Annotated in this window: 62 protein-coding genes and 1 pseudogene (1 of these 63 cut by a window edge); 24 read left to right on the forward strand and 39 right to left on the reverse strand. The window is 72.8% G+C overall.

Annotated elements, in window-relative coordinates:
* Positions 1-91: 91 nt before the first annotated feature.
* Positions 92-994 (reverse strand): asparaginase, encoded by a 903-nt coding sequence (locus tag AB0J53_RS00005; protein ID WP_364167282.1) that lies wholly within the window; start codon positions 992-994, stop codon positions 92-94.
* 49 nt (positions 995-1,043) lie between these two features.
* Between AB0J53_RS00005 and dtd the strand changes: the two genes are divergently transcribed.
* Positions 1,044-1,469, forward strand: a complete 426-nt coding sequence (gene dtd / locus AB0J53_RS00010) for a D-aminoacyl-tRNA deacylase (RefSeq protein ID WP_219517835.1) — start codon at positions 1,044-1,046, stop codon at positions 1,467-1,469.
* Here the strand turns inward: dtd and AB0J53_RS00015 are convergent, their stop codons facing one another.
* From AB0J53_RS00015 to AB0J53_RS00030, 4 genes are all read right to left on the reverse strand, one after another.
* Positions 1,470-2,408 carry a folate-binding protein gene (locus AB0J53_RS00015; protein ID WP_364167285.1) on the reverse strand — a complete coding sequence of 313 codons (939 nt, stop codon included), beginning with the start codon at positions 2,406-2,408 and terminating at the stop codon, positions 1,470-1,472. It lies immediately after the preceding gene.
* Positions 2,409-2,418: 10 nt separating this feature from the next.
* The gene (locus tag AB0J53_RS00020) at positions 2,419-2,832 is read right to left on the reverse strand and encodes a Fur family transcriptional regulator (protein ID WP_219517831.1); all 414 of its coding nucleotides are present in this window, start codon (positions 2,830-2,832) and stop codon (positions 2,419-2,421) included.
* A gap of 287 nt (positions 2,833-3,119) precedes the next feature.
* The gene (locus AB0J53_RS00025; RefSeq protein WP_357584351.1) at positions 3,120-3,416 is read right to left on the reverse strand and encodes a DUF2470 domain-containing protein; all 297 of its coding nucleotides are present in this window, start codon (positions 3,414-3,416) and stop codon (positions 3,120-3,122) included.
* Positions 3,416-3,904, reverse strand: a complete 489-nt coding sequence (locus AB0J53_RS00030; protein ID WP_219517829.1) for an FABP family protein — start codon at positions 3,902-3,904, stop codon at positions 3,416-3,418. The genes AB0J53_RS00025 and AB0J53_RS00030 overlap by 1 nt, the downstream gene beginning before the upstream one ends.
* 44 nt (positions 3,905-3,948) lie before the next feature.
* On the opposite strand from AB0J53_RS00030, the gene AB0J53_RS00035 reads away from it, so the two are divergent.
* The gene (locus AB0J53_RS00035) at positions 3,949-4,311 is read left to right on the forward strand and encodes a DsrE family protein (protein ID WP_219517828.1); all 363 of its coding nucleotides are present in this window, start codon (positions 3,949-3,951) and stop codon (positions 4,309-4,311) included.
* A 28-nt stretch (positions 4,312-4,339) separates the two neighbouring features.
* Here the strand turns inward: AB0J53_RS00035 and AB0J53_RS00040 are convergent, their stop codons facing one another.
* From AB0J53_RS00040 to AB0J53_RS00055, 4 genes are all read right to left on the reverse strand, one after another.
* Positions 4,340-5,053 (reverse strand): glutamine amidotransferase, encoded by a 714-nt coding sequence (locus tag AB0J53_RS00040; RefSeq protein ID WP_364167290.1) that lies wholly within the window; start codon positions 5,051-5,053, stop codon positions 4,340-4,342.
* Complete coding sequence (locus AB0J53_RS00045; protein ID WP_219519248.1) at positions 5,043-6,272, reverse strand: MurT ligase domain-containing protein; 1,230 nt, start codon at positions 6,270-6,272, stop codon at positions 5,043-5,045. The genes AB0J53_RS00040 and AB0J53_RS00045 overlap by 11 nt, the downstream gene beginning before the upstream one ends.
* 40 nt (positions 6,273-6,312) lie before the next feature.
* The gene (locus AB0J53_RS00050) at positions 6,313-9,288 is read right to left on the reverse strand and encodes an ATP-binding protein (RefSeq protein WP_219519251.1); all 2,976 of its coding nucleotides are present in this window, start codon (positions 9,286-9,288) and stop codon (positions 6,313-6,315) included.
* Positions 9,289-9,360: 72 nt separating this feature from the next.
* Positions 9,361-11,298: a hypothetical protein gene (locus tag AB0J53_RS00055; protein ID WP_364167295.1), complete on the reverse strand. Its 1,938-nt coding sequence runs from the start codon at positions 11,296-11,298 to the stop codon at positions 9,361-9,363.
* Between the two features lie 139 nt (positions 11,299-11,437).
* Here AB0J53_RS00055 and AB0J53_RS00060 point away from each other — a divergent pair, with 139 nt between their 5' ends.
* From AB0J53_RS00060 to AB0J53_RS00070, 3 genes are read left to right on the forward strand one after another with little or no spacing between them, the layout of a single operon-like run.
* On the forward strand, positions 11,438-12,094 hold the full coding sequence (locus tag AB0J53_RS00060; RefSeq protein WP_364167298.1) for a hypothetical protein: 657 nt from the start codon (positions 11,438-11,440) through the stop codon (positions 12,092-12,094).
* A complete protein-coding gene (locus tag AB0J53_RS00065; RefSeq protein WP_364167301.1) occupies positions 12,094-12,732 on the forward strand; it encodes a hypothetical protein in 639 nt (212 codons plus the stop codon). The genes AB0J53_RS00060 and AB0J53_RS00065 overlap by 1 nt, the downstream gene beginning before the upstream one ends.
* Before the next feature lie 3 nt (positions 12,733-12,735).
* Positions 12,736-13,959, forward strand: a complete 1,224-nt coding sequence (locus tag AB0J53_RS00070) for a hypothetical protein (protein ID WP_364167304.1) — start codon at positions 12,736-12,738, stop codon at positions 13,957-13,959.
* Here AB0J53_RS00070 and AB0J53_RS00075 read toward each other — a convergent pair.
* From AB0J53_RS00075 to AB0J53_RS00130, 12 genes are all read right to left on the reverse strand, one after another.
* Positions 13,949-15,208 (reverse strand): hypothetical protein, encoded by a 1,260-nt coding sequence (locus tag AB0J53_RS00075; protein ID WP_364167307.1) that lies wholly within the window; start codon positions 15,206-15,208, stop codon positions 13,949-13,951. The two genes, AB0J53_RS00070 and AB0J53_RS00075, sit on opposite strands and share 11 nt — an antisense overlap.
* Before the next feature lie 117 nt (positions 15,209-15,325).
* Positions 15,326-16,261, reverse strand: coding sequence for an ADP-ribosylglycohydrolase family protein (locus AB0J53_RS00080; RefSeq protein WP_364167310.1), 936 nt, complete (start codon positions 16,259-16,261; stop codon positions 15,326-15,328).
* 94 nt (positions 16,262-16,355) lie between these two features.
* Complete coding sequence (locus AB0J53_RS00085; protein ID WP_364167313.1) at positions 16,356-17,102, reverse strand: methylated-DNA--[protein]-cysteine S-methyltransferase; 747 nt, start codon at positions 17,100-17,102, stop codon at positions 16,356-16,358.
* Entirely contained in the window at positions 17,099-17,659 is a 561-nt protein-coding gene (locus tag AB0J53_RS00090) for an RNA polymerase sigma factor (RefSeq protein ID WP_308126233.1), read from the reverse strand. Before AB0J53_RS00090 ends, AB0J53_RS00085 begins: the two co-directional genes overlap by 4 nt.
* Positions 17,660-17,747: 88 nt before the next feature.
* Positions 17,748-18,050: a DUF1416 domain-containing protein gene (locus AB0J53_RS00095; RefSeq protein WP_219518549.1), complete on the reverse strand. Its 303-nt coding sequence runs from the start codon at positions 18,048-18,050 to the stop codon at positions 17,748-17,750.
* Positions 18,050-18,889: a sulfurtransferase gene (locus tag AB0J53_RS00100; protein ID WP_219518553.1), complete on the reverse strand. Its 840-nt coding sequence runs from the start codon at positions 18,887-18,889 to the stop codon at positions 18,050-18,052. The genes AB0J53_RS00095 and AB0J53_RS00100 overlap by 1 nt, the downstream gene beginning before the upstream one ends.
* 225 nt (positions 18,890-19,114) lie before the next feature.
* Positions 19,115-19,228 carry a putative leader peptide gene (locus AB0J53_RS00105; RefSeq protein ID WP_357584367.1) on the reverse strand — a complete coding sequence of 38 codons (114 nt, stop codon included), beginning with the start codon at positions 19,226-19,228 and terminating at the stop codon, positions 19,115-19,117.
* Between the two features lie 3 nt (positions 19,229-19,231).
* A complete protein-coding gene (locus tag AB0J53_RS00110; protein ID WP_246646931.1) occupies positions 19,232-19,564 on the reverse strand; it encodes a thioredoxin family protein in 333 nt (110 codons plus the stop codon).
* A gap of 47 nt (positions 19,565-19,611) precedes the next feature.
* Complete coding sequence (locus AB0J53_RS00115; RefSeq protein WP_364168515.1) at positions 19,612-20,472, reverse strand: zf-HC2 domain-containing protein; 861 nt, start codon at positions 20,470-20,472, stop codon at positions 19,612-19,614.
* Positions 20,472-20,984, reverse strand: a complete 513-nt coding sequence (locus AB0J53_RS00120; protein WP_219518558.1) for a sigma-70 family RNA polymerase sigma factor — start codon at positions 20,982-20,984, stop codon at positions 20,472-20,474. Before AB0J53_RS00120 ends, AB0J53_RS00115 begins: the two co-directional genes overlap by 1 nt.
* A gap of 49 nt (positions 20,985-21,033) precedes the next feature.
* Positions 21,034-21,699, reverse strand: coding sequence for a DUF2993 domain-containing protein (locus AB0J53_RS00125; RefSeq protein WP_219518561.1), 666 nt, complete (start codon positions 21,697-21,699; stop codon positions 21,034-21,036).
* Positions 21,700-21,763: 64 nt separating this feature from the next.
* On the reverse strand, positions 21,764-22,015 hold the full coding sequence (locus tag AB0J53_RS00130) for a MoaD/ThiS family protein (RefSeq protein ID WP_219518564.1): 252 nt from the start codon (positions 22,013-22,015) through the stop codon (positions 21,764-21,766).
* A gap of 174 nt (positions 22,016-22,189) precedes the next feature.
* Here AB0J53_RS00130 and AB0J53_RS00135 point away from each other — a divergent pair, with 174 nt between their 5' ends.
* The 3 genes from AB0J53_RS00135 (at position 22,190) to AB0J53_RS00145 (ending at position 26,863) form a co-directional block, all read left to right on the forward strand.
* Positions 22,190-22,882, forward strand: a complete 693-nt coding sequence (locus AB0J53_RS00135; protein ID WP_219518567.1) for a response regulator transcription factor — start codon at positions 22,190-22,192, stop codon at positions 22,880-22,882.
* 87 nt (positions 22,883-22,969) lie between these two features.
* Entirely contained in the window at positions 22,970-26,407 is a 3,438-nt protein-coding gene (locus AB0J53_RS00140; protein WP_364167322.1) for a tetratricopeptide repeat protein, read from the forward strand.
* A gap of 84 nt (positions 26,408-26,491) precedes the next feature.
* The gene (locus AB0J53_RS00145) at positions 26,492-26,863 is read left to right on the forward strand and encodes a hypothetical protein (protein ID WP_364167325.1); all 372 of its coding nucleotides are present in this window, start codon (positions 26,492-26,494) and stop codon (positions 26,861-26,863) included.
* Between the two features lies 1 nt (position 26,864).
* Here AB0J53_RS00145 and AB0J53_RS00150 read toward each other — a convergent pair whose 3' ends face one another.
* Positions 26,865-28,058: an aromatic acid exporter family protein gene (locus tag AB0J53_RS00150; RefSeq protein WP_364167328.1), complete on the reverse strand. Its 1,194-nt coding sequence runs from the start codon at positions 28,056-28,058 to the stop codon at positions 26,865-26,867.
* A 58-nt stretch (positions 28,059-28,116) separates the two neighbouring features.
* Here AB0J53_RS00150 and AB0J53_RS00155 point away from each other — a divergent pair, with 58 nt between their 5' ends.
* On the forward strand, positions 28,117-28,725 hold the full coding sequence (locus tag AB0J53_RS00155) for a dienelactone hydrolase family protein (RefSeq protein ID WP_364167331.1): 609 nt from the start codon (positions 28,117-28,119) through the stop codon (positions 28,723-28,725).
* Here AB0J53_RS00155 and AB0J53_RS00160 read toward each other — a convergent pair.
* Together AB0J53_RS00160 and AB0J53_RS00165 are read right to left on the reverse strand one after the other, a co-directional pair.
* A complete protein-coding gene (locus AB0J53_RS00160) occupies positions 28,712-29,236 on the reverse strand; it encodes a GNAT family N-acetyltransferase (RefSeq protein ID WP_357584373.1) in 525 nt (174 codons plus the stop codon). The genes AB0J53_RS00155 and AB0J53_RS00160 overlap by 14 nt on opposite strands.
* Positions 29,237-29,247: 11 nt before the next feature.
* Positions 29,248-29,865: a DedA family protein gene (locus AB0J53_RS00165; protein WP_364167334.1), complete on the reverse strand. Its 618-nt coding sequence runs from the start codon at positions 29,863-29,865 to the stop codon at positions 29,248-29,250.
* Between the two features lie 137 nt (positions 29,866-30,002).
* Here AB0J53_RS00165 and AB0J53_RS00170 point away from each other — a divergent pair, with 137 nt between their 5' ends.
* From AB0J53_RS00170 to AB0J53_RS00190, 5 genes are read left to right on the forward strand one after another with little or no spacing between them, the layout of a single operon-like run.
* Positions 30,003-30,596, forward strand: a complete 594-nt coding sequence (locus AB0J53_RS00170; protein WP_364167337.1) for a biotin transporter BioY — start codon at positions 30,003-30,005, stop codon at positions 30,594-30,596.
* 7 nt (positions 30,597-30,603) lie between these two features.
* Positions 30,604-31,956 (forward strand): AMP-binding protein, encoded by a 1,353-nt coding sequence (locus AB0J53_RS00175; RefSeq protein ID WP_364167340.1) that lies wholly within the window; start codon positions 30,604-30,606, stop codon positions 31,954-31,956.
* On the forward strand, positions 31,956-33,089 hold the full coding sequence (locus tag AB0J53_RS00180) for a thiolase family protein (RefSeq protein WP_364167343.1): 1,134 nt from the start codon (positions 31,956-31,958) through the stop codon (positions 33,087-33,089). The genes AB0J53_RS00175 and AB0J53_RS00180 overlap by 1 nt, the downstream gene beginning before the upstream one ends.
* A complete protein-coding gene (locus AB0J53_RS00185) occupies positions 33,090-33,764 on the forward strand; it encodes an ABC transporter ATP-binding protein (RefSeq protein ID WP_364167346.1) in 675 nt (224 codons plus the stop codon). It abuts the gene before it with no gap.
* Positions 33,761-34,375 carry an energy-coupling factor transporter transmembrane protein EcfT gene (locus tag AB0J53_RS00190; protein WP_364167349.1) on the forward strand — a complete coding sequence of 205 codons (615 nt, stop codon included), beginning with the start codon at positions 33,761-33,763 and terminating at the stop codon, positions 34,373-34,375. The genes AB0J53_RS00185 and AB0J53_RS00190 overlap by 4 nt, the downstream gene beginning before the upstream one ends.
* On the opposite strand, the gene AB0J53_RS00195 is transcribed toward AB0J53_RS00190, so the two are convergent.
* Positions 34,376-34,876 (reverse strand): MarR family transcriptional regulator, encoded by a 501-nt coding sequence (locus AB0J53_RS00195; RefSeq protein WP_364167352.1) that lies wholly within the window; start codon positions 34,874-34,876, stop codon positions 34,376-34,378. It lies immediately after the preceding gene.
* 91 nt (positions 34,877-34,967) lie between these two features.
* Between AB0J53_RS00195 and AB0J53_RS00200 the strand changes: the two genes are divergently transcribed.
* The gene (locus tag AB0J53_RS00200; protein WP_357584385.1) at positions 34,968-35,852 is read left to right on the forward strand and encodes an EamA family transporter; all 885 of its coding nucleotides are present in this window, start codon (positions 34,968-34,970) and stop codon (positions 35,850-35,852) included.
* A 6-nt stretch (positions 35,853-35,858) separates the two neighbouring features.
* Here AB0J53_RS00200 and cpt read toward each other — a convergent pair whose 3' ends face one another.
* From cpt to AB0J53_RS00230, 6 genes are all read right to left on the reverse strand, one after another.
* On the reverse strand, positions 35,859-36,431 hold the full coding sequence (gene cpt / locus AB0J53_RS00205) for a chloramphenicol phosphotransferase CPT (protein ID WP_364167356.1): 573 nt from the start codon (positions 36,429-36,431) through the stop codon (positions 35,859-35,861).
* Positions 36,432-36,468: 37 nt separating this feature from the next.
* Positions 36,469-38,649, reverse strand: a complete 2,181-nt coding sequence (locus AB0J53_RS00210) for a cellulose binding domain-containing protein (RefSeq protein ID WP_364167358.1) — start codon at positions 38,647-38,649, stop codon at positions 36,469-36,471.
* Between the two features lie 101 nt (positions 38,650-38,750).
* Positions 38,751-40,226: a carboxylesterase family protein gene (locus AB0J53_RS00215; RefSeq protein ID WP_364167360.1), complete on the reverse strand. Its 1,476-nt coding sequence runs from the start codon at positions 40,224-40,226 to the stop codon at positions 38,751-38,753.
* 46 nt (positions 40,227-40,272) lie between these two features.
* Positions 40,273-41,229 carry an ATP-dependent DNA ligase gene (locus tag AB0J53_RS00220; RefSeq protein ID WP_364167363.1) on the reverse strand — a complete coding sequence of 319 codons (957 nt, stop codon included), beginning with the start codon at positions 41,227-41,229 and terminating at the stop codon, positions 40,273-40,275.
* 54 nt (positions 41,230-41,283) lie between these two features.
* On the reverse strand, positions 41,284-41,853 hold the full coding sequence (locus AB0J53_RS00225; protein WP_219512528.1) for a hypothetical protein: 570 nt from the start codon (positions 41,851-41,853) through the stop codon (positions 41,284-41,286).
* A gap of 114 nt (positions 41,854-41,967) precedes the next feature.
* Positions 41,968-42,303 (reverse strand): hypothetical protein, encoded by a 336-nt coding sequence (locus AB0J53_RS00230; RefSeq protein ID WP_364167366.1) that lies wholly within the window; start codon positions 42,301-42,303, stop codon positions 41,968-41,970.
* Between the two features lie 17 nt (positions 42,304-42,320).
* On the opposite strand from AB0J53_RS00230, the gene AB0J53_RS00235 reads away from it, so the two are divergent.
* Positions 42,321-42,842, forward strand: coding sequence for a GNAT family N-acetyltransferase (locus AB0J53_RS00235; RefSeq protein ID WP_364167369.1), 522 nt, complete (start codon positions 42,321-42,323; stop codon positions 42,840-42,842).
* A gap of 69 nt (positions 42,843-42,911) precedes the next feature.
* The gene (locus tag AB0J53_RS00240; protein ID WP_364167371.1) at positions 42,912-43,982 is read left to right on the forward strand and encodes a serine hydrolase domain-containing protein; all 1,071 of its coding nucleotides are present in this window, start codon (positions 42,912-42,914) and stop codon (positions 43,980-43,982) included.
* A gap of 8 nt (positions 43,983-43,990) precedes the next feature.
* On the opposite strand, the gene AB0J53_RS00245 is transcribed toward AB0J53_RS00240, so the two are convergent.
* A complete protein-coding gene (locus tag AB0J53_RS00245) occupies positions 43,991-44,815 on the reverse strand; it encodes a class I SAM-dependent methyltransferase (RefSeq protein ID WP_364167374.1) in 825 nt (274 codons plus the stop codon).
* Here AB0J53_RS00245 and AB0J53_RS00250 point away from each other — a divergent pair.
* The gene (locus AB0J53_RS00250) at positions 44,814-45,287 is read left to right on the forward strand and encodes a hypothetical protein (protein ID WP_364167377.1); all 474 of its coding nucleotides are present in this window, start codon (positions 44,814-44,816) and stop codon (positions 45,285-45,287) included. The two genes, AB0J53_RS00245 and AB0J53_RS00250, sit on opposite strands and share 2 nt — an antisense overlap.
* Before the next feature lie 2 nt (positions 45,288-45,289).
* Here the strand turns inward: AB0J53_RS00250 and AB0J53_RS00255 are convergent, their stop codons facing one another.
* Positions 45,290-46,000, reverse strand: coding sequence for a hypothetical protein (locus AB0J53_RS00255; protein ID WP_219512544.1), 711 nt, complete (start codon positions 45,998-46,000; stop codon positions 45,290-45,292).
* A 97-nt stretch (positions 46,001-46,097) separates the two neighbouring features.
* On the opposite strand from AB0J53_RS00255, the gene AB0J53_RS00260 reads away from it, so the two are divergent.
* The 3 genes from AB0J53_RS00260 (at position 46,098) to AB0J53_RS00270 (ending at position 47,503) form a co-directional block, all read left to right on the forward strand.
* Entirely contained in the window at positions 46,098-46,496 is a 399-nt protein-coding gene (locus AB0J53_RS00260; RefSeq protein WP_364167380.1) for an HIT domain-containing protein, read from the forward strand.
* A 17-nt stretch (positions 46,497-46,513) separates the two neighbouring features.
* A complete protein-coding gene (locus AB0J53_RS00265) occupies positions 46,514-47,026 on the forward strand; it encodes a GNAT family protein (RefSeq protein WP_219512546.1) in 513 nt (170 codons plus the stop codon).
* Positions 47,027-47,194: 168 nt separating this feature from the next.
* Positions 47,195-47,503, forward strand: a complete 309-nt coding sequence (locus AB0J53_RS00270; protein WP_364167383.1) for a Cpe/LpqF family protein — start codon at positions 47,195-47,197, stop codon at positions 47,501-47,503.
* Between the two features lie 10 nt (positions 47,504-47,513).
* Here AB0J53_RS00270 and AB0J53_RS00275 read toward each other — a convergent pair whose 3' ends face one another.
* The 5 genes from AB0J53_RS00275 to AB0J53_RS00295 form a co-directional block, all read right to left on the reverse strand.
* A complete protein-coding gene (locus AB0J53_RS00275; protein ID WP_364167386.1) occupies positions 47,514-48,854 on the reverse strand; it encodes a family 43 glycosylhydrolase in 1,341 nt (446 codons plus the stop codon).
* A 231-nt stretch (positions 48,855-49,085) separates the two neighbouring features.
* On the reverse strand, positions 49,086-50,099 hold the full coding sequence (locus AB0J53_RS00280) for an NAD(P)-dependent alcohol dehydrogenase (RefSeq protein ID WP_364167389.1): 1,014 nt from the start codon (positions 50,097-50,099) through the stop codon (positions 49,086-49,088).
* Positions 50,096-50,536 (reverse strand): hypothetical protein, encoded by a 441-nt coding sequence (locus tag AB0J53_RS00285; RefSeq protein ID WP_364167391.1) that lies wholly within the window; start codon positions 50,534-50,536, stop codon positions 50,096-50,098. Before AB0J53_RS00285 ends, AB0J53_RS00280 begins: the two co-directional genes overlap by 4 nt.
* 74 nt (positions 50,537-50,610) lie before the next feature.
* On the reverse strand, positions 50,611-51,117 hold the full coding sequence (locus AB0J53_RS00290) for a 2'-5' RNA ligase family protein (protein WP_364167394.1): 507 nt from the start codon (positions 51,115-51,117) through the stop codon (positions 50,611-50,613).
* A gap of 180 nt (positions 51,118-51,297) precedes the next feature.
* A complete protein-coding gene (locus AB0J53_RS00295; RefSeq protein ID WP_364167397.1) occupies positions 51,298-51,762 on the reverse strand; it encodes a GNAT family N-acetyltransferase in 465 nt (154 codons plus the stop codon).
* 34 nt (positions 51,763-51,796) lie between these two features.
* Here AB0J53_RS00295 and AB0J53_RS00300 point away from each other — a divergent pair, with 34 nt between their 5' ends.
* Positions 51,797-52,453 carry a methyltransferase domain-containing protein gene (locus AB0J53_RS00300; protein WP_364167400.1) on the forward strand — a complete coding sequence of 219 codons (657 nt, stop codon included), beginning with the start codon at positions 51,797-51,799 and terminating at the stop codon, positions 52,451-52,453.
* Positions 52,450-52,638 (forward strand): annotated as a pseudogene (locus AB0J53_RS00305) (HIT family protein); the annotation flags it as partial. The gene AB0J53_RS00300 and the pseudogene AB0J53_RS00305, both read left to right, overlap by 4 nt.
* Before the next feature lie 10 nt (positions 52,639-52,648).
* Here the strand turns inward: AB0J53_RS00305 and AB0J53_RS00310 are convergent.
* On the reverse strand, positions 52,649-53,386 hold the full coding sequence (locus AB0J53_RS00310) for a phosphotransferase (protein ID WP_364167403.1): 738 nt from the start codon (positions 53,384-53,386) through the stop codon (positions 52,649-52,651).
* Between the two features lie 69 nt (positions 53,387-53,455).
* On the opposite strand from AB0J53_RS00310, the gene AB0J53_RS00315 reads away from it, so the two are divergent.
* Positions 53,456-53,464, forward strand: the 5' portion of a protein-coding gene (locus AB0J53_RS00315) for a hypothetical protein (protein ID WP_364167406.1). It continues 513 nt past the right edge of the window; 9 of the gene's 522 nt are visible here — the first part of the coding sequence; it begins with the start codon at positions 53,456-53,458; its stop codon lies beyond the right edge, outside the window.

A 53,464-nucleotide genomic window follows, 5' to 3' on the forward strand; every position in this document is an offset into this window, starting at 1 on the left:
TGTTCAGTTCTGTCGTCACAAACGGATCTTGAACGCCCTCGCTTCATGTCCGCAGCCGAACAGCTGATCTCCACCCCTTGGAATCAATCATCTAGTCGGGGTGGATCCGCAGCTCGCCGACCGGCCGGCCGCCGCCGTACACCCGCTGCACGGCCAGCTCGTCCAGCTCCGGTGAGGTGAGCCCGAGCGAGCGCAGCGCGGCCACGGTGAGCGTGGTCCGGGCGCGCGCCGCGCCGTCCTCGACCTTGATCGCGCCCGCGCGCCCGTCCTCGTACGCGAACGCCTGGAAGCCCTCGGCGCCCACCTTGACCATCAGGCCGGGCAGCGCCCGCATGAGCGCGGTCTCCGGCCGGTGGGTGCCGGACGTCCACTGCGGATGGGCGCGGACGGCGTCGAACACGCCGCCCTCACCGCTCACCGCGAGCGTGCGGAACGCCCTGGCCACGCCCAGCATCGAGACGAAGAACAGCGGCGCCCCGCACCCGTCGACGCCGGAGGCGGGCATCCGCTCGCCGGTCAGCTCCTCCACCGTGGCGCGGATCGCCCGCTGGAGCGGATGCGGCGGCTCCAGGTAGGACTCCAGCGGCCAGTCGTTGACCACGCAGGTGGCGAGCATGGCGGCGTGCTTGCCCGAGCAGTTCATGTAGACGCGGCCCCGGTCGGTCACCGCCCGGTCCTCCGGGTAGTCCTCAGGGCAGCGCAGCGCCGACTCGTCCAGCCCGGCCCCGGCCAGGATCTTGCGCACGCCGTCGACGTGGAACGGCTCGCCCGCGTGTGACGCGCACGCCAGCGCCAGCAGCTCGCCGCTCAGCCGCAGCCCGCTGCGCACCATGCCGAGCGCCTGGAGGGGCTTCATCGCCGAACGCGGCGACGCCGGCTCCGCGACCGCGCCGTGCGTCTCGGCCGGGCGGCCCGCCGCGTCCAGGGTCAGCATCCGCGCCAGGTGCCTGGACTCCACGAACCCCGACCGCACGACCTCCACGACCAGCGCCATCGGCTCCTCCTTTTCTCACGAGTGTATTTCTGGGCCACAATGTGGTCCCATGCGAGCTGTAGTGCAGCGGGTGAGCTCCGCGTCCGTGGCCGTCGACGGGCAGCCTGTCGGCGCGATCGACGAGCCGGGGCTGCTCGTGCTGGTCGGCGTCACCCACACCGACACGCGCGACCAGGCGGCCAAGCTGGCCGCCAAGCTGTGGGGGCTGCGCGTCCTGCACGGCGAGAAGTCGTGCTCGGACGTGGCCGCGCCGCTGCTGGTGATCAGCCAGTTCACGCTCTACGGCGACACCCGCAAGGGCCGCCGCCCCACCTGGCAGGCGGCCGCCCCGGGGCCCGTCGCCGAGCCGCTGGTCGAGGCCGTCGTCGAGGAGCTGCGCGCGCTCGGCGCGCACGTGGAGACCGGCCGGTTCGGCGCCGACATGAAGGTCTCGCTGGTCAACGACGGCCCGATCACCCTGGTGATCGACGTCTAGTCAGCGGATGCGACGGCGCAGGCTCGGGTCGATGCTGACGTTGCGCCCGGCGTCGGGCGGCACGATGACCTCCTGCGAGGCCGCGACGCCGCCGGCGAGCAGCGGCGCGTCGACCGGGACCGTGCGCTTGACCACGGCCAGCGCGATCGGTCCCAGCTCGTGGTGGCGGGCCGCCGAGCCGACGGTGCCCACCTCCTGGCTCTCGAAGATCACCGGAGCGCCGTGCCCGGGCAGCGTGTCGACGCTGCCGTCGAGGTGCAGGAACACCAGCCGCCGCGGCGGATGCCCCAGGTTGTGCACCCGCGCCACCGTCTCCTGCCCCCGGTAGCAGCCCTTCGACAGGTGCACGGCCGCGCCGATCCAGCCCACCTCGTGCGGGATCGTCTTGTGGTCGGTCTCGAAGCCCATGCGGGGCCGGTGCCCCTCGATCCGCAGCGCCTCGTACGCCCACAGCCCCGCCACCGGCCGGCCCAGATGCTCGGCCAGCTCGGCGCGCGGCACCAGCAGATCCTCCGTCGCCGTCGACAGCACGGCCAGCTCGTCGGCGGCCGAGACCTCCACGCGCAGCATGAACCGCATCCGGTCCAGATAGTCGATCAGGCTCGCCGAGGCGCCGGGCTCGACATGCGCCAGCACCGCCTCACCGTCGTCGACCAGCGTCAGATGGTGCTCCACCCGGCCCTGGAGGTCGAGCAGGAGCGTCTGGGTCCACTCCCCCGGGGCGAGCGTGTCGAGCTTCTGCGACGTCAGGTCGTTGAGCCATTTCAGCCGGTCGGCCCCCGCGATCCGGACGATCTCACGGTTGCTCCGGTCGACGACCGCCTCGCCCTTGGCCAGGGCGCGCTGCTCGGCGAACAGGTCGCCGTAGTGCGCCGCCACGTCGGCGTCGGGGCCGTCGGCGGGGACGGCGCCGGGCAGGTCAAGCAGAGGGCTACGCATGCCCTCCAGGTTAACGGCACTCCCGGCAGAGCCCGAAGACGGTCAGGTGATGGACGTCGGCCACGAACCCCAGCTCGTCGTCCAGCCCCCTGACCAGGCCCTCCGCCATCTCCGGCCGCACCTCGCCCACGTCGCCGCAGCCCCGGCACACCAGGTGGACGTGGTCGGCGTCGGACGCCAGATGGTAGGTCGGGGCGCCGTGGCCCAGGTGGGTGTGGGTGACCATGCCGAGCTCCTCGAGAAGCTCCAGCGTGCGGTAGACGGTCGAGATGTTGACCCCGCGGGCCGTCTGCCTGACCTTGACGCAGATCTCGTCAGGAGTGGCGTGCTCCAGCTCCTTGACCGCCTCCAGCACGAGCTGGCGCTGCGGAGTGACCCGGTAACCCTTGGCGCGAAGCTCCTCATGCCACTGCGTCTCCGTCATGCCCCGAGTCTACGACCGGACGTTAATTCACTTGCCCCCTCCGACGGCGACCGCATAACTTCATGAGTACGCGGAAAGGAGGTGGTCCAAACAATGGTGATTCATAGTTGGACTAGCGAGGTGGTTGTCCGCTGACGTCGCGGACTTAGTTGTCTCGTGCTCGTCGGCGAATTCGAGGCAACCACCGGGGCCCCTGGCAGCCGGAGGGCGGGATCCGATCCCGTCTTTGGTCCATCCGGCCCGCCTGCTCGGCAGGCGGAACGCCGCCCGGGGCCCTCTTTTGCTTTTCAGTGCTCTCCGCGCGCGGGGACGCCGAGCGCCTGGCAGGCGTCGCGGTAGAGGCGCACGACCGCCATCCGCACCTGCGCCCGCTCCGTCAGCGTCTCGCCCCACGGCACCCTGACCCGCTCGCCGCCGTCGATGGTGAACTCGATCGCCTCGCCGTCGACGTCGCTCGTCACCGCCGTGGTCGCCGCCGGCCGGCCGCCCAGCCCGCGCACGATGATCAGCGAGTCGGCCGCGTGGTCGTCGTTCATGTGACGCTTGATCGCCTCGACGGCGTCGTCGGTGAACGGGGCGCCCATCACGCCACCTTCTTCAGCTCGGCCGACATGTGCGAGGTCAGCGGGTGACCGACGGCCGCCATGTCGTAGGCCCACATCAGATTGCCCTTGACCAGCCCGTACAGCCGCCTGCCCGCGGTGTACTCCTTCGCGGACGCGGTGCGCGCCACCACGTCGGTGTGCAGGTCGATCTTGTGGAAGACGACCTCGCCGACGTAGATCTCCACGATGCCGGTCGGATGCGACAGCACCACTTCGAGCTGCCGCTCGGGCTGCACGCGCCAGTAGCCGGACTCGGTGGCCAGCGGCCTGACCCGGCCGCCGTCCTGGTCGAGCAGCCACGTGCGGCTCACGTACGTGAGAAACGGCTTGCCGTTGTGGCCGAACTCGATCTCCTGCCCGAAGTTGAAGCTCTCGATCGTGGGGTAGCCGCCGACCCCCGCACCCTCCCACCGGCCGAGCAGGAAGGCGATCGGCTCCAGGTCGGGGTGCACCTCAGGTTCCTCCATGACCCCCAACCCTAGTCCCGCCCGAGGCGGGCTAGGGTGACTGCATGGCACGATCACTGGTGATCAAGGTGACCGCCGGGGCCGACGCGCCCGAGCGGTGCAACCAGGCGTTCACGGTCGCGGCCGCCGCCGTCGCGAGCGGGGTCCCCGTCTCCCTCTGGCTCACGGGCGAGTCGTCCTGGTTCGCGCTCCCGGGGCGGGCCAAGGAGTTCGAGCTGCCGCACGCCGTCCCGCTGCCCGACCTGCTGGAGGCGATCCTCGCGGGCGGGCGTGTCACGCTGTGCACGCAGTGCGCGGCCCGGCGCGAGATCACCGTCGACGACGTGATCGACGGCGTCCGCATCGCCGGCGCGCCCACGTTCGTCGAGGAGGCCACCGCGGAGGGCGTGCAGGCGCTCGTCTACTGACTGGGCTCCCCCGCGGTCACAGGGGGAGCTAGGAGGCCAGGACCGTGCTCAGGCGCTCCTGGCGGAGCTGCTCGTAGCGGGTGTCGTCGAGCGGGGCGAGCTCGCCGACGCGCCATGACAGCAGCAGGTCGGCCAGCGCCGGGTTGCGGGCGAGCGCGGGGCCGTGCAGGTAGGTGCCGATCACGTGACCGGCGTAGCAGCCCTCGAAGCCGTCGCCGTTGCCGACGCCCTTGACGGTCTTGGACAGCGGCCGGACGCCGGGGCCGAGCCGGGTGACGCCCATGTGGTTCTCGAAGCCGGTCAGCGTGGGCAGGCCGAGCGCGGCGTCGACCTCGGCCACGAGCTCGCCGACGGCGCGGGCGGGGCCGCGGGCGCTGGAGATGTCGAGCAGGCCGATGCCGTCGACCGGCTGGCCCTCCTCGCCGCCGAACGTGCTGCCCATGATCTGGTAGCCGGCGCAGACGGCGAGCATGGCGGCGCCGCGGGCCACGGCGCGGTGCAGGCCGCCGTCGCGGCGCAGGCGTTCGGCCGCGAGGATCTGCGGCCGGTCCTCGCCGCCGCCGATCAGGTAGATGTCGCCGGTCTCGGGGACGGGGTCGGCGGACCGTACGTGGATCGTCTCGGTGTCGATGCCCCGGCGCTGCGCCCGGTGCTCCAGGACGAGCGCGTTGCCCTGGTCGCCGTAGGTGCTGAGCAGGTCGGGGTAGATCCAGACGATGCGAAGGGCGCTGTCAGACGGCACGGCCGAACTCCGATCGGATCAGCTGGAAGGCGGTGTAGTTGGCGATCACGTCGACCCGGCCGGGCGGCTGCATGGCCAGCGCCTCGGAGAAGGAGGAGCACAGCGCGAACGGCACGTCGGCGACCTCCAGCCGGAGCGCCAGGTCGAGCCGCCGCTCGCCGGTGACGAACACCGGGCGGCCGCGCAGGATGCGGTAGTCGACGTCCCACAGCCAGGAGGTGTCGCGCCCGTCGGGGCCCTGGGCGTTGACGGACAGGATGATCGGCAGACTCGGGTCGGTGACGTCGAACGCCTCCAGCCAGCCCGCCGGGTTCTTGGCGAGCAGCAGCCGGGCGTGGCGGCCGTCGCGCTCGACGGTCGTGTAGCGGCCGGCGACCGAGGTGACCTCGCGCAGCCGGGGCAGCGCCCGCTCGACCGGCAGCCCGAACGCCTCGGAGACGGCCAGCGCCATCGCCGCGTTGGACCGGTTGGCCAGGCCGGGGAGCTGGATGTCGAGCAGCCAGCGCTGCCCGCGCGGGTCGATGACCGCGTCGTCGTCGAGCACCCACTGCGGCTCCGGCCGGTGGAAGGTGCATTCGCGGCAGGCCCAGTCGACGCCCTTGCGCTCCAGCGGGCCGCCGCATTCGGGGCAGCTCCAGGAGTCTTCCTTCCAGCGCTGCCCGCCGGCCACCCAGGTGACCTTGGCGGCGGTCGAGGCGCCCCAGGTGACGAGCGGGTCGTCGCAGTTGGCGATGACGTGGGTGGGTTTGCCGGACAGCGCCCTGCGCCACTTCTGCGCCAGGAGCCAGATCTCGGCGGCGCGGTCCATCTGGTCGCGGCTGAGGTTCATCAGGCAGACGACGCCCGCGCCGGTGGTGTCGAGCACCTCGGGCAGGTATTTCTCGTCCACCTCCAGCACGCCGTAGGGGGCGCTCTTGTGCTGCGACAGCGCGGAGACGTGGCCCGCCGGCATGTTGGCGCCATAGGCGTTGGTGGCCACCTCGCCCAGCTCCAGCAGGGCGGAGGTGATCAGCCGGGTGGTGGTCGTCTTGCCGTTGGTGGCGCTCACCAGGGCCAGCTTGCGGTCGCGGGCGAGCTGGCGGAGCAGGTCGGGCTCGAGCATCAGGCCGACCCTGCCGCCGATCACCGAACCGTCACCCCGCCCGGTCATCCTGGACAGCGTCGCGGCACTGCGGCCCAGAGCGCTCGCGAGCTGAGCCCGCAGTGGAAGCTGGGTCATGAACAAGAATCCTAGTCGGCCCGGGGCATCGCGGGCCCTCCTACTCGCCGCCCGACTCCACGAACGCGATCTCCGGGGCGCCGCCGTCCTCGAACGGCAGCACGAACCGGCGCGGCCACGACAGCACGCCTTCCAGCCATCCGGCGCCCATCGTCTGGCCCACGTGACGGAGCCTGGCGGGCGCCTCGACGCCGATGGCGACCGAGTTCACGTCGCGCTGGACGCCGTCGCCCTCGTCGTCGCCGAGGATGACCCGCCACGCCAGCGCCCTGTTGTGCGCGACCTCCATCGACAGCGGGTGGTGGCGCAGCGCCTTGGCCCGGTGGCCGAGCAGCTCGGCGTGCATCAGGTCGGCGGAGCCGTTGCCGTTGGCCTGCTGGCGGAACAGCGCGTACTCCAGGGGCGGGGCGGGGCTGCGCAGGTCGGGCGCGGGCCGGCCGTACGGGAAGAGCCTGTCGACCTCGTGCAGCCAGCGCACCTGCGGGATCACCCACGACGCGCCGGGACGCTCGCCGCCCGGTTCGAGCGAGCCGAGCAGGCGGGTGGCGGTCTCGGCGGCCTTCTCGGTGAGCAGGGCGGGGTCGAACCAGCTCCGCAGCGACCAGGCGCGGCGCTGCACGGCCCGTTCGACCAGGGTGGCGAGCAGGCACTCGCGGCGGCGGGCCGGCAGGTCGGACCAGGCGCCCGCCAGGCTGCGCGGGACGCCGGGCAGCGGCCGGTTGCTGACGAACGCGAGCACGACCGTGTCGCACCAGATGCGCAGCCACGCCCAGTCGGGGGCGTCGGCGAGCACGTCGGCCTCGCGCAACTCGACGAGCGTGCACGCCTGCCCGGTGCGGCACTGCGCGCCGCAGGCGGCCGAGCGGCGGCCGCGGATCGGCGGCGGCGGGCTCGCCAGCAGCTTCTCGCGTGACTCGCCGAGCGGCACGCGGACGCGCAGCGGCCGGTCCATCCCGTCGGCGAACACGGCGGCGTCGCCCGGCGGCAGCGATACGACGTGGCGGGACTGCTCGTCGCTGAGGTTCATGGCGGCGCCGACGAGCCGGCGGTCGTCCTCGGCGGGCAGCCGGTGCACGACCTTGAGCGCGGTGTTCTTGACCACGTCGGGGACGAGCTTGGTGGGGATCTGCTCGGCCACGACGATGCCCTCGCCGTACGCCCTGATCTCGGCGAGCATGCCGGCCAGGAGCTCGACGGCGTGGGTGGCGGCCCGGCCGGCGCCCCGGTCGCGCAGCAGCCGGTGCGCCTCCTCGATGACGATGACGTGCCGCAGGTCGGCGGTCTTCTCCTGGCGGGCGCGCATCCGCAGGTGTTCGACGATGCGGATGATCAGCGTGCCCATGAGGAACGCCTTGTCCTCGTCGTTGGCGACGTCCTCGATGGCGAGCACGACGTTGCGGCGCATGAGGCCGCCGATGTCGGCGGGGTGGCCGCCCTCGAAGAAGCGGCCCGCCGAGCCGACGCGCAGCGAGCGCAGCCGCAGCGAGATGAAGCCTTCCACGTCGGCCTGCACCTCGCGGCCGTAGCCGATCTCCTTGATCACGTCCATGGCGTGCTGCTGGAGCTGTTCGAGTGTCGGCACGCTGGGCGGGACCTTGGAGCCCGGCACCGCGCCGCCGGTGACGACGTCCCAGCCGGTGGCCTCGTAGACGCGCTGGAGGGCCAGCGACATGATCTGCGGGAATGGCTCCTCGGCGTCGAAGGCGGCCATGAACAGCGCCCTGACCATGTCGATGTGCGCCTGGACGGGGTAGCCGGGCTCGGGCTCCAGCGGGTTGATGCTGAACGGCACGCCGCCGGGCGCCGACGGGTTGATCACCGTGACGGGGCCGATCGACTCCACCCGGCCGGCCATGGCCGCGTACTCGGACTTGGCCGCCTCGATCGCGAGCCACGGGATGCCGGCGTGGCTGAGCTGTTCCAGCAGGTGCCTGACCGTCTGCGACTTGCCCGAGCCGGTCGCCCCTGTGACGAAGGCGTGCCGGTTGAGCGTGGCCAGCGGCACCCGGAACGAGCCGACGCCGCGGTCCTGGCCGTCGAGGATCTCGCCCAGCTCCAGCTCGCCCTCGCCCGCCTCGGAGGTCACGTCGAAGAACCCGGAGTCGAGCACCCGCACGCCCGGCACCTCCCGCCTGGGCAGCCCGGCGAGCGCCGCCAGCGCCCCCGCCGTGGCCGCGAAGGGGGCGGCGGCGCCGTCGGCGGGGTCCTGCATGGTGATGGCCAGCGCCTCGGGCAGCGCGTGCACCGAGCCCTGGGCGCTGCGCAGCCGGTACGGGTGGTGGCTCATCTCGACCGAGCCGACCAGGACGGGCGCGATCTGGCCCAGCTCCTCGGCGGTGGCGGCCCCGGCCAGCACCCGTACGTTCCACAGCCCGGCCTCGCGGAAGGCGTCGAGCTCCTGCATCCGGCGTTCGGCCCGCTCGGCGTCGAACCTGGACCGCTCGGAGGCGTCGCCGTACTGCCTGAGCACGTTGAGCTGGGTGCGCAGGTGGGCCACCTCGGCGTCGAGCAGGTCGGTCGGCTCGGCCACGACCAACCAGGCGAACGGCCGCGACATGAGCGTGACCAGCGTCGACTCGAACAGCGTGGGCCGCTTCAGCTCGTCCGGGTCGAGCCCGGCGGAGTCGCGCCGGCCGCCGAGCGGCGGCGCCTGGCGGCCCGGGCACGGCGTCCACACCAGGTCGGCCAGGTCGGCCAGGTACTCCTCGTCGAGCTCGACGCCGCGCGCGCCGCCCGGGAAGAGCAGCGGCTGCGGCCCGGCGGGCCGGCCGGGCGCGTCGGGCGAGCGGCGCGGCTGGCGCGGCGGCGACAGCGGCCCGGCGTTGGTGATCAGTTCCAGCGGCGCGCCGGAGCCGCGCGACAGCCAGCCGATGACGAACGGCCGGTCCCGCTGGGCTGCCGACAGCACGGCGGGCAGCACGGTGACGAAATCCCACTCCGCCGACGAGCTGCGCGAGGGTGCTGCGATGGACTGGATCCGGTACCAGGGCCCGCTCAGCGACACACTCGGCTGCATTTCATCCCCCCACAGACGGTCGTTCAGTAAAACTCCGCCCCCCGCCAGCGCGGCACCTCGGCATTGACCATGTCATTGCCTGTCCTTGCGCCAGTCCAGGCGCGGCGGGGGCGGGCCCAGGTTCGGCGGCGGCTCGCCGTCGCCGTTCTCCTGGTGTCCGGCGCCGAGGACGGCGTCGCGGACGTCCTCCAGCTCGCCCAGCGTGGTCTTGGGGAAGGTGAGGATGGCCGGGTTGGCGTCGGCCAGGCGGACGCGCCGGCCCTGCGCGGTGGCGTCGGTGACGATCACCGATGTGGTGGGGAGCTGCTGGAGCTGGTGCGGTTCGACGAGGAACTCGCGCGAGCGCTGGAGCACCCGCTCGGTCTCGGAGATCTTGTCGGCGGTCCTGCCCCACTCGGTGGACTCGGTGATGTCCTCGGCCAGGTCGGCGTGGCTCTCGGCGCGCTCCTGGCCGCCGTCGTCGACCTGGTCGATGGTGGAGGTGTAGCCGCCGTCCAGGCGCGGCAGCGATTCGCTGATCGTCTCGGTGAGCTGGGCCAGCTCCAGCCGGTGCTCGGTGCCGACGTGCTCGCTGGCGACGCGGGCGTCCTCGGCGTTGCCGAGCCGCATGAACGCCACCGCCGCGTGCCCCCGGCCCAGCCGCTCGCGCACGGTGGGGGTCAGCGACCGGTACGTGAGCACGAGCCCCGTACGGGAGGTCTCGCAGGCGTCCATGAGCCGGTCGAGCACGTCGCCGCGGAGCTTGTCCGCGCCGGCCACGATGATCGTGTGATACCAGGGCCGGTCGGAGGCGGGCGACTGGCGCAGGATGTGCGTGAGCGCCGTCGCGACGTACGTGCCCAGCACCCGGTTGCCGAAGACGCCCGCCTGGCGGTCCATGCTGACGACCCGCAGCCTCGCCGGGGGCAGCCGCACCGCCTGGGTGCCGAGCGTCTCCAGCTTGCGTAACTGCGACTCCAGCGCCCAGGCGCGCTCGATCACCACCCGGTCGCTGACGCCCCGCCCGAACAGCGTGCCGATGCGCTCGAGCTGCGACGCCGTGATCAGGCCGAACCGCAGGTCGTCGCGCGGGTCGCCGACCTGGGCGAGCGCCCGCAGCGCGGCCGTGACCTGGCTGATCGTGGCGTTCTCGCCGAGCACCTCCAGCACCCGCTCCAGGATCGCGTTGTCGAAGCTGAGGTCGCGGGTGGTGCGGTGCTCCTCGCTCACGCTGACCACGTGCGCCAGCACGTCGGCGAACGCCTCCGGCTTGAGCGTCGCGCCCAGGTCGAGCCGGGGCAGGTCGACGGGCAGCACCCAGACCAGCGGATCGTCGCCGCCCTTGCGGGCCAGCTCGATCAGGTCCTTGGCGATCGCGCCCTCCGACAGGTCGAGCACGGTCAGGTGGCCGCCGCTGTAGAGGCGGGTGGCGCCCAGCAGCGTGATCAGCGCCGACCAGCCGGGCAGCGTGCCGCCCGCCACGTCGACGCGGTCGATCTCGTCGGGGACGGCCACCGCGTACCAGTTGAGCTGGCGGTCGTGGCGCTCCTTGACCTCCTGCCACTCGCGGTAGCGCTGGGCGTGCTCCTCCTGGGCGCGGAACAGCTCCCGGTCGCGCTCCTGACGCTGCCGGTCGGCCCGCGCCTGCTGCTCGGACACGCGGTATTTCACCGCCCGGTCGCCCTGGAGGATCGCGTACGCGCAGATCGCCGCCACACCGCCGGCCGCCGCTATCCCGAGGAGCGCGAACGACCAGTCCAGGTAGCCCGCGACGGCCACCACCAGCAGCAGCGCGGTCAGCGCCAGCATGAACATGCGCACGAACCGCACCGGCCGGTTGAGCATGTCCTCCTGGAGCCGCTCGCGGCGCAGCAGCTCGGGGTCAGGCCCGTCACCGGCCGCCGGCGCCTCCTCGGCGGGCGAGGGGCGCTTCGGCGGCGGGCCCGGATCGGGGTGGAGCAGGAGATACTGCCAGCCCAGATAGATGCGGTCCGACTGGAGCTGTGCGTGATCGGGATGCACGTCCGCCACGTGACCCCCTCCGGCTGCCCTGTGTCATGACAGCGTAAAAGCTACAACCCCTGCTGTGGCAGGGTTCGCGGCAATTCGGCCAGCGCAATGGGCGGATTGGGGTGAGTGGGATGAGTGTGACCTATTACCATCCATACCCATGACGGAACCCTCCGGCGGCAGCGACAAGCCGAGACGCCCGGTAGCGGTGCCCGCCCTGGCCCTGGTGGCGCTCACCGCCATCGGCGTCACCGCCCTGCTCGGCGGCCTCAACGAGGCGCCCGAGGCCCCGCCGCCCAAGGTCAAGACCGGGCAGAGCTTCGACCAGGGCCAGTTCGAGACCCAGTTCGTGGAGTCGAAGGTCACGCTGCAGCGGGCGCAGATCGGGTCCGCCGAGAACAAGCGCTTCCTCGACGTGCTCTTCAAGGTCACCAACAAGACCGACGAGACCATCTCGGTCGGCCACCTGCCCACCGACAAGGGCAGCGGCTACAGCTTCGGCGGCGCGCTGCTCAAGATGACGCCCGAGATCAAGACGAAGACCGGCGGCCGGCTGTTCGTCACCTCCAAGGGCGCCGAGTCCGCCCAGCTCCACCCCGGCGTCCCCGTCACCGTGGTCGCCCGCTACGAGCTCGACGCCGCCGCCGAGCCGCCCGCGGAGGTCACCTACGAGCTCGGCGTGTACGAGTCCGTCGAGAACCCCCTCACCGGCGAGACCAGCTGGATCCTGCCGAGCGAGGACGACCCTCTCGGCAAGCCGGGAGCGACCGAGGTGGCCGCCACGGTCACCCTGCCCGTCAAGCGTGAGGACGCCTGATGACCGCGCAGACCGTGGCCCCGCGCCGCTCCCGCCGTCAGGCCCCGCGCCGCCGCGGCGCCGGCGCCGTCCTGCTCAGCACCCTGGCCGGGATCGTCCTCGCCGCCGGCGCCGTGGGCGTCCAGTCGCTGCGGCTCTCCGTCGAGGAGACGGGCGCCCCGCTCACGTACGCGGGCGCCAAGGGCGAGATGGTCGACGCCGGGCGCTTCTCCGTCCGCGTACGCGACGTCACCACCGCCAGGACCGTCAGGAACCAGGACGAGGTGGTGACCGCCGAGCAGGTGTTCCTCGTCGTCGAGGCCGAGGCGACCGTGCCGAAGGAGCCCCTCCACCTGGGCCCGGCCGTGCTGCTCGCCGCCGACGGCAAGAAGTACACCGCCACGGACAAGGTCGACAGGATGGCGACGCTGGCGTACCCGTGGATCCAGCCGGGCTGGACGACCTCCGGGCGGTTCGTGTTCGAGGTGCCCGCCTCGGCGCTGGAAGGCGCGCAGGTCGTGTTCCGGCTGCCGATCGCCGGGCTGTACGTCGAGCCGATGCCGCCGGAGGCGCAGGTCGACCTGGGCATCGACGCGGCGACGGCCAAGAAGCTGAGTTCCGCGCCCGCGGACGTTGTCGACCTGGGCGAGAAGAAGTAGACGATGAGCACTGACGACCGCGACTGGTTCGCCCCGGCCCCCGGCCGCCCGGCCCGGCCCGACGACCGGCCCCCCACCGCCCCGCACCCGGCCGCCCCGCCCCCGGCCGGTCCGCCCCCGGCCGGTCCGCCCCCGGCCGGTCCGCCCCCGGCCGGTCCGCCCCAGGCCGGTCCGCCCCAGGGCGGCTCGCCGTACCCGGAGGGCCCGCCCCAGGGCGGTCCGCCGTACCCAGGCGGGGCGCCGCAGGGCGGTCCCCCGTACCCAGGCGGGGCGCCGCAGGGCGGCCAGCCGCTCCCCGGGCGGCGCCGCCGATCCAGGCCGGTGCCCCCCGGCCAGGGCACGCCCGGTCACGCCGCCCCGGCCCCAGGTCAGGGCAGGCCCGGGCCGCCTCCGGGGCAGCAGCCGTACCCGGGGATGCAGCGGCGCGTCGGCGTGCACCCGGACCAGCAGGTGTGGCCGCCCATGCGCCGGGAGTCCACCAGCTCCACGCAGCCGATCCCGGCGATCCCCAGCGCGGGCCCGCTGCCGCCCGGCGCGGCCCAGCCGCCCGGCCTCGCGCACCCGCCCGGCGCCCCCGCGCAGGGCACGCAGGCCCGGCCCGGGGCGGCCTCCGGCGACGCCGAGCCGCCGGGCGACGACGCCCGGACGGCGGCGCAGCCGCCCAAGCGCCCGCGTACGGTGCTGCTGGGGGTCGGCGCGGTGCTGGCGCTGGCGCTGAGCATCGGCCTGCCGACGGCCGACCGCTACCTGTTCTACAAGAGCGGCCAGCCGGGCGAGACCGTCCACGTGGTGCCCGCGGGCCAGGAGAAGACGTTCGAGCACGTGACATGGAAGTCGTCGATCGAGCCGATGGAGGCCCCGCCCGGCGGCAGGCACAACACGCCCGACAAGCAGTGGCTCAAGATCGTCGTCACGCGGAAGGCGGCCGACGAGACCGGCGCGGTGCTCACCGGCGTGCCGGAGCTCACGCTGGAGGACAAGCGGGAGCGCACCTGGCGGGTGGAGATCGTGGAGAACGACCTGCCCACGGACAAGCACGAGGTCGGCGTCCCGTACTCCTACACGGCGGGCGCGGTCGTGCCGAAGGCGGTGGCCGCGGAGGTGGAGCTGCATCTCGCGCCGGACATCACCTACCGCTCCGACACCCCGGTGGACAAGCTCATGGCGATCAGCCCGGAGGACGAGGCGAAGGCCGCGCGCAACGACGTGCTGGTGTTCAGGCGGTGATGTCCTCGCCCTGCAGCCGTGCCCTGGTGGCCGCGATGTCGAAGGCCGCGGCCAGCACGCTGTAGGTCAGCACGGTCACCAGGAGCTCCTTGACGAAGGTCACCGGGTAACCGGCGTAGAGCCACATGAACGGCACGTCCGACCCGACGAGCGTGCGCACGGCCCGTTCCAGGTAGTCGGCGCCCACGTGGATGCCGGTGTAGAGCAGGCACATGAGCCCGAACAGCGCGGCCCCGCCCTTGATGGTGATGCGGAAGGCGTTGACCACGGGCACCCAGCGCTCGATGAAGCCGCCGGCGACGCGGTCCACGGCCGACTGGGTGATGGTGTGCGACTTCTCCAGCCGGTCGACGCCCCGCTCCAGCTTGGTGCCGCGCAGCGCCCTGCGGGTGTCGTCCACGCTTCCGCCGAACACGAGGATGGCCACGGCCAGCCAGGTCAGCGGCACGGCGAGCGCTTCGGTGATGTGCGGCCAGACCTCGCCGAACCAGTTCCAGAACGCCTCCCAGCCGGGCACGCTCTGCTTGGCCTGCTCCCAGAAGCTCTTGGTGCCGTCGACGACGGCCCGGTGCTCGGCCCATTCGCTGCGGGCCAGCGCGATGTTGTAGAGGGCGTTCAGCGCGCAGAACACGAAGGAGAACTCGGCGAAGGCGGCGGCGATGCCGGAGTAGCGGCCGGTGCCCCGTTCGACCATCCGGCCGAACAGCAGCCGCAGCCCGAACGTCACGGCCATCGCGGCGAGCGAGACCCGCCAGTCCAGGCTGACCAGCCCGAGCCCGTACGTGACCTCCTCGTTCGTGCCGTTGGCCACGTTGTTGAGTATGGGCGTGTAGAAGTTGTCGTCCAGGTTGTGGAACAGGTCCATCTGCTGGAAGTCGGCGGCGTCCTCGTAGAACAGCGACCAGGCCATGTAGATGACGGCGAAGGCGGGCGCGACCCGGTTCAGCGAGTACCAGAACTGCTCGTCCGGCTGCCCGTCCGCCCGTCTGGCCCGGGTCTCCATGAGCGCGCGGCGCAGCGACAGGAACATGCCGGTGATCACCGTCATCGAGACGAGGATGATCACGGTCAGGAGCACGTACGCGAGGATGAGCCGCGGCTGCCTGAAGCTGCCGTGCTGGACCTCGGTGGCCGCGTAGAGGAGTCCCCAGCGCAGCAGCTCGCCGACGGAGAACCACAGGATCAGAGGCAGCGCGCACCGCCCTGCGAGCCTGAGCGCGTGCAGGGGCAGCGAGAACGGCGACGGCACTCGCTGAGCCGGTTCGGGCCCAGGCCGGGGCGGTGCCATCACACCTGACGATCCGGACATCTGCTGAATCGTAGCGGTCTGCCCCAAGTGCCGCAGCAGCAACTACGGAATGCGGCCTCAGGTCCCCGCGTCCAGGCGGCGGGCCAGGTCAGCCAGCTCCGGCAGCCGCAGCACCCGGTCACCCGCGCCCGGCAGCGGCACGTGCAGCGGCTCCGTCCAGCCCGCCGGAATCGCGCCGGACCCGTACACCGCGCCCGCCAGGCCGCCCGTCACCGCGCCCACCGTGTCGGTGTCGCCGCCCACGTCCACGGCCGCCCGCAGCGCGTCCTCGAACCCCGACGTGGTGCGCACCGCCCACACCGCCGACCCCAGGCACGGCCACACCGCGCCGTTGAACTCCGTCGCCTGGTCCGGATGCCAGCCGGGCGCCAGCACCACCGCGTAGCGCTCACGGTGCTCCGCCGGCACGTGCGCGAGCGCGTCGCCGATCGCCGCGAGCGGGTCGCCGCCGTCCAGCGCCACGCGCAGGAGCTCGTGGTAGATCGCCGTCCCCGCCCACGCCGCCGGGTCGCCGTGGGTCAGCGCCGCGATGCGCCGGGCGGCGTCCATGCTCGCCTCACGACCCTGGCGGGCGAAGTAGACCGCCGACGTGGTCGCCCGCATCAGCGACCCGTTGCCGGCGGCGCGGCGGGTGCTCTCGAAGTGGAACGCGGCCGCCAGGTCCCACGGCATGCCGTTCGTCAGCACCTGCTCGGTCTGCAGGCCGATGTCCTTCGGCTCGGCCGCCGCCCACCGCTGGAAGCGCGCGAACACGTCCGGCAGGTCCAGGCCGCCGCGCTCCAGCAGCGACTCGCCCAGGTGGACGGCCATCTGCGTGTCGTCGGTCGCCTCGCCCGGGCCCCAGCCGCCGCCACCGCACATCTCCCCCTGGCCGCCCGCCTTCGGGAAACGCGCGCTGAACGCGCCCGCGGGGCCGAACTCGAACGGCGCCCCCAGCGCGTCACCCACCGCCGACCCGACAACCGCCCCGACAACCCGTTCCGTACGCTCCATCCCGGCAGCCTACGACCCGCCCCTGCCCTCCTGGGAGACACTGCCCCTTTTGAAAGGCCATGCCCCCTTTGAGAGGCCATGCCCCTTTACCGCCTCAGGCGGCCGGGCGGCAGGAGCGGCAGGGGCGGTAGCCGGCGGCGCGGGCCTGGGGAAGGGTGCGGAAGCCGTGCCGGTGCGCCGGCGTGATGCGCCGGGCGTTGTGGCAGGTCGGGAAGCAGACGATGCCGGTGGTGTCGCTGGCCAGGTAGAAGACGCGGGAGCCCGCCAGGGCCTGGAGCCGGTCGAGGTCGACGCCCTCGGCCGCGAGCAGGCGTTCCTTGGCCTCGGCGCCGAAGACGTACTCGCCGGTCGCGCCGTCGGAGCGGATGACGCGGTGGCACGGGACGAGCAGCGGCACCGGGTTGCCCGCCAGCGCCGTGCCCACGGCGCGGACGGCGGTGGGGCGGCCGATGCGGGCGGCGATCCAGGCGTACGGGCGTACCTCGCCGCGGGGGATCGCCCGGGCGGCCTCCAGCACGTCGCGCTGGAAGGGGGTCAGGTCGCGCAGGTCGAGGGCGAGCGTCGCGGCGCGGCCCGTGCGCAGGGCGGTCACGAGCCCGGCGGGCGGCCGGGCGGCGGGCAGCAGCGGCCGGGCGAACCGGTCGTGGAAGGCCGCGGCGAACCCGTCGTGGTCCTCGCGCACGTACGCGATGCCCTGGCCGGTGAAGGCGACGGTCACGTCGCCGACGGGGCCGGGCACGCGCACCCAGCGGGCGGCGACGCGGTCGAGCAGCCCGGCGGGGGCGTCGACGCCGAGCCCGGCCAGCCGGGCGAGGAGCGGGTCGGTGGCGTGGTGGGTCATCGGGCACCTCCCAGGGCGCGCAGGCGCTTGAGTCCGCGCGAAATGTGCGACTTGACCGTGCCCTGCGGGATCTTGAGCACGGTGGCGATCTCGGCGACGGGCAGGTCGACGACGTGCCGGAGCACGACGGCGGCACGCTGGTCGGCCGGCAGGAGGCCCAGCAGGGCGTGCAGTTCGTCGCCCGTCTCGCGGCGGACGGCGCTCTCCTCGACGCCCTCGCGCGGGTCGGGCGTCTCGATGGGCTCGTCGCGCAGGTCGGGCGGGGGCTTGCGGGAACGGGTGCGGGCGCAGTTGCGCCAGAGGTTCATCAGGATCGTCAGCAGCCAGGCGCGAGGCTGAAGCGCGGCGATGCGGTCGGAGTCGTAGCCGGTCAGCGCCCGGTACGCGCGCAGGAACGCCTCGGCGGTCAGGTCCTCGGCGTCACTCCAGGCCCCGCTGAGCCGCAGCGCGGTGGTGAAGACCACGCAGCGGTGCGCGGAGTAGAGCTCGGCGAAGCCCTCGTCGAGGTCGTCGAGCAGTGCTTTGCGCACCGGGTCGAGGCAGTCGGTCTGGCTCACGTTCAGTAGAACACCGGCGAGCGCGATTCGGTTGCACGCGAGAAGCCCGCGCCCCCGGGAAGGGGACGCGGGCTTCGCGTGACCTGGGTCAAACCGCTACGGCCAGCTCGGAGACCTCGCCCAGCCGGGCTTCCACCTGGACGTCACGGGTGACGCCGCCGCCGGCGATGATGCGCACGGTCCAGTCGCCGGGCGCCGCGAAGAAGCGGAAGACGCCCTCGTCGGACACGACGACCTCACCGGTGAACTCGCCGGAGTGGTCGAGCAGCCGCGCGTAGGCGGTGCCGGCGCCGGTCACCCGGCCCTGGATGACGGCCTGGTTGGACAGATCGATCCCGGCCGGCAGCGCGATGGTCTGCTCCGGCGCTCCGCAACCCTGTGCAGTGCTCATCAGCGGGCCTCCCCCAGCTCGATCGGAACGCCCACGAGCGAACCGTATTCGGTCCACGAACCGTCGTAGTTCTTCACGTTCGCCTGGCCGAGCAGCTCGTGCAGCACGAACCACGTGTGCGCGGAGCGCTCGCCGATGCGGCAGTAGGCGATGGTGTCCTTGCCGAAGTCGACGCCGGCGGCGCCGTAGAGGGCGCGCAGGTCGTCGTCGGACTTGAAGGTGCCGTCGTCGTTGGCCGCCTTGGACCACGGGATGTTGCGCGCGGTGGGCACGTGGCCGCCACGCTGCGCCTGCTCCTGCGGCAGGTGGGCGGGGGCGAGCAGCTTGCCGGTGAACTCGTCGGGCGAGCGCACGTCGACCAGGTTGAGCTTGCCGATCGCGGCGACGACGTCGTCACGGAAGGCGCGGATGCTGTCGTCCTGGTTGGACACCACGTAGGCGGTCTTCGCCCGCTGGGGAACGTCCTTGACCAGCTCGCGGGAGTCGAGCTCCCACTTCTTGCGCCCGCCGTCGAGCAGCTTGACCTGGTCGTGGCCGTAGAGCTTGAAGTACCAGTAGGCGTAGGCGGCGAACCAGTTGTTGTTGCCGCCGTAGAGGATGACGGTGTCGTCGTTGGCGATGCCGCGCTCGGAGAGCAGGGCTTCGAAGCCGGTCTTGTCCACGAAGTCGCGGCGGACCGGGTCCTGGAGGTCGGTCCTCCAGTCGATCTTCACGGCGCCACGGATGTGGCCCTTGTCGTAGGCGCTGGTGTCTTCGTCGACCTCGACGAGAACGACACCGGGGGTGTCGAGGTTGGCCTCGACCCAGTCGGCGTCCACCAGGACGGCGGAGCGGCTCATTGGGAAACCTCCAGTTTGGCGGCGGGCAGGAGACGGCGGGTCAGCGGATTTCTGTCGCAGCCGAGGCGCATTCCCCAGGCTGCAGTGAGGAGAGCATCCCGATGACACCCCTCGTGGGGGTGGTGATGGCAGGCGCCACGCCGGAGCACGGCAGATCGGCACGCATCAATGGGATGCTCCTGAAGGGTCGGGTGGGGGCGCGGTTGGAACGCGCGTAGACCGTCCTCAGGCAGCGCGACAGAGCGCGGTGGCGACGCGGCAGAAATCAACCGCGCGCCGCTTCGTCAGCAGCTCTGTCGATGGGTTCACAGCGACGACATTACATCGCCGTCTCGCCATCTGTCACATCTCGTCCGAGTCATGAGATGGATCGTGAGACAAAGCGCTGGCCAGCGCGTGCAGCACGTCGGCCTTGCGCGGCTGCCCGGCCGCCTTCTTCACCACTTTTCCCGCGGAATCGAGCACGAGCACCGTCGGCGTCGCCGTCACGCCGATCCGCCGCACCAGGTCCAGCCGCGACTCGGCGTCGATCTCCACGTGGGCGACGCCGGGCACCAGGGCGCTCACGTCGCTCAGCACCCGGCGGGTGGCCCGGCACGGCTGGCAGAACGCGGTGGAGAACTGGACGAGCGTCGCCCGCTCCCCCAGCGCCGCGCCCAGCTCGGTCTCGTTCAGCAGCACGTCCGGTGCAACCAGCGGGGACCTCCGGTCAATTCCTCGGCTCAGTTCCTCGGCACGGCGCTCACGTACAGGTCGCCCTTGACGCCGACGACGTCGACCCGGGCGATCTCCGCCAGCGGGATGCGCGTGCGCACGGAGAACTGCGGCGCGGAGCCGGTCCAGGACCCGGCGGTGTCGCGCCCGCCGTCACGGCCGCGGACCACGATGCGGCCCTCCGCGTCCGGCGGCAGGCCGGTGACCACGACGTGGAGCTCGGCGCCGTCCTCGGCGGGCTGCGCCCGCACGGTGACGTCGCGGCCCTGCCGCGCGCCGGCGAACTCGCGCTCCTCCGCCGATTCCATGAAGAGCGACGGCGCCTCGGACTCGCGTGCCGATGGGGTCGCCTTCGTGCGCCCGCTGGACGACGGGAGCGGCTCCGCCTGGTCGGACCCGGTGGACGACGGCAGCGGCATCGCGCGCTCGGGCCTGCCCGTCGACGGGAGCGGCATCGCCTGGTCGGCCGCCTCCTCGCTCGTCAGAGGCTGGTTCACCGTCGACCGCGCGGCGGGCGCCGAGGCGGCCTGCTCCGTGGCGCCGCCCTGCTGGGTGACGCCCCACACCGTGCCGCCCACGACCAGCGCCGCGGCCGCCGCGGCGACGACGGTCAGCCGCCTGCCACGCCGGTGACGCCTGGCGCGGTCGTCGAGCAGCCGGTCCAGCACCGCCCGGGGCGGGCTGGCGACCAGCTCCACGTCACGTTCCGACACCTTGCCCAGGAAGCCGGCGACCCCCTCCAGGTCCAGCAGCTCGGCCCCGCACGCCTCGCACGTGGCCAGATGGGTGTCGAGCTCCTCGGCCTCGTCCGGCTCCAGCGCGCCCAGCGCGTGCGCGCCCAGCGACAGCCGCACCTCCTCGCACGTCATCACGGCGCCAGCCCCCGCTCCTCCAGGGCGAGCTTGAGCGCCCGCAGCGCGTAGTAGGTGCGCGACTTGACGGTGCCCGGCGGGATCCCGAGCTTCGCCGACGCCTCCTTCACCGATCTCCCCCGGTAGTAGACCTCCAGCAGCACGTCCTTGTGCTCGGGCCGCAGCTCGGCCAGCGCCTCGGCCACGGCCCACGACTCGACGGCGCGCTCCAGGTCGTCGTCCGCCGGCAGCACCGCCAGCGCCTCGTCGCCGATCTCCGGCGGGCGCGCCTTGCGGGCCCGGTGCTGGTCGACCACGAGGTTGCGGGCCACGGTGAACAGCCAGGCCCTGATCGGCCGGTCGGCGAGCGCGTCAGGATGCCGCCACGCCCGTAGCAGCGTCTCCTGCACCACGTCCTCCGCCCGTCCCGAATCGCCCGTCAGCCGCAGCACGTATCCGTACAGTGGCCCTGCGTGCTCGTCGAACAGGCTTCTCACAAGCTCCTCGTCGGCGGTGCCAGCTGGACTCACACCCTCTTCACGTACGGGGCGCCGGACCGGTTCAGCGTCGTCCACGGAATCATCCACGCAGCGGCACGTCGGTCCCCTCGGCGGAGATCTGCAGCCCGCCGGCCACGCTCTTCACCTCGGTGACCTTGACGTCGAAGGGCAGCTTGCCCTTGAACGGGACCGTGTAGTTGACCAGCCGGGCGAGCTGGTCGGGCACGCCCTCGATCTTCTCGGCCTGGAGCCGGATGCCGCCGTCGGCGAGCTCGGCCCGCATCTCGGCGGTGAACTTCACCTTCTGCGCCCCCACCATCAGCTCCCCGGAGGCGACGAACCTGTCGCCCTTGCCGCTGACCTTGACGCCCTGCGGGGCGAAGCGGTCGATCGTGGCGCTGGACACGGTGCCGGTGACAGCCAGGCGGCCGGCCCGGATGTCGGCCCGGTTCTGGATGACGTCGGTCAGCGGGGCGGTCACGTCGTAGGCGGCGCCCTTGAGGTTCTCGATCGGCACGCCGCCGTAGCTGAGCGTGCCGAGGTCGAAGCGCACCTCCGGGTAGTGGCCCGAGATCGCCTGGGTGAGGAAGGGGATTCCCTCGATGGTGACCTCGGGGGTGCCGGTGACGTCGGTGGCGGCGGCGATGCGGTTGGCCAGGTCGCGCTGCACGCCCGCGACCGCGACCCGGTCGAGGACGACCAGGAGGACGATCAGCAGCATCAGGAAAACGAGCAGCTTGCGCATCGGGCTCCCTGTCTCACGCGGGGGGTCATGAGCTTATCGACTGATTCCCCGCCAAAGCGCGCCATCACCCACCGGCGAACGGCGGCAACACCTCGACGGTCACGCCGTCGCCGAGAGGCACCTCGTCATGCGGCCTCTTACCGACGGGAGAACCATCGATCAAGAATGACGACCTGCTCACGATCCGAGCGAGTTCGGCGCGGTTTTCTGTGATTTTCGTCATGAGTTCGCCAAGCGTGGCGGCCTCGAACGTTTCTTCCGCCACTCCGGCCGCCTGCTTCGCCGCCGCCCAATAACGCACTTTCCCCAAGGCCATCAGTACCTCACCGTAGATTCTCCACCATTGTGCACGTTCGTTAACACGGATGTTTCATGAGAGCCGTTGTTCACTCCCTGGACGCGCAATGTCCGCGACAAAGCCGTGGGATATCCTCGCCTACGGGACCTGGGCGACGTAGCCCCCGGGTCCCTGCGCGTTTAGGAGGCCGAGATGAGCAACCTGCTCCTGCTGACCAACGCCCTCGAACCGTCGTCCGAGGTGCTGCCGGCGCTCGGGTTGCTGCTCCACTCGGTCCGCGTCGCGCCCGCCGAGGCGTCCGCGCTCATCGACGCCCCGCCGTCCGACGCCGTGCTCGTCGACGCCCGCAAGGAGCTCGTGCAGGCCAAGAGCCTGTGCCGGCTGATCCGCACCACCGGGATCGACTGCCCGCTGCTGGTGATCGTCACCGAGGGCGGGCTGGCCGCGATGACCGCCGAGTGGGGCGTGGACGACGTCCTGCTCGACAGCGCCGGGCCGGCCGAGGTGGAGGCGCGGCTGCGGATGGCCGTGGGCCGCATGTCGCAGGGGTCGGCCGAGGAGGTGCCCGACGAGATCCGCAGCGGCGACCTGTCGATCGACGAGGCCACCTACACGGCCCGGCTGCGCGGCCGGGTGCTCGACCTCACGTTCAAGGAGTTCGAGCTGCTCAAATACCTGGCGCAGCACCCCGGCCGGGTGTTCACCAGGGCGCAGCTCCTCCAGGAGGTCTGGGGCTACGACTACTTCGGCGGCACCCGCACGGTCGACGTGCACGTGCGGCGGCTGCGGGCCAAGCTCGGCACCGAGTACGAGTCGCTGATCGGCACCGTCCGCAACGTGGGTTACCGCTTCGTTCCCGATCGGGCCGATTCCGCGCACGTATGAACCGTTGACACCTGCCTTGATCGGAGTTCAACTGATCTGACAAGTGTCGAGTCGTGGACGCCGCCGTCCCGGGGAATGGTGGTGGCGGTGAGCCCTTTCCGGTCGCTGGCCGACGAGAAGGCCCGGATCTACCGGCGCAACGAGCACATCTGCTCGCCGCTGCGCCCGGCCAGCCGGGTGCACCTGATCGACTACGGCTTCGCCCGCGAATACCTGCCGGGCGGCGACCGCGAGGTCATCCACGACCTGCGCTCCGCCGGCGACCTCGTGGGCGAGCTGGCGTTCTGGAGTCCCGGCGAGCGGGTCAGGATCGACGCGCTGACCGAGGTGCGGGCCTGGCCGATCGACCTGCGGCGGCTGCGCGAGCACGTGGCGGCCAGCAGCGCGGCGGCGACGGCGCTGGTGCAGGAGCTGTTCGCGCGCAACGTGGCCGCCCGCCGGCACGAGGCGCTGTCGCGGGCGCCGGTCGCCGCCCGGCTGGCCGTGTGGCTCTTACAGCTCGACGAGCGTTACGGGCTGGCCTCCGACGCGGCGCCGCCGCTGTCCATGGAGACGCTGGCCGACCTGGTCGGCAGCTCCGCCGACGTGGTGCAGCGGCAGCTCGCCGACTGGGCGCGGCGCGGCTGGCTGGTGCGGCCCGGCTACCGGAAGCTGGTGATCGCCGACCCGGTCGCGCTGCGGGCCGCAGCGGGGAGCTGGGAGCACCTGGCCGAGCCGTGGACGGGCCGGGTGACGCCGTTCCTGGCCAAGCCGGACGCGCCGCTCGTCGCCGGCGAGGTGCCCCGGCCGGCGCAGCTCCCCGCCGACGTGCCCGACTTCACCGGCCGCCAGCAGAGCCTCGACCTGCTCACCTCCTGGCTGGAGCGGCCCCGCCGGACGAACACGCTGGTGGTCCAGGGGCTGCCCGGCGTCGGCAAGACCGCGCTGGTCACGCACTGGGCCCACCTGCACGCCGGCCGGTTCCCCGACGGGCAGATCGTCATCGACCTGCGCGGCCAGTCGCCCAGCCAGCCGCCGATGAACCCGGCCGAGGCGCTGGGCCAGATCCTGCGCTCGCTCGGCGTCGGCGAGCACATGCCCGCCTCCGACGAGGCCGAGCTGATGCTGCTCTACCGCAGCAGGCTGGCCGGGCGCCGGCTGCTGCTCATCCTGGACAACGCCGCCGACCCGGCCCAGGTGCGCGCGCTGCTGCCCGGCAGCAAGGACTGCGTGGTGCTGGTGACCAGCAGGACCAGGATGGGGCCGCTGCGCGCCACCGGGCACGCCGACCTGATGGACGTGCCCGTGCTCGACCCGGGCAACGCGGTGGCGCTGCTGGTGGCGGTGCTGGGCGAGGAGTCGCCGCGCGCCGCCGACCGCGACGGGCTGGCCGAGCTGGCCCGCGTGTGCTCCTACCACCCGTTCGCGCTGCGCATCTCCGCCGCCAAGCTGGCCGAGAACCCGGAGCTCAGCGTCGCCTCCCGGGTGCGCGAGCTGCGCCGGCCCGACCTGCGGCCGACGTTCTCGGGCGACCCGGAGGAGGCGTTCCGCTCGGCGCTCGACCTGGCGTACGAGTCGCTGGACCCGGCGCAGCGGCGGGCCTTCCGGCACGTCGGGCTGCTGCCGGGCGGGGCGTTCACGCCGGAGGTGCTGGCCGCGACGCTCGGCGTGCCGGTGAGCGAGGCCGTGACCGCGCTGGCGGGGCTGCACCGGGCGTACCTGGTCGAGCCGCTGCCCGGGGCCCGCTACCGGGTGCACGACCTGGTCAAGGGGCTGGCCAGGGAGCTGGGCAGGCACGCCGAGGCGGGCGTGCGCGAGGCCAGGGTGCGGCTGCTGGACCACTACCTGGCCAAGGCGGCCGATCCGGCGACGCCGGGCGAGTGGTTCGAGGCCGAGCGCCGGGCGCTGGTCTCGGTGACGCGGCTGGCGGAGGAGACCGGCGCGCACGGCATCGCCTGGCGGCTGGCCGAGGCGGTGTTCGAGCCGTTCAGGCGGTTGCGCTACTACGAGAACAACCTGGAGATCCAGCAGGCCGGGCTCGACTGCGCGCGGCAGGTGGGCAACCGCCGGGCGATCGCGGTCATGCGCAGCCATCTGGGCTCGATCCACCGCGCCATCGGGCCCTCCACGCGCGCCGCCCGCTACATCGGCGAGGCGCTGGCCGACTTCGACCTGCTCGGCGACCGGGAGGGCCGGGCCAGGGCGCTGAACGACCTGGCCGAGGTGCACGGCATCGCGGGCAACGGCGAGGAGGCGCTGAAGTGCGCGGGCGAGGCGCTGGAGCTCTACCGGGAGATCGGCGACCTGACCGGGGTGGCCGACAGCCTGCACACACTGTCGCGGCTGCACCTGTCGCAGAACCGGCACGAGCTGGCCCTGGACCACGCCGGGCAGGCGCTGGAGGTGCGCGAGGAGCTGGGCGACCGCCGGGGCACCGCGCAGAGCCTGATCATCCTGGCCCGGGTGCAGCAGAGCCTCGGCGAGCCGAACGCCGCGCTGTCGGAGGGGCTGGAGGCGCTGTCGATCTGCCACGAGCTGGGCGACGAGCACGCCGAGGCGGAGACGCTGCTCTGCCTGGCCGACGTGTACGACGCGCTGCGGCTGCCGCAGGACGCCCAGCGTGACGCGGAACGGGCGCTGGCCGGCTACACGGCCACGGGCGACCAGCACGGCTACGGCCGGGCGCTGTGCACGCTGGGCCGCATCGCGCGCAACGGCTCCCGCTACGACGAGGCGCTGGACCGGTACGAGCAGGCGCTGGCCGTACAGGTGGAGCTGCACCACGAGCAGGGCCGGGCCGAGACGCTGGGGGACATCGGGCTGGTGCACTGGCGGCTGGCCGACTACCTGCGCGCCGACGACTACCTGAGCCAGGCGCTGGCGATCAGCCGGGTGATCAGTGACCTGCCGGCCGAGGCGCGGATGCTGAACCGGCTGGCGCGGGTGCGGCGGCGGCAGGGGCAGCCGCAGGTGGGGTTCGTGTACGCGCTGGAGGCGCTGGACATCGTGCAGGGGCTGGGCAACCGGCGGGCCGAGGCGGACGTGCAGGAGACGCTGGCGTACACGTACCTGTCGCTGGACCGGCACCGGGACGCGCTGCGGGCGGCGCTGGCGTCGCTGGCGATCCGGGAGGAGGTCCGCGACGACCGGGCCAGCGCGCTGCTGTCGGTGGCGCAGGCGCTGCACACGGCGGGCCGGCCGGCGGCGGCGCTGGAGTACGCGGCGCGGACGGTGGAGCTGCAGCACGAGACGGGCACCCGGGACCGGTGGGCGGCGGCGCTCACCACGCTGGCGATGATCCTGCTCGACCTGGACCGGCCGGAGGAGGCGCTGGCGTACGCCGAGCAGGCGAGGGACGTGCACCGGGGCTGCGGGACGCGGCGTGACCTGGGGTGCGCGCTGCGGGCGCTGGGGCTGATCGCGCGGCGGCAGGGTGACGCGGTGGCGGCGGCGGAGCTGCTGGGCGAGGCGGTGCGGACGCTGGAGGAGGTGGGTGACGTGTTCGAGGCGCGGAAGGCCGCCGCAGAACTCCGCGAAATGTCGTGATTTTTTGGGCCTTAGGTCGCAGATCTTGGCCCGGGTTCCCCCGTTAGCTGGTCTCACCAGCTACTCCAAGCGGAGGTGATCCGGATGCTCAAGAACCATCTGCGTCAAGACCTTCAGTGGCTCAGGCGACAGGCGCGCAAGGACAGGCGGATCACGCTGACCGTGCTCGCCATGGTGTCGATGGCCTGGGTGCGCCAGCTCGTCCCCGGGGCCGCGCCGCCCGCCTCCGCGCCGCTGCTCGCGCTCTCCGCCGGCCTGCTCGCCTTCTCGGCGGCCGGCTGGCTGGTGGCCGCGTTCTTCGTGGCCAGGGCCGGGCGGCGGCGCGGGCGCGAGCCCGTCGAGGCGCTGCGCTGGGCGGGGCGGGTCTCCCGGGCCAAGGAGTGGGCGTTCGGCTCGCTCGCCGCCTACGTGGCCTGGCACGTGCTGCAGTTCGTGACCGCGCTGCTGCTCGCCTGAGTCACGTGCAGTCCGGCGGGAACGCGGCCCGGTGCGGCCCGTGGTCGGGGTCGAGCTCGTGCCTGATGCCGCGGCAGGCGTCGAGCATCGCCCCGTACAGCGACCACAGGCCGACGTGCTCGGTGTCCTTGAAGGTGTCGGCGACGGCGCGGTCCTCCTGCTCACCGTCGCGCAACGCCTGGCGCAGGGCGGCGAGGTCCTCCTCGGTGCCGCAGCCGACCTGGAGGCCGCCGAACGCGGAGAAGGCGCGCGAGATGGCCTCCAGCTCGTCGCCCAGCGCCACCGGCAGCAGCGCCGCGTCCACGTCCGGCAGCCCGCGCGCGCCCACGACCAGGTCGTTGAGCGCCCTGGCGATGCCGCGCAACTGCTGGCAGGCGTGGTCCAGTGCGGTCATGGCCTCGGCGACCTGATCCAGCCGCTCCTCGTAGCGGCGGGGCCGCACGCTCAGCCGTACGGACTCGACGGCCTGCTCGGCGACCTCCTCGCTGTCGTCGAGGTCGCGGGCCAGCTCCCGGGAACGGTCCAGCCACTCGCGCGACTCGTTCTCCCCCCACCGGCCGTACAGGCCCTCGGCGATGTCGCGGGCCAGCTCCGCCAGATCGGCCGAGCGCGCGGCCAGGTCCTTCTGCGCCTCCTCGATGTAGCGCGGCGGCAGCACGAGCAGGTTGGCGCCGATCCCGACGCCGACGCCGAGCAGCAGGTCGGCCAGCCGGTACATGCTGTAGGTGCTGCCCAGCGCGAACACGAGCAGCGCGGTGATCGGGATCTGCACGTTCTGGTTGGGCAGGTTGAGCAGCCGGGTCAGCACCAGCCCGGCGGCCACCAGCAGGCCCAGCGTGACCGCGTTCGCGCCGATGAACATGATCAGCGCGATCGCCGCCGTCACCCCCACCACGACCGCGCCGATCTGCTGGGCCCCCCGCACGACCGTGCTGTAGGCGGTCACGGACACCGTGGCGAGGACGCCGATCGGGGCCAGCACCGGCATCGGCGTCTTCATCACCACGGCCGCCAGCCACCAGGCCACCATGCAGGCGACCGTCACCTTGACCGTCTGGGCCAGGGACTCCCGCTCGGTGCGCAGCCAGTCGCCGAGCCCCAGCCGCCGCGCCTGCTCCAGCACGATCCTGCCGTGCCGGGAGATGCGCTCCAGCGGCGGCAGGCTCCTGCCCCGTCTGCGCGATTCCTCCTCCACACCCGGGTCCTACCCAGCATCACAGTGGGTAGGAGCCTGGTGACTGGAGGTGTCACAGGTGGATGTCGAAATATCGGGGCAGCTCGTGGTGCCCGAACACGCCCTCGGCGTGGTGGTGTTCGCGCACGGCAGCGGCAGCAGCAGCCTGAGCCCGCGCAACCGCTTCGTCGCGGACGCGCTCAACGAGGCGGGGCTGGGCACGCTGCTGTTCGACCTGCTCACGCCGGAGGAGGAGGCCGACCGGGGCAACGTGTTCGACATCGAGCTGCTGGCCGGGCGGCTGCTCGCGGCGACCGCCCTGGTGCGCGAGGACCCGGGCGCGACCGGGCTGCCGGTCGGCTACTTCGGGGCCAGCACCGGCGCCGGGGCCGCCCTGTGGGCGGCCGCCGAACCGGACAACATCGTCGCCGCCGTCGTCTCCCGCGGCGGCCGTCCCGACCTGGCCGGGCCGCGCCTGGCGTCGGTACGGGCCCCGACGCTGCTCCTGGTGGGCGGCGCCGACGAGCCGGTCATCGAGCTGAACGAGGCCGCCCAGCGGGAGCTGAACGCCGAGAGCGAGCTGCGGATCGTCCCCGGGGCCACGCACCTGTTCGAGGAGCCCGGGGCGCTCGAGACGGTCGCGGACCTGGCCCGCGACTGGTTCACCCGGCACTTCACCGGCCGTTGACCGGGCTCCAGGTGTATTCGACGACGTCCAGCTCGAACCCGGCGTTGAAGCGTTCCACGAACGCGCGGCCGGGCCTGCCGCCCATCCGCTCGTAGAAGGCCCTGGCCGCGGCGTTGTCGCGCAGAACCTCCAGGTAGACGGTCTTGCCCGGGTGGTGCTCGGCGGCCCAGCCGAGCCCCCGGTCCATCAGCCGGCGGCCCAGGCCGGACCGCTTGAGCGTGGGCCGCACGTGCAGGTTGTCCAGCAGCACCCGGCCGTCGCGCTCCGGCACCAGATACGCGAACGCGCTCACACCCGCCTCGTCCTCGGCCACCAGCAGGCAGGGCGGGTCACCGCCGTTGAGGTGAACCTCGCTCTCGGCCCTGGCCCGCCACAGCTCGCGATGGGTCGCGGGCAGCGGCCCCTCCAGATAGGACTCCGGCATGATCCCGGCATAGGCGGTGCGCCAGCTCTCGGTGTGGAGAGCCGCGATGGCGTCGGCATCGGCCGCGACGCCCGTTCTGATGTTCACGGAAGCCGAGGCTACCGGCGGGCCTTGCGCCCCTCCGACACCCGCTTCCACACGAACACCCCGACGGCCAGCACGATCAGCCCGATGACCACGTACGTGAGAATGCCCACATACCGTTCGACCAGTGACCACTGCTCGCCCAGCAGGTAGCCGGCCATGACCAGGGCGGTGTTCCACAGGAAGCTGCCCAGCGTGGTGAACAGCGTGAACGCCGGCAGCGGCATCCGCTCCACGCCGGCCGGGATGGAGATCAGGCTGCGGAAGATCGGCACCATCCGCCCGAAGAACACCGTCTTGCGCCCGTGGCGTTCGAACCACGCCTCGGTCTTGCGCACGTCGTCGACCTTGACCAGCGGGACCTTCTCGGCCAGCGCGTGCATCCTGTCGCGCCCCAGGGCCGCGCCGATGCCGTACAGCGCGAGCGCGCCCGCCACCGACCCGACCGTCGTCCACACCAGCACCTGCCAGAGCACCAGCTCCCCCCGGCTCACCGTGAACCCGGCGAGCGGCAGGATCACCTCGCTCGGCACCGGCGGGAACAGGTTCTCCAGCGCGACGGCCAGGCCCGCTCCCGGCGCGCCCAGCGATTCCATCAGACCCGTGACCCAGTCGACGATCCCGTCTGCCATGCCTTGTCTCTAGCCCGTGGCGGCGTGCCTATGCGCTACATCTTCGGCCGGGCAACGTTGTGGCAACCCTCCATAACCCCGGCGGACGTTCTGGTGTGGGATCGGACCCGGCAGCAAAACCTAGCTGAGGAGCGGGAATGTACCGATTGCGCCTCCCCATCGTGGACGTGGCCCGGGTGGCCGTCTTCGCCGCGCTGATCGCCGCGCTCGGCCTCGTCCCGGGGCTCAACCTGTTCGGCCCGGTGCCGATCACGCTCCAGACGCTCGGCGTCATGCTCGCCGGGGCGATCCTCGGCTCCTGGCGGGCCGCCCTGGCGGTCGGCGTGTTCATCCTGCTGGTCGCGGCCGGGCTGCCGCTGCTGGCGGGCGGGCGCGGCGGGCTGGGGGTGTTCACCGGGCCGTCGGTCGGGTTCCTGCTCGGCTGGCTGCCCGGCGCCGCCCTCATCGGGTGGATCGTCGAGCGCGGCGGGCGCTCCCCGGGCATCGGACGGCTACTGGTAGCCTCCCTGGCCGGTGGCCTCGGGGTCGTCTATCTGGTGGGCATCCCGCTGTGGGCGCTCGTCGGCGGGCTGACGCTGGGGCAGGCGGCCCTGCTCACGCTGGGGTTCGTGCCGGGTGACGTGGCCAAGGCGGTGCTGACGGCGTTCGTGGCGCGCGGGACCCAGCGGGCCTACCCCGACGCGGTCCCGGCCGTGCACCGCGAACGGCTCCGAGCCGGAAAGGAACTCTGAACCTGGCATGCCAGTCGCAGCACAGGTATTGCGGCACGCCGCCTCCCGTCCCGGCCGCCTCGCGCTGGCCGGGCCGTCGGGCGAGCTCTCCTACGGCGCCCTGGCGAAGCGGGCCGAACGGCTCGCCGCGGCCCTCGCCCCTCTCCCGGCAGGCGCCGCGACGCCCCTGGCCGTGATCCGCGCGGCCGACCCCGTCGACCAGCTCACCGCCGTGCTGGCGGTCGACCTGCTCGGCGGGACGCCGCTGCTGTGCGACCCGGCCCGCGAGGCGCCGCCCGAGATCCCCGCGGCCCTCACCGTCGACGCCGTCCCGGCCGGCCTGCCGGACGCCGCCTTCACCGGCCGCCCGGCACGGCCCGGCGACCTGGCCTGGGCCTGCTTCAGCTCGGGCAGCACCGGCCGCCCGCGCGCCGTGGTGCGCACGCGCGGCTCGTGGACCGGCTCGTTCGAGCCGTTCAGCGAGCTCACCGGCATCACCGCCGACGACGTGGTGCTGGTGCCCGGGCCGCTCATCTCCTCCCTGTACGGGTTCGCGGCCGTGCACGCGCTGGCCGCCGGGGCGACGGTGCTGGTGCCCGGCCGCTGGTCGCCCGGCGCACTGGCCGGGCAGCTCGCCCGCGCGACGGCCGTGCACCTGGTGCCGCACCGGCTGCCCGAGCTGCTGGCCGCCCGGCCCGAGGGCAGCCCGCTGCGGGTGGCCGCCGTGGGCGGCGCGGCACTGGCCGAAGGGCTGCGCGAGCGCGCCGGGATGCGAGTGGTGTCCTATTACGGGGCCACCGAGCTGTCGTTCGTGGCCGCGGACGCCGACGGCACCGGGCTGCGGCCGTTCCCCGGGGTGGAGATCGACGTCCGGGTCAAGCCGGGCCGCGACCTCGGCACCGTGTGGGCCCGCTCCCCCTGGCTGGCCGAGGGCTACGCGGCCGGGGCGAGCGGGCCGCTGCTCCGCGACGGCGACGGGTGGATGAGCGTCGGCGACCTGGCCGAGCCGTACCGGCCGGGAGAGCCGCTGCGGCTGCGCGGCCGGGGCGACGGCGCGATCCAGACCGGCGGGGCGACCGTGGTGCCCGAGGACGTCGAGGAGGTGCTGCGGGCCGTGCCCGGCGTGGGCGACATCGTGGTGATCGGCTCGCCCCATCCCGACCTGGGCTCGGTCGTCACCGCGATCGTCGAGGCGGCCGGCGCGCCGCCGCCCAGGTCCGCGCTGGAGGCCGTCGCGCGCGGCGGGCTCGACCTGGCGCAGCGGCCCCGCCGCTGGTACGCGGTCCAGGAGCTGCCGCGCACCGCGACGGGCAAGCCGGCCCGCGCGCTCGTCGCCGCCCGGCTCGCCGACGGCGACCCGGCCCTGCGGCGGCTGTCCTGATGGACGCGCCCGTGGTGGTGGCCGCGCGCCGGACGGCGATCGGGACGGCCGGGCACGCGTTCAAGGGCGTGGGCGCCGACCGGCTGGCCGCCCCGGTGATCGCGGCGGTCGTCCGCGACGCGGCCGGGCTCGGGCTGCCGGTGGACGACGTGATGCTGGGCAACTGCATGGGTCCCGGCGGCAACCTGGCCAGGGTGTCCGCGCTGGGCGCCGGGCTGGGCCACGAGGTGCCGGGGGTCACGGTCGACCGGCAGTGCGGGAGCGGCCTGGCCGCCGTCCTGCTCGCCGGGCAGGCCGTACGGAGCGGTGAGGCGGAGCTCGTCGTGGCGGGCGGCGTGGAGAGCGCGTCCACCGCGCCGCTGCGCACCCGCCGTGGCGAGGCCGAGCCGTACGAGCGCGCGCCGTTCGCCCCCGACGGCCATCCCGACCCCGGGATGGGCGCGGCGGCCGAGGCGCTGGGCGTGGCCAGGGGCGTCGGGCGGGACCAGCAGGACCGTTACGCGCTGGCCAGTCACGCCAAGGCGGTGGCCGCGCGGGAGGCGGGCCGGTTCGCGGCGGAGATCGTTCCCGTCGAGGGGCGCGACAGCGACCAGCGGCCCCGGCTGCTGCGCGAGGGGTCGCTGGGGCGGCTGCCGGCGGCGTTCGTGCCGGGCGGCGCGGTGACGGCCGGCAACTCGGCGCCCAACAGCGACGGCGCCGCCGCGGTCGCCGTCGTGCCGGAACGGCTGCGGGCCGGGCTGCCCGGGCTGCGGCTGGTGGCCGGGACCGTCACCGGATGCGATCCGGCGCTGCCCGGATGGGGGCCGGTGCCCGCCGTCCGCCGCCTGCTCGCCCGTACCGGAGTGACGATGGAGCAGGTCGCGGCGGTGGAGATCGTGGAGGCGTTCGCGGCGCAGACGCTGGCGGTGACCGACGCGCTGGGGCTCGATCCGCTCGGCGCCGACGCCGGGCGGGTGTGCGCCGACGGCGGCGCGCTCGCGCTCGGGCACCCGTGGGGGGCGAGCGGGGCGGTCGTGGTGACGCGGCTGTTCACGCGGCTCGTCCGGGCGGGCGCGCCGGCGGGGACGCTCGGGCTGGCGACGGCGGCGGTCGGCGGCGGGCTCGGGGTCGCCGCCCTGTTCGAGGTGGTGTGAATGATCGACCTGGCTGACGTGCACGTCCGGCTCGGGCAGCGCGACGTGCTGCGCGGCATCACCGCCACGCTCGCGGAGCGGCGGATCGGCGTGGCCGGCGCCAACGGCTCCGGCAAGAGCACCCTGGCCCGGCTGTTCAACGGGCTGGCGCTGCCCTCGTCCGGCACCGTGACCGTGCTCGGCGACGACACGCGGCGGCACGCGGCGCGGATCCGGCGGCGGGTGGGGTTCCTGTTCACCGATCCGGACGCGCAGATCGTGATGCCGACCGTGGCCGAGGACGTGGCGTTCTCGCTGCGCCGCCACAAGCTGCCGGCCGCCGAGGTGACGCGGCGGGTGTCGGCCGTGCTGTCCCGCTACGGGCTCGACGGGCACGCCGACCACCCGGCCCACCAGCTCTCCGGCGGGCAGAAGCAGTTGCTGGCGCTCTGCTCGGTCCTGGTGCTGGAGCCGGAGATCCTGATCATGGACGAGCCCACGACGCTGCTCGACCTGCGCCACTCCCGGCTGGTCGCCGAGGTGCTGCGCGAGCTGCCGATGCAGGTGATCGTGGTGACGCACGACCTGCCGCTGCTCGACGGGTTCGACCGGGTGCTGGTGCTGGACGAGGGCCGGATCGTGGCCGACGCGACCCCCGAGTCGGCGCTCGGCCACTACCGGAAGCTCATGGCATGAGCGGCGCGAACGGCCTGGCCGGCATCTACGTGCCCGGGAGCTCGCCGCTGCACCGGCTGCCGGTGGGCGTCAAGCTGCTGGGCCTGGCGGTGTGCTGCACGGTGCTCGTGCTGCTGCGCTCCCCGTGGGCGATGGGGGCGGCGGCGCTGGTGACCGCCGGGCTCTATGCGCTGTCCGGGGTGGGCGCGGCGGCGGCCTGGGCGCAGATCCGGCCGGTGCGCTGGTTCGCGGTGGCGCTGTTCGCCGTGCAGTGGGTGATGGCGGGGCTGCCGACGGCGGCGATGCTCACGTCCAGGCTGGTCCTGGCCGTGGCCCTGGCGGCGCTGGTCACGCTCACCACCCGCACCTCCGCCATGCTGGCGACGCTGGAACGCGGCCTGCGGCCGGCCCGGCGGCTCGGCGTCGACCCGTTCCGGCTGTCGCTGCTGCTGTCGCTGACCATCAGGACCGTGCCGGTGATGGCCGGGCTGGCGGCCCGGGTCAGGGAGGCCCAGCGGGCGCGGGGGGTCGAGTGGAGCCTGCGCGCGTTCGCGGTGCCGCTGGTCGTCAGCGCGCTGCGGCACGCCGACGCCCTGGGCGAGGCGCTCAGCGCGCGCGGCCTCGACGACTGATCAGTCGATCGCGGTGTCCCCGAGCGACTCCAGCAGCCCGCGCAGCAGGGCGACGAACGTGTCGCGGTCGGCCGGGGCCAGGCCGGACAGCAGGCGGGCCTCGTTCGCGACGTGCTCGACCAGGACCTTGTCGACGAGCTCCAGGCCGCGCGGGGTGAGCCTGATGCGCACCGAGCGCCGGTCCTCCACGTCGCGCACCCGCTCGACCAGGCCCTTGGCCTCCATCCTGTCGATCCGGTTGGTGATCGCGCCCGAGGTCACCATCGCCGCCTTGAGCAGCGTCCCGGCGCTCAGCTCGTACGGGGCGCCGGAGCGGCGCAGCGTGGCCAGCACGTCGAACTCGAAGCTCTCCAGCCCGTGCGCGCCGAACACCTCCTTGATCCCGCGCTCCAGCAGGCGCGACAGCCGCGACACCCGGCCGACGACCTCCATCGGCCACACGTCCACGTCCGGCCGCTCGCGCCGCCACTGAGCGGTGACCGCGTCCACCGCGTCGCCCATCGGTAATCCTCTCAACATTAAGAGACTTGACGTTCGCTGAATCAATGTGTTGTTATCTCAACGTTGAGATTATCAATGAGGAGGGAACGTCATGGCAACCATCGCCGCGCCGGCGACCGTCCACCCGGGCCGCGTCGGCGACCTCGTGCTGGCCGCCCTCGCCCCGATGAGCTGGGGCACCACCTACGTCGTGACCACCACGCTGCTGCCCCCCGACCGGCCGCTGCTCGCCGCCACCCTGCGCGCCCTCCCCGCCGGCCTCGTGCTCCTCGCCGTCGCCCGGCGCCTGCCCACCGGCTCGTGGTGGTGGAAGTCCGCGGTGCTCGGCATGCTGAACTTCGGGGCGTTCTTCCCCCTGCTGTTCTTCGGCGCCTACCGGCTGCCCGGCGGCGTCGCCGCCACCATCGGGTCCGTGCAACCGCTCGTCGTGGCGCTGCTGTCGATCCTCGTCCTGTCCGCCCGCCCCGCCCGAGCCGTCCTGTACGCCGCCCTGGCCGGCACCGGCGGCGTGGCCCTGCTGACGCTCACCTCCGAGGCCCGGCTCGACCCGCTCGGCATCCTCGCCATGCTGGCCGCCACCTCCCTCATGGGCCTGGCCATCGTGCTGGCCAAGAAATGGGGACGGCCCGAGTCGCCGCTCGTCATGACCGGCTGGCAGCTCACCATCGGCGGCCTGGCCATCGCGCCGCTCACCCTGGCCGTCGAGGGCCTGCCCGCCACCCTCACCGGGCCCAACCTGCTCGGCTTCGCCTACCTGGGCGTGTTCGGCACCGCGATCGCCTACGCGCTGTGGTTCCGCGGCATCGACCGGCTCGCGCCCACCTCCGTGTCGCTGCTCGGCCTCACCAACCCGCTCGTGGCCACCGTCGCCGGGCTCGCCGTGCTCGGCCAGACGCTCAACGGCTGGCAGATCGCCGGCTTCGTCCTCGCGCTCGGCGCGCTCGTCGCCGGTCAGACCTTCGCCAGGAAGTCCTGAGGACGCTCACCGATCCCCGGGCAGCGCGCGGCCCCCGCGCTCCCGCTCCTCGACGAACCGGGCGATGACCCGAGCGCACTCCAGCGCCTCGGCCTTCGCGGTGTCGACCTCCAGGTCGTAGCGCACCCCCTGGTGCACGATCTCGGCCTGCGACACCGCCATCCCCGCCACCCGGTCGCCGCGCGCCGTCTCCCGCGCCGCCGCGACCGCCGCCTCGCACCTGACGCCCACCCACGCCACGTCCAGCCCGGCCAGGGCCCGCATCCACCGCTCCTGCGAGGCGGCCCCGCCCAGGAACACCTCGTCCACGATCACCCGCGCCCCCGCCCGCGCCATCGCGGCGACCCCGGCGATCCAGGCGGCGTCCAGCCTGCTGAACTCCGGCCCGACGCTGATCCCCCCGTCGGGCGCGAACTCGATCCCCGCCTCCGACGAGCGCATGGCGACGGGCATCGCCTCGATCATCGTGTCGACCCCGAGCGTCAGCCACGGCTCCGGCAGGATCGCCTGCAGACACCGCGCGATCCCGGACTTCCCCGAGCTGGACCCGCCATTGAGCACGATCACCTGAACAGCCATCGCGCCACGATACCGATCCCCGCCTCCCGGCGAGCGGTCAGCGGACGTACACGTCCGGGGCGGGTGGGGTGGGCATGGCGTTCCCGATGAAGAAGCTCGGGTGCGGGGGCTGGTTGTAGGCGGTGTTCTGCCAGGCGAGCGCGACCCGGTACTGCGGGTCGTGCAGCAGAGTGTGGATCTTGGTGGTGGTGACGTGCGGCGTCGCGTAGATGCGCAGGGCGCGGTTGTCGGTCGTCGGCCAGATGACCTCTTCGCGCCAGTCGCCCAGGATGTCGCCCGACAGGGACGGGGTGGCCTTGGTGCCGTTGTTGGAGTGGACGCCCGAGGCGGTCAGCAGCCGGGTCTCGCCGCCGGTGCCGTACTTGTCGATCCTGGTCTGGTCCAGCAGTTCGCGGACGGGGTCGCCGTCCCACCAGGACAGGAAGTTGGCCGAGGAGGGCTGGCGGCCGATGACGGCGCCGGAGGTGTTGCGCAGGCCGTTCTGGCCGGCGCCCGCGGCCCAGGACTCGGCGCCGGGGCTGCCCGGGTGGATGTCGCCGGCGACGCCGCGGCCGGGACCCTCGCCGGAGGAGCTGCCGGTGCGCCACAGGGCCGAGCCGGTGCGGGCGTCGAGCATGTAGAGGCCGGGCGGGGAGGACGATTCGGAGATCTTCACGTACTCCTGGCCGGGCCTGCCGGGGTCGAGGTCGCCGAGGTGGGCTGCGTCGCCGTGACCCCAGCGGGTGTTCCACAGGCCGCGGCCGTCGTCGTTGACGGCGGCGGCGCCGTACACGATCTCGTCGCGCCCGTCGGCGTCGACGTCGCCGATGGTGAGCGAGTGGTTGCCCTGCCCGGCGTAGGCGCTGTTGCCGGAGCTGTTGGAGTCGAACGTCCAGCGCTTGGTGAGGCGGCCGTCGCGGAAGTCCCAGGCGGCGATGACCGAGCGGGTGTAGTAGCCGCGCGCCATGATGAGCGAGGGCCGTTCGCCGTCGAGGTACGCGGTGCCGGCCAGGAAGCGGTCGACGCGGTTGCCGTAGCCGTCGCCCCAGGAGGAGACGTCGCCGCGCGGCGGGTCGTAGGGCACGGTCGACATGGCGGCGCCGGTCTGCCCGTTGAACATGGTGAGGAATTCGGGCCCGGTGAGGATGTAGCCGCCGGAGTTGCGGTGGTCGGCTCCGGCGTCGCCGATGACGGCGCCTCGGCCGTCGACGGTGCCGTCGGCGGTCTTCATCGCGACTTCGGCCTTGCCGTCGCCGTCGTAGTCGTACACCTGGAACTGGGTGTAGTGGGCGCCGGCGCGGATGTTGCGGCCGAGGTTGACGCGCCACAGCCGGGTGCCGTCGAGCTTGACGCCGTCGATGTAGACGGGGTCGGTCACGCCGGACTGGGAGTTGTCCTTGGCGTTGTTCGGCTCCCACTTCAGCACGAGGTCGAGGCGGCCGTCGCCGTCGAGGTCGCCGACGCTCGCGTCGTTGGCGTGGTGGCCGGAGGACGGCGGGCTGACGGGCACGTCGAGGTAGCCGTTGCCGAAGCGCAGCGACGGCTCGGACGCGGGCCCCTCGGCGCCCCCGGTGACGGGCCGGACGGTGTAGGTGGCGTCGGCGGCGGCGCCGGGATCCAGGTAGTTGGTGGAGTTCGTCACGGTGGCGATGCGGGTGCCGCCCCGGTAGACGTTGTAGGCGGTCTCGCGGGCCTCGGTGCCGAGCAGCCGCCAGGACACCAGGTTGCCGCTGCCGGAGCGCACGCTGATCAGGCCCCGGTCGAGGTCCTCGACCTGCTTGCCGCCCCCGGGGCCGGGCGGCGGGGTGGTGACGGTGGGCGACGGCGACGGCTCTGCGCCGGTGCAGGCGACGCCGTTCAGGGCGAAGGCCTCCGGTACGGGGTTCGCGCTGCCGTTCCAGGACGCGTTGAACCCGAAGGCGACGCTGCCCCCGGCCGGGAGGGCGGCGTTGTAGCCCACGTCGGTCATGGTGACGGCGGCGCCGCTCTGGCTCGGCTGGGCGTTCCACGCCTGGGTGATCTGCTGCCCGGCCCCGTACGTCCAGGTCAGCCGCCAGCCGTTGACGGCGTCGCCGAGGTTGCGGATGGTCACGTTGCCAGTGAACCCGCCGGACCACTGCGAGGCGACGGCGTAGTCCACGTCGCAGGTCACGGCGGCGGAGGCGGGTAACTGCCCGACCAGCGCGCCCGCGACCGCGAGCCCGGCCGTGGCGGCCAGGCAGGCTTTGAATCGATTCATCGCGAGGTCCCAACTGAGGGGAGGACTGAGACGCCTCAGACGCTAGGAGCCGCCCGCGCGGTGGTCAATCACGCGGACGGCCGCCGTTGTATCGATTCAGGTCAGACCCCGGCCGGAGCTGAAACTTTCAGCGAGGCCCAGAAGGCGTACCGGTGCTCCCCGGCGAAGTCGACGGGCCCGGTCGCGCCCGGCGCGAGCGCCTGCACGTACGGCTCGGGCGCGGTGAAGGCGGGCCAGCCGGGGTCGCCGTCGCGGGCGAAGGCGGCCCAGCGGCCGATCATGTACTCGGCCAGCCGCCGCTGCCCCTCGTCCAGCGGCTCGTTGTAGCCCACGTCGAACAGGTACGGCAGGTCGGCGGCATGATAGGCGCCCATGTCGTACGGCTTGGGGAAGGCCGCGAACCAGGGCGCGGCGGCGTCGGCGAACTCGTAGGCGTAAGCAGCGGTCCGCCGCGACAGCTCCGCCCCGGTGTCGAGCGCGTGCCGTGCGTACTGGGCGTCGGTCAGCGCCGTGGCCAGCGCCTGGCCCGGGGAGGCGTAGGCGTCCGCCGGGTACTCGGCCAGCACCGCGTCCGCGTCGCCGCCGAAGGCCGCGCGCACCTCGTCCGCGTAGCGCCCGGCGGGGATCGGCCCGCCGTGGACGGCCATCTCCTGCCCCCACACGTGCATCCGCTGCTCGTGCCGGTTGATCCCGAACAGCACCGGAACCGGGTGGAAGTCGCCGGCCCGCACCGCCGCCGCCGGATCGACCGGCAGCGCCCCGCCCCCGGCGACCGGCCCGAACCCGGGCTGCGCGGGGTCGGCGGCGGCCCGCAGCAGCTCCTCGACCGGGACCTCGCGCAGCCGGCTCAGGTCGGCGAGGCCGAGCCGCGCGACCAGCGCCTCGCCCTCCCGCTCGGCCTGCGCGCGGGGGCGCGGGTTGTTGCCCAGGGCGAGCGAGGGCGCCCACGGCGCGGTCACCGGCGCGCTCTGCAGGATCGCCCGGTGGAACAGCCCGGCCGACCCCGGCATCACCAGGTGGGCCCCGGCGGCGACGCCTCCGGACGACTCGCCGAACAGCGTCACGTTGCCCGGGTCGCCGCCGAACGCCGCCGCGTTGCGCCGCACCCAGCGCAGCGCCTCCTGCTGGTCGAGCAGCCCGCAGTCGGCCGACTCGGGGTCGAGCGCCGGATGGGCGAGGAAGCCGAGCGCGCCGAGCCGATAGTTGACGGTCACCACGACCACCCGGCCCTGGACGGCCAGCCGCCGGGCGTCGTAGAGGTGACCGGCGCCGTCCTTGAAGCTGCCGCCGTGCAGCCACACCATCACGGGCAGCCCGGCGCCCTCGCTGGGCGCGGTCACGTTGAGGTAGAGGCAGTCCTCGCTGAGGCTTCCGGCTCCCAGGTGGTCGCCGGTCTGCGCGCACATCGGCCCCGGCCGGGTGGCGTCCAGCGGCTCGGTCCAGGCCGCCGCCGGTCGCGGCGCGCGCCAGCGCAGCTCGCCCACGGGCGGGGCGGCGTACGGGATGCCGAGGTAGGCGCGGTGGTCGGCGGTGACGAGCCCGCGCACGGGGCCGCGGTCGGTGAGCACGATGTCCATGCCCGGAACCGTACCCCGAATTTGGGCGGTCGCGCAAGACGAACGCCTAAGGCGAACGCTCATCCTCCCGGCGGGCCTTGGCACGGCGCTTGCCCTCGTGCATCGCCTGCACCCGCGCCACCGGGATCGTGTGCCCCTCCTCGATCAGGTCGGCGGGCAGCCGCTGCTCGGCGGGCATCAGCTCGGCCCACGGGTCACCGTCGCCGAGCCTGTCCACAGCGGTGTGGACGGTGAAGTCACGCGGCGACACCCGGTCCAGCTCCTCCCACGCCACCGGGAACGAGACCGGCGTGCCCGGCCGGATGCGCGGGCTGTAGGCGGCCACCACCGTCGCCCCGCCCGCCCGGGTCGAGTCCAGGAACACCTTGCCGCCCCGGTCCTCCCGGATGAACGCGGTCGTGGCCAGCGACGGGTCGATCCGCTCGGCGCGCGCCGCCAGCGCCCGGGTGGCCGCCGCCAGGTCCTCCATGCCGATCCCGGCCACCACCGGCACGAACACGTGCACCCCCTTGGCCCCGCTGGTCTTGACCGCCCCGGCCAGCCCGCAGTCGGCCAGCGCCTGCCGTACCAGCATCGCGGCGGCCACCACCGCCCCGAACCCCTCCCCCTCCGGCGGGTCGAGGTCGAGCACCAGGTGGGTGAAGTGATCACCCCGCACCAGCGCCGGGTGGTACTCGACCGCCCGCTGGTTGCCGAACCACAGCAGCGTCCGCCGGTCGTCGCACAGCGCGTAGGTGACCCGCCTGCGGGACGCCTCCGCCCACATCGACGTCGTACGAATCCAGTCGGGGGCGTACTTGGGCAGGTTCTTCTGCATGAAGGGAGCCTGGCCGGGCCGCACCCGGATCACCGACAGCGCCCGCTCGCGCAGCCCCGGCAGCATCCGGTCGCGCACCGCGTCGAGGTAGTCGACCAGGTCCCGCTTGGTCGCCTCCGCGCCGTCGAACAGGGGCTGGTCGAGGTTGGTCAGCGCCACCCCGTCGCGTGTCTCATCGCTGGTCACCCGGTCTACGATGCCCACCCGGACCGGATCGACGCAAGCATGGTCAAAACGCGGTCAGAGGCGGCGGCACTGGCCTTCCTTGTCGCCGTCGACGGAGTTGCGGCCGCCGGTCGGCCGCGGGCTGTTGTCCTCGCACTGCAGGTTGCCGTCGACCTTGTTGCGGTGGACGCGGACGCCGCCGCGGTTGTCCTTCACCTGGATGTCGCCGTCCACCCGGTTGCCCTCGACGCGCTGGCGGCGGTCGTTGTCCTCAAGCTGGATGTTGCCGTCGACCCGCGACGAGGTCACCGTGGTGGCGCCCCCGTCCTCCACCTGGATGTCGCCGCCCACCACCGAACGGGAGGTGACCGACACCGAGCGGGCGCCATCGGCCTGCACGTTGCCGTCGACCTTCACCCGCTTGGCCAGCAGCGTCGCGCCCTTGCCCACCTTCACGTCACCCTCGACCCGGGTGCCGGACAGCTTGCACGTGGCGCCCTTCGGCACATACAGGCTGTCCACGCTCACCGCGCCGATCGTGCCCCGGCACGTCCTGTCGTCGGCGAGCGCCGGACCGGCTGCCACGAACCCGCCGAACACGGTGGTCAGCGCGGCGCCTGCCAGAACCAGCTTGACGTTCCTCATGTCGTTTCCTTCCCATCGGTGCGGACATGAAGAAGCATCTCGATCAGCGGTGAGGGCCCGGTGAGGCGAACATTAGCCCTTTCTCATCCAAATGCCCCAGGTCGCCCCAGAACCTCAGATCCACAGATAGTCGTAGTCGGGCGGCGCCGGGCGGATGTGCAGGCCGCCATCACGTACCTGCCACTCGTCCTGGCCGTGGACCTCGTGGAAGACGAGGAACAGGCCGCACACGCGGTCGCCGTCCTCGTCGGCGGCCGGCAGCGCGGCGACCGCGCGGACCCGCTCCTCCAAGTCGGCCAGCAGAGGCGCGGGGACGGCCCGCAGGTAGGAGGCCACGTCGAACCAGCCCTCCGGGAACGACCACCCCGGGTCGTCCCCGATGACCCGCGCGGCCTCGTCCCGCAGCCCGTTGAACTCCAGCCAGCCGCGAACGTAGACGATGGCGCCCATGAGCCCATCATGGTGCCATGACCGTCCCCGACCTTCCCGCCGACGGCGGTTTCCTGCTGCGGCCGTGGCGGCTGACCGACCTGCCCGCGGTCGCCGAGGCCGCCGCCGACCCGTACATCCCGTTGATCACCTCCGTTCCGGCGGTGTACTCCGACGCCGAGGGCGCGGCCTTCGTCCGCCGCCAGTGGGCCAGGGCCGCCGACGGCGTGGGCTACTCGTTCGCGATCGCCCGCGACGGCCGCGCCGTCGGCCAGATCGAGCTGTGGCCCGGCCCCCACGGCCGCGCGAGCGTCGGCTACTGGGTGGCCGGATCGGCCAGAGGACAGGGGGTGGCGTGCGCGGCACTGCGCGCGGTGGCGTCCTGGGCGTTCGGCGAGCTGCGGATCGCGCGGCTGGAAGCGCACGTCGAGCCGTGGAACGCAGCGTCGTGGAAGGCCGCCGAGAAGGCCGGGTTCGCGCGGGAAGGACTGCTGCGGAAGTGGAAGGAGGTGGGCGGGGAGCGGCGGGACATGTACGTGTACGCCAGGGTCGCGGGCTGAGGTTTTCCGCAGGCGGGTGTGCGGTCCGCCGCATGGTCCGGCCCGTCCGGCGTCCCTAGCGTTGAGGTCATGATCCTGACGAAGACCGTGGCGCTCGCCCTCGCCCTGACCACCGTGGCGCCGACGCACGAGCAGTTGAGAACCCATCTGGACGCGCTGGTGGACGCGAAGGCCATGACGGCCGCGCTGGCGCTGGTGCGCGAGGACGGCCGCGACCGGGCGATGGCCGTCGGCGTGCGGGACGTGCGCTCGAAGGCGCCCGCCGACCCGCACGGCTACTTCCGCGTCGGCAGCGTGACCAAGACGTTCGTGGCGACCGTGCTGCTGCAGCTCGCCGACGAGGGCAAGCTGTCCCTCGACGACCTGGTGAGCAAGCACCTGCCGGGCGCGCTGCCCGAGGACAGCCAGGTCACCGTCCGCCAGGCGCTCAACCACACGAGCGGCGTCTTCGACTACGCGGGCGCCGGCATCCCCGGCTGGTCGGCGCGCGACTACCGGCCGAGGGAGACGCTGTACGACCAGACGCCGCAGGAGCTGCTGGCCGTGGGCCTGTCGAAGCCGCCGTACTTCAAGCCGGGCCAGGGCTGGCGCTACTCCAACACGAACTACGTGATCGCCGCCATGCTCATCGAGAAGCTGACCGGCAACCCGTACGCGAAGGAGATCGAGAACCGCATCCTGCGCCCGCTGGGCCTGCGGCACACGCTGCTGCCGGGCCACCGCAAGGACCTGCCGAAGCCGCACGCGCGCGGCTACGCGCCGTACCAGGGCAAGATGGTCGACGCGACCCGGATGAACCCGTCCCTGGAGTACGGTGCGGGCGAGATGATCTCGACGACGGCCGATCTGGCGACGTTCCTGGACGCGCTGCTCGGCGGCAAGCTGACCAGCGGGCAGGCGCTCAAGCAGATGCGCACGATGGAGAACGCGGGCCAGGGCATGGGCTACGGGCTGGGCCTGCAGGCGTTCCCGCTGCCGTGCGGGGGCAAGGTGTACGGGCACAGCGGCGGCACGTTCGGCTACCTGACCTACGCGCTGCGCTCGGACTCGGGCCGCACGCTGGTCCTGTCCGGCAACCCGTACACGGGCGAGACCCCCGCCGACGCGCTGCCGAAGGTGCTGGCGACGGCGTTCTGCTGAGCGAAGGCTCAGGCGAGCACCGCCTCCACCAGGAACCGGTGGTTGCGCACCGGGAAGCCGCCGTCGGACGTGATCCGCTCGTGCAGCGCGCGGAGCGGGCCCGCGTGGCGTTCGTGGTCGAAGTCGCGGATCTGCCACGGGACGGCACGCAGGTGGAAGACGACGGCGCCGATGTCGTGGAAGACGTACTCGGTCATCTCCTCCCGGGCGTCGGCGATGCGCAGGCCGGCGCGGCGCAGGCGGCGGACCGCGACGTCGAGCGTCCACCCGTCCGCCGTGGCGGCGGGCGGCGCGCAGAGGGCGGCGTTCAGCTCCAGGTCGTTGCGGCTGCCGACCTGCTGGGTGAGCAGTCGCCCGCCGGGTTCGAGCACACGGGCGACCTCGGCCGCGTCGAGCCCGCCGTGCCGGTTGAGCACCAGGTCGAAGGCCGCGTCCCGGGCGGGCAGGAGCTCCGCGGAGCCGCCGAGCACGGCCACGCCCAGCGGCCCGAGCCGCCGGGCGGCGACCACCAGGTTGGGCGGCCAGCCCTCCAGGGCGACCGTGCGCGGCGGCAGCGGCGCCAGGGAGGCCAGGACCTCGCCGCCGCCGGTGTCGACGTCCAGCGGGCGGCGCGCCGAGGCGAGCAGCGCCGACGCGCGGGCCGTGTAGCTCCACGAGGGCGTCCCGCCGCTCGTCCTGCCTCGCAGCCAGGCGAAGTCCCAGCCGCGCACGGACGCCCGGACCGCCTGCTCCACCAGATCCTCGTAGCCGGTCACCCGATCACCGTAGTGACGCCCGGCCGCGATCACCGCTCCTTTTCCGGCCGGGTCACCGTCAGGGTATCTTGACGGCATGACCTTGAAGCTGAGCGACATCCCCGGCCACGAGGGGTTCGCGGCACCCGTGCTTCCCGACGGCGAGCTCGCCCGCTCGGGCAGCGCGTTCACCAGGACCTTCATCGGCTACCAGGCCGCCTGCTCGTGCGGCTGGGCCGACCGGCGCCGCTTCCCGCCCTCGCCGCAGGGCGCGAAGGAGGCCGAGGAGCAGTGGTACAAGCACGCCGGCCCGCTGCTCGCCGCCGCCCCGCCCAACTGGCTGGTGATCAAGTCGAACCTGCTGTGCGAGCAGGTCGCGAACCTCACCGGCGACCGCCCGCTCGCCGCCCTCACCCTGCTCGCCCAGGTGGAAGCCTGGCAGCGCGCCCTGCTCGACCGGGCCGTGGCCGCCGCCAGGGCCGGAGGGGCGTCGTGGTCGCAGGTCGGCGACGCGATGGGGATCTCCAAGCAGGCCGCCCACGAGCGGTTCAGGGACGCCGAGCCGGTCTGAGCTCACCAGCTCAGCGCCTTCGGCCGGCCCGCCGGCTCCGGCTCCCGCCCGCGCAGCACCGCCACCCCCAGCGGGACCAGCGCCACGCACAGCAGCACGGTGACCAGCACGTCCGGGATCGAGGCGCCCTTCAGCACCCCCACCCAGGTGCCGCCCGCCAGCAGCAGCATCAGCGCGCGGGCGGTGCCGAAGACGCCCGAGCGCCAGGCGGCCACGGCCAGCAGGAGCGTGCCCGCGTACTGGCCGACGGAGGCCATGACCGGGATGTGCCACGGCCCGTACGCGATGTCCACGTACTCCGCCATCACCCCGTCCGTCGCCCGCCCGAGCCCGGCCGATTCGGTGAGCTGGAACGCGGTCTGGTCGGCGCCCGCGAAGTACAGCCGGGCGAACAGCCCGGCGACCAGCAGCGCGCCGCCCCAGAACGCGAGCCCGCCCCCGGCCCGCTGCGCCAGCGCGACGAACGCCGGGAAGAGCAGCATCATCCCCAGCGCGAACACCCCGTACGCGAGCGTGATCAGGGCGGGCTCGGCGGTGTAGGCGAGCAGCTGACCGTAGGCGGCGAACGGCTGCTCGTCGGCCCACGCCTGCTGCTCGGGGCTGAGCGCGGTGACCGTGGCCACGTAGCGCAGCAGGTAGCCGGCGGCCAGCACGACCGGCCCCGCCACCAGGGCCGCACCGCCGATCCATCGTCCGGGAAAGTATGCGTTCATGCCGGGTGAGCGTGCCACCGGCAGCCCCGGCCGATCATCTGCCGATCGTCACCCCACCCCCCTGTCGAAAGTAAGGCCCTTCCCGCATGATGATCGAATGCCCGACTGCCCGTTCTGCCTTCCCCGGATCGAGCCCGACATCATCCTGGCCGACGAGCACTGCTACGCGATGTTCAGCCGCGACGCCGTACCCGAAGGCTCGGCCATGGTGCTCCCGCTCGCCCACCGCGAAACCGTCTTCGACCTGACCCCCGAGGAGTGGACGGCCACCCGGCTGCTGCTCGACGCGATGAAGCGCAAGCTCACCGGCTCGCACGCGCCCGACGGCTGGAACGTGGGCTGGAACGTCGGCCCGGTCGGGGGCCAGAGCGTCGCGCACGCGCACTGCCACCTGGTGCCGCGTTACGCCGGGGAGCCGCTCGCCGGACGCGGCATCCGCGCGTGGATCAAGGACCCCGCCAACCGGCCTCCCGGTGGCATGATGGGTAACGCCTGACTTCGGGGAGGTTTGTCGTGGGGGTGTCGTCCGTCGTGCTGCGGCCGGTGACGGAGGCGGATCTGGAGATGTTCCGCCGTTTCGCGACGGAGCCCGGCCTGATCGGGCTCGACTGGGGCGGGTTCCGCGACGCCCAGGCCCACGCGCGGCGCTTCGCCCTCGACGGCTACCTCGCCGCCGACCACAGCCGCCTCATCGTGACCGCGGACGGCCGGACCGCGGGGTTCGTCGACTGGCGGGAGAGCGGCTACGGCCTGGCGAAATACTGGGAGATCGGCATCGCCCTGCTGCCCGACTGGCGTGGCCGCGGCGTCGGCTGGCGGGCGCAGGCGGCGCTGTGCGACTACCTGTTCACGCACACGCCGGCCGAGCGGATCGAGGCGCGCACCCATCCGGAGAACATCGCCGAGCAGAAGTCCCTGGAGAAGGCCGGGTTCCGGCTGGAGGGCGTGCTGCGTTCGATCGAGTTCCGGGCGGGCGCGTGGCGCGACGGCTGGGTGTACGGCCGCCTGCGCGGCGACACGCCCTGACCCCGGCCCGCCGTGACGGACCGCCGGCGTTTCCGGTGATGTCGGCGCCGGTCGCTAGCATTCGCTGACTGGTTTTCCACGCTGGGAGTCCTGATGCGACTGGTTTCCGCTTCGCTCGTCCTGTTAGCCGTCCTCGTGGCGGGGTGCGCGTCCGCCGGAGGAGAAAAGGTGATCGCCATTCCCGACAGCGCGGTCGGCACGCAACTGGAGTGGTATCTGGGCGCGGTCAACCGCACTCCGATTCCCGGCGACGAGCTCAAGGAGCACCTCAGCCCGGCTTTCCTGAAAGAAATTCCGGCCGCGCGGTTCAACGAGCTCGCCAAGGGCCTGGCCGGGCTGAAGCTGGACGAGTTGAGCAGCACGAAGCCGACCGAGCTGATCGGGCTGACGTCCATCCCGGCCGGGCAGAAGTACGACACGCGGATCTCCGTCGGCGACGACGGCAAGATCGACTACCTGCTGCTCGAACCCCAGTAGTCACCGCAGGTCAGTCGCGGTCCGCGTGACCCGGTCTGCGCCGCTGGACGTAGAGGCGGTTGCCCTGCGGGCCGGTCCATTCCAGCCGTACGACGCCGGGCACCGCCGTGTCGGCCAGGCGTGACGGGTCGGCCCAGTAGCCGAAGTTCGGGTTGCGGAAGAACGTCGCCCACAGCTGCCCGCTGCGGTCGGCGAAAATGTTGTTGTGCCCGGCCCCGACCCCGGCGGTCCACCGTTCCGAATAGGGGCCTCCGAAACGGTCGGAGACGGCGATGACCGCGTCATATTGATATTGCGTGCGCCCCGGTCCTGGCGGGTCGTAGGCGTAACGGGTGCTGCCGTCGGCATTGACCGAGGTGCGGTTCCACGCCGCGTGCAGGAGGAAATACTTGCCGCCGTGCTTGAACACGTACGCGCCTTCGAGATAAGGCTCCGGCGTGTAGAGCCGCTGCTGAAACTGCGGCAGGCCGGTCGCCGGGACGATGTCCTCCATGTCGTCCCGGAATTTGGCGTACAAGTTGTTGTGCAGCACCAGCCAGGCGTCGTCGCCCTCGGTGTAGAGGCTGCCGTCGATGTGGTGGTAGGCGCCGGGCTCGATGAACTTGGGCCCGCCGATGAACGGGTCGCCGAACGGCTTGTCGTGGTTGCCTTCCACGAGCCGGTACGGGCCCTCGATCCCGCCCTCGCTGACGAGCATGAACGAGCCGACCTTGCGCGAGTGGTCGCCCATGCACGCGACGATGTACCACCTGCCGCGGAAGTAATGGACCTCCGGCGCCCACGCCTGGCCGCGCTTGCCGAACTGGTCGTCGTGCCAGTATTCCTGCCACGGCGCGACGACCATGCGCCCCGGCCGGTTCTCGCCGGCGAACTCGGGCGACCACACCTTGCCCTTCTCGGCGCCGGGCCGGATGCCGGTCGTGTCGACGAGCCGCCACGGCCCGCGCAACGAGGGCGCGAGCCACACGAAGATGCCGTCGTTCCACGGCCCTGCCGCCTCCAGGCCGGGCACGCGGGTGGTGCCGGTGGCGACGTAGACCGGCCGGCCGCCGACGACGAAGCAGTTGACGTACGTGTCGCGCATCCAGACCCGGCCGCGCTCGCGGTCGCGGGGGCGCAGTTCGAGCGGGAGGATGAAGGAGTTGTCCGGGCGCGGCCACAGGTCGGGCCGGGTGTCGGCGAGGCCGTAGGGCTGCGGGTCCGGCCAGTTCGCCGGGTGCCGGCGCAGCGCCGAAGCGGCCTGCTCGGCCTGTGCGGCGGTCGCGGGGAGCGTCGCCGCCCCCACGAGCCCGGCGACCCCGGTCAGCAGGGACCTGCGGCCGACGGACAACCGGTTGTCGGAACTCGTCATCAGTAACGTCCTCCCACGTCGGCTCCGGCTGCGCGGCCCGTTCCCGCACAGCGGCGCGTGCCGCAGAGTCTGCCCAAGCCGCTCAAATTTGGTCAATAACGCGGAAAAAATCGGCCGAGGAGGCCGGGACCGCTGACAGGAATGCGTCATCGCAGGTCAGAGCGCCGCTGGGCGGGGTCGCGGCGCCGCCGGCCGCGTCCCGTAACGTTCACATAACAGAGCGGGCCGTCGTCACTCCGGGAGGCTGATGACGACCTTGCCGCGAGCCGTCCCCTCCGCCAGGTAGCGGATGGCCTGCGGCACCTCGTCCAGCGCGAACGTCCTGTCGACGAGCGGCGTGATCGCGCCCGACTCCAGGTGCCCGCGCAGGACGGCGAGCTGCGCCTGCTTGTCGGGCGTCGCGGCGTTCACCTTCGGCAACTGCTTCCTGAACGGCGAGAGCGCCATCAGGCGGACGAAATGCGGCAGGCTCCCCAGCCAGCGGCTGCCGACGCCGCCGAAATGGTCGTGCCCGATGAGGACGTACATCCCGTCGGGCGTCAACGCCTTACGGCAGTCCGCGAAGGAATGATTCCCCGGGACATCGAAAATCAGGTCATACCGCTCGCCCGTCCGGGTGAAATCCTCCCGCGTGTAGTCGATGACATGATCGGCCCCGAGGTCCCGCACCAGATCCAGCTTCGCCCCGTGGTCGACCCCGGTGACGGACGCCCCGCCGGCCTTGGCCAGTTGCAGGGCCAGGGCCCCCACCCCACCGGCCGCGCCGTTGACCAGCACGCGCTGCCCGGCCCGCACCCGCCCCTCGGGCAGGTTCTGCAGGACGATCAGCCCGGCCGTCGGCACCGACCCCGCCTGCTCGAACGACACATTGCCCGGCTTCGACGCCAGCGCACTCTGCGGAACCGCGACGTACTCGGCGAACGCGCCGCCGTTGCGCCACTGGTAACCCCGTACCGTCTCCCCGAAGACCTCGTCACCCGGCCGGAACCGGCTCACGTCCTTGCCCGCCGACACCACCAGGCCCGCCATGTCGGTGCCGGGAATGCGCAGCTTCGGCCTGGTCAGCCCGTTCCCCATCAGGCGCAACACGTAAGGACGGCCGCTCACGACATGCCACACGTCCGGATGGACGGACGCCGCGCGCACCCGCACCAGCACCTCGTCGTCACCGACCGCCGGCCTGTCGACCTCGCGCACCTCAAGAAGGTCCGGCGACCCGTACGCCCGCTGAACGACCGCTTTCACCTCGACCTGCCCGCGGCGGTGAGATTCACGTTGAGGTGGTATTCGAACCAGGGGCCGCGCACCGGCCGGACGTCCTCCCGCTCCGCGAACGTCCAGTGCGGCCCGCCCGGCGGCGTCCACACATATCCATAAGGCTGATTGTCCATGTCCCGGCCCTGTGCGAAGTAGACCAGGTCGTCCTCGCGGTGAATCGTCTCGAACGAGAGCTCCCCGATATTCCGCGCCCCGAGCTCTTCGCCCTCGCCGAGCGTGCGGGCGACCTCCTCCATCGCGGCGGCCGAGCGTACGAAACGCTCATTCTCCAGAGCCGCCCGTTCCTGCTTTCCCGGAGCCAGCATCAAGACCCCGGCCAGGAACGCCACCCCGGCCACGAGCACCACCGCCAGATAGGCGACCCTGCGTAACGCGGACTCCCCCGCAACCGCCGTCCCATTCATGGCCCCATCTTCACACGCGCGCGGTTCCGGCGATATCGAGATCAGCCGAGAAGCGGAAACTCGGCCCGCTCGTGTCACCGGTCGCCGTCACTCACGTAAAGGCTGATCGACGTGACCTGCGCCGCGAACGGCAGCCGCGCGCTCACCTCGGCCTCCACCTCGCCGAGCACCCGCTCGTCCTGGCCATGAGCGACCGTGAGATGCGGTACGACCTCCGCGAACTGCCCGCCATAAGGAGGCGCCTCCGGCCACCGTTTCACCACGGCCCCGGTCAACTCCCGGAACGGCCCGCCGGGCGCCGGTTCGAGATAAAGCACCTCCGGAAAACGACCGCACCTTTCGAAACGGACGGTGAAAGGGGCATGCGCGCCGAGAATCAGCCCGAGTTCGCGCTCCGTCGCCGAGTCGATCTGGTCGGCGTCCAGAAAAGGCACGAGCACCGTGACGTGCGCCGGAACCCCCGTTTCGGTGAAAGAATCGAAACGCCGCCGCCAGTGCGCGACGAAAGGCTCGGCCTCCTTCACCACGGCCAGCAGCGCGCTCTCTCCCGCCCGGCCTTTTCCCGTACTGTCGTCCGGCATGACACCATGATGGCAGCACACGCCGGTTTCCCCGCACGGAGGAACGATGAATATCGGGGCTGTCGAAATCCTTCTCATCGCGGTGCTCTGGGTCATCCCCGCGATGCTGGTCTTCTTCGGTCTCTATTGGACGATCCGCCTGGCGATCAGGCACGAGATGCGTCGCGCGTCGCCCCCGCATCAGAGAGAGCGGTGATCCCCGCCCGTCGACGGTCGGCGGACCATGAAGACGTCCACCTCGTCCTCGACCTCCACCGCGAACCCGTGCCGCTCGTACAGCCGCCGCGCCGCGCTGCCCTGCAACACGTCCAGCCAGACCACGGCGCCCTCGCGGTCACACCGTTCCAGCAGGCTGCGCAGCACGGCGCCGCCGATGCCCCTGCCCTGCGTGGCCGGGTCCAGGTAGAAATGCTCCAGCCAGTACGCGTCACCATCGGGCCGCAGCGCCACGCATCCGGACCAGGCTCCGGCGACCTCGATCACCCAGGTGTGCGCCGGCGTGAACGCCTTCCGCAGCCGCTCCCGCACGTGTACGGCGTCGTACCGCCCGAGCCGCTCCAGATCCGGCCTCAGCACCACGGCCCGCAACTCGGCCACCGCATCCACGTCCGCGGCCGAAGCCGGACGAAGCTCCCAATCCGCCACGACGGCGATGATATCGGCGCTATCGTCCTTGACCATGACCGAGCCCGCCTACCTGAGTTCCACCCGGCAGGCGTACGACACCGTCGCCGCCGACTACGCCGAACTCCTCCGGGACGAGCTCGACACCAAGCCGCTGGACCGCGCCATGCTGGCGGCCTTCGCCGAACTCGTACGGACTCCGGAGACCGGTGAGGTGGCCGACCTCGGCTGCGGTCCCGGGCGGATCACCGCCCACCTGCGGAACCTCGGGGTGAACGCGTTCGGCATCGACCTGTCGCCGGAAATGGTGGCGATCGCCCGCCGGACGTACCCCGGGCTGCGGTTCGAAGAAGGCACGATGACCGCGTTGAACCTGGCGGACGAGGCCGTCGGCGGCGCCGTCGCCTGGTATTCGACCGTCCACACCCCACCGGCGGTGCTACCGACGGTCTTCGCCGAGATCCACCGCGTGCTCGCCCCGGGCGGCCACTTCCTGATCGCGTTCAAGGCCGGCGACGAACACCGCCACGCCCAGCGCGGCTACGGCCACGAACTGTCCCTCGACATCTACTGGACGCCGCCCGAGCTCATCGCCGAACTCCTGACCGGCTCCGGCCTCGTCCTCGACGCGCGGCTCATCCGCGAGCCCGACGACACCGAGAAGCCCCGCTCAGGTCCGCAAGCCTTCTTCCTCGCCCACAGAACGCCATGAGCACCGACGAACCCTGCGTCTTCTGCGCGATCATCGCGGGCCGGACCGAGGCCGGCATCGTCCACGCCGACGAAACGGTGGTGGCCATCCTCGACCACCAACCGGCCACCCCCGGTCACGTACTGGTGATGCCCCGCAGGCACATCCCCAGCCTGGCGGAGGCCGACGACGCGACCGGCGCCGCGATCTGGCGCCTCACATCCGGGCGCGCAGCACGTCGACCTCGCAGCCCGGCAGGGTCGGGTCGAAGCCGTGCTCGGTCAGCCAGCGGATCCCCAGCAGGCTCCGCAGCGACCACCACCCGTGGATCACGTCGAGATCGACGTCCGCCCCGTAGCCGGCGACGACGTCGTCCAGGTGCTCCTCGTGTCCCAGCGTCAGCGTGGCGAGGTCGTACAGGGCGTCCCCCCGGCTGGCCTCGGACCAGTCGATCACGCCGGTGATCTCGTCCCCGTCCACGAACACGTGGCTGACCTGCAGATCGCCATGCGTGAACACCGGCGTCCACGGCCGGAGCGCGGCCTCGGCCACCTCGCGGTTCCGCGTGATCAGGTCGGCGGGAAGCACGCCGTTCGCCACGAGCCACTCGCATTCGACGTCGAGCTGCGACGCGACCTCGTCGAGGCTCCGGCCGGGCCACGGCGGCAGCGGCGCCTCGTGCAGCTTGCGCACGGCGGCGCCGGCCGCGGCCCACGCCGCCGGCGACGCGGTCGACGGCTCGCCCAGCCGGCCGAGCGCCCGCCCCGGGAGAGCGGCGAGCGCGAGCACCGGCGGCTTGCGCCACAGGACCTCCGGGGTGGGCACCGGCGCCATGCCCATCGCCTCGACCTCGACGTCGGTGCGAGTCTGATCGGCGTCGATCTTCAGGAACACGTCACCGGCACGCAACGTCGCCCGCTCACGATGGGCGACCACAACCCGGACCTCTGTCACGCCGGCCATTATCGTCACCAGATACCGGTAAATCCCGCGATTTATGCTCACGTACGGGAGGACTGAACGGTGCACCAA

The sequence above is a fragment of the Nonomuraea sp. NPDC049725 genome, from assembly GCF_040674795.1.
GTDB lineage: Bacteria > Actinomycetota > Actinomycetes > Streptosporangiales > Streptosporangiaceae > Nonomuraea > Nonomuraea ceibae.

Excerpts from the sequence above, each read along its gene's own strand:
- AB0J53_RS00005 (WP_364167282.1), bottom strand. The coding sequence starts at position 994 with ATGGCGCTGGTCGTGGAGGTCGTGCGGTCGGGGTTCGTGGAGTCCAGG.
- dtd (WP_219517835.1), top strand. The coding sequence starts at position 1,044 with ATGCGAGCTGTAGTGCAGCGGGTGAGCTCCGCGTCCGTGGCCGTCGAC.
- AB0J53_RS00015 (WP_364167285.1), bottom strand. The coding sequence starts at position 2,408 with ATGCGTAGCCCTCTGCTTGACCTGCCCGGCGCCGTCCCCGCCGACGGC.
- AB0J53_RS00020 (WP_219517831.1), bottom strand. The coding sequence starts at position 2,832 with ATGACGGAGACGCAGTGGCATGAGGAGCTTCGCGCCAAGGGTTACCGG.
- AB0J53_RS00025 (WP_357584351.1), bottom strand. The coding sequence starts at position 3,416 with ATGGGCGCCCCGTTCACCGACGACGCCGTCGAGGCGATCAAGCGTCAC.
- AB0J53_RS00030 (WP_219517829.1), bottom strand. The coding sequence starts at position 3,904 with ATGGAGGAACCTGAGGTGCACCCCGACCTGGAGCCGATCGCCTTCCTG.
- AB0J53_RS00035 (WP_219517828.1), top strand. The coding sequence starts at position 3,949 with ATGGCACGATCACTGGTGATCAAGGTGACCGCCGGGGCCGACGCGCCC.
- AB0J53_RS00045 (WP_219519248.1), bottom strand. The coding sequence starts at position 6,272 with ATGACCCAGCTTCCACTGCGGGCTCAGCTCGCGAGCGCTCTGGGCCGC.
- AB0J53_RS00050 (WP_219519251.1), bottom strand. The coding sequence starts at position 9,288 with ATGCAGCCGAGTGTGTCGCTGAGCGGGCCCTGGTACCGGATCCAGTCC.
- AB0J53_RS00060 (WP_364167298.1), top strand. The coding sequence starts at position 11,438 with ATGACGGAACCCTCCGGCGGCAGCGACAAGCCGAGACGCCCGGTAGCG.
- AB0J53_RS00065 (WP_364167301.1), top strand. The coding sequence starts at position 12,094 with ATGACCGCGCAGACCGTGGCCCCGCGCCGCTCCCGCCGTCAGGCCCCG.
- AB0J53_RS00070 (WP_364167304.1), top strand. The coding sequence starts at position 12,736 with ATGAGCACTGACGACCGCGACTGGTTCGCCCCGGCCCCCGGCCGCCCG.
- AB0J53_RS00080 (WP_364167310.1), bottom strand. The coding sequence starts at position 16,261 with ATGGAGCGTACGGAACGGGTTGTCGGGGCGGTTGTCGGGTCGGCGGTG.
- AB0J53_RS00085 (WP_364167313.1), bottom strand. The coding sequence starts at position 17,102 with ATGACCCACCACGCCACCGACCCGCTCCTCGCCCGGCTGGCCGGGCTC.
- AB0J53_RS00095 (WP_219518549.1), bottom strand. The coding sequence starts at position 18,050 with ATGAGCACTGCACAGGGTTGCGGAGCGCCGGAGCAGACCATCGCGCTG.
- AB0J53_RS00100 (WP_219518553.1), bottom strand. The coding sequence starts at position 18,889 with ATGAGCCGCTCCGCCGTCCTGGTGGACGCCGACTGGGTCGAGGCCAAC.
- AB0J53_RS00105 (WP_357584367.1), bottom strand. The coding sequence starts at position 19,228 with ATGGCGAGACGGCGATGTAATGTCGTCGCTGTGAACCCATCGACAGAG.
- AB0J53_RS00115 (WP_364168515.1), bottom strand. The coding sequence starts at position 20,472 with ATGACGTGCGAGGAGGTGCGGCTGTCGCTGGGCGCGCACGCGCTGGGC.
- AB0J53_RS00125 (WP_219518561.1), bottom strand. The coding sequence starts at position 21,699 with ATGCGCAAGCTGCTCGTTTTCCTGATGCTGCTGATCGTCCTCCTGGTC.
- AB0J53_RS00130 (WP_219518564.1), bottom strand. The coding sequence starts at position 22,015 with ATGGCCTTGGGGAAAGTGCGTTATTGGGCGGCGGCGAAGCAGGCGGCC.
- AB0J53_RS00135 (WP_219518567.1), top strand. The coding sequence starts at position 22,190 with ATGAGCAACCTGCTCCTGCTGACCAACGCCCTCGAACCGTCGTCCGAG.
- AB0J53_RS00145 (WP_364167325.1), top strand. The coding sequence starts at position 26,492 with ATGCTCAAGAACCATCTGCGTCAAGACCTTCAGTGGCTCAGGCGACAG.
- AB0J53_RS00165 (WP_364167334.1), bottom strand. The coding sequence starts at position 29,865 with ATGGCAGACGGGATCGTCGACTGGGTCACGGGTCTGATGGAATCGCTG.
- AB0J53_RS00170 (WP_364167337.1), top strand. The coding sequence starts at position 30,003 with ATGTACCGATTGCGCCTCCCCATCGTGGACGTGGCCCGGGTGGCCGTC.
- AB0J53_RS00175 (WP_364167340.1), top strand. The coding sequence starts at position 30,604 with ATGCCAGTCGCAGCACAGGTATTGCGGCACGCCGCCTCCCGTCCCGGC.
- AB0J53_RS00180 (WP_364167343.1), top strand. The coding sequence starts at position 31,956 with ATGGACGCGCCCGTGGTGGTGGCCGCGCGCCGGACGGCGATCGGGACG.
- AB0J53_RS00185 (WP_364167346.1), top strand. The coding sequence starts at position 33,090 with ATGATCGACCTGGCTGACGTGCACGTCCGGCTCGGGCAGCGCGACGTG.
- AB0J53_RS00190 (WP_364167349.1), top strand. The coding sequence starts at position 33,761 with ATGAGCGGCGCGAACGGCCTGGCCGGCATCTACGTGCCCGGGAGCTCG.
- AB0J53_RS00195 (WP_364167352.1), bottom strand. The coding sequence starts at position 34,876 with ATGGGCGACGCGGTGGACGCGGTCACCGCTCAGTGGCGGCGCGAGCGG.
- AB0J53_RS00200 (WP_357584385.1), top strand. The coding sequence starts at position 34,968 with ATGGCAACCATCGCCGCGCCGGCGACCGTCCACCCGGGCCGCGTCGGC.
- cpt (WP_364167356.1), bottom strand. The coding sequence starts at position 36,431 with ATGGCTGTTCAGGTGATCGTGCTCAATGGCGGGTCCAGCTCGGGGAAG.
- AB0J53_RS00210 (WP_364167358.1), bottom strand. The coding sequence starts at position 38,649 with ATGAATCGATTCAAAGCCTGCCTGGCCGCCACGGCCGGGCTCGCGGTC.
- AB0J53_RS00215 (WP_364167360.1), bottom strand. The coding sequence starts at position 40,226 with ATGGACATCGTGCTCACCGACCGCGGCCCCGTGCGCGGGCTCGTCACC.
- AB0J53_RS00225 (WP_219512528.1), bottom strand. The coding sequence starts at position 41,853 with ATGAGGAACGTCAAGCTGGTTCTGGCAGGCGCCGCGCTGACCACCGTG.
- AB0J53_RS00230 (WP_364167366.1), bottom strand. The coding sequence starts at position 42,303 with ATGGGCGCCATCGTCTACGTTCGCGGCTGGCTGGAGTTCAACGGGCTG.
- AB0J53_RS00235 (WP_364167369.1), top strand. The coding sequence starts at position 42,321 with ATGACCGTCCCCGACCTTCCCGCCGACGGCGGTTTCCTGCTGCGGCCG.
- AB0J53_RS00240 (WP_364167371.1), top strand. The coding sequence starts at position 42,912 with ATGATCCTGACGAAGACCGTGGCGCTCGCCCTCGCCCTGACCACCGTG.
- AB0J53_RS00250 (WP_364167377.1), top strand. The coding sequence starts at position 44,814 with ATGACCTTGAAGCTGAGCGACATCCCCGGCCACGAGGGGTTCGCGGCA.
- AB0J53_RS00245 (WP_364167374.1), bottom strand. The coding sequence starts at position 44,815 with ATGCCGTCAAGATACCCTGACGGTGACCCGGCCGGAAAAGGAGCGGTG.
- AB0J53_RS00255 (WP_219512544.1), bottom strand. The coding sequence starts at position 46,000 with ATGAACGCATACTTTCCCGGACGATGGATCGGCGGTGCGGCCCTGGTG.
- AB0J53_RS00260 (WP_364167380.1), top strand. The coding sequence starts at position 46,098 with ATGCCCGACTGCCCGTTCTGCCTTCCCCGGATCGAGCCCGACATCATC.
- AB0J53_RS00275 (WP_364167386.1), bottom strand. The coding sequence starts at position 48,854 with ATGACGAGTTCCGACAACCGGTTGTCCGTCGGCCGCAGGTCCCTGCTG.
- AB0J53_RS00285 (WP_364167391.1), bottom strand. The coding sequence starts at position 50,536 with ATGAATGGGACGGCGGTTGCGGGGGAGTCCGCGTTACGCAGGGTCGCC.
- AB0J53_RS00290 (WP_364167394.1), bottom strand. The coding sequence starts at position 51,117 with ATGCCGGACGACAGTACGGGAAAAGGCCGGGCGGGAGAGAGCGCGCTG.
- AB0J53_RS00300 (WP_364167400.1), top strand. The coding sequence starts at position 51,797 with ATGACCGAGCCCGCCTACCTGAGTTCCACCCGGCAGGCGTACGACACC.